Source organism: Sphingomonas sp. TF3 (genome assembly GCF_003985085.1).
Taxonomy (GTDB): domain Bacteria; phylum Pseudomonadota; class Alphaproteobacteria; order Sphingomonadales; family Sphingomonadaceae; genus Sphingomonas.
Genome location: NZ_RWKS01000002.1, coordinates 56,913 through 114,583, shown reverse-complemented (window position 1 = coordinate 114,583; position 57,671 = coordinate 56,913). Strand labels below are relative to the sequence as shown.

Genomic DNA, 57,671 nt, shown 5'->3' with positions numbered 1-57,671 from the left:
AGCGCCAAGCACCGCCCGAGCGGCAATCGCTGGAAAAATCCCGCAACTGCGCTTATGTGCCGCCGTTCCCATGGCAACAACACTCCCCTCCCCGCCGAAGATCGGCATGGTCTCGCTCGGCTGCCCGAAGAATCTGGTCGATAGCGAACGGATCCTGACCAAGCTGCGCAGCGATGGCTATCAGATGTCGCCCGATTATGCCGGGGCCGATGTCGTGCTGGTCAACACCTGCGGGTTTCTCGATTCGGCCAAGGAGGAAAGCCTCGAAGCAATTGGCGAGGCGATTGCCGAGAATGGCCGCGTCATCGTCACCGGCTGCATGGGCAAGGAAGCCGAGACGATCCGCGCGCGCTTCCCCAATGTGCTGGCCGTTACCGGCGCGCACCAATATGAGGAAGTGGTCGGCGCGGTGCATGACGCCGCCCCGATGCCGCCGAGCGCGTTCCTCAATCTTGTGCCCGAAAGCGGGCTGAAGCTGACCCCGCGCCATTACAGCTATCTCAAGATTTCCGAGGGCTGCAACCACCGCTGCGCCTTCTGCATCATCCCGAGCCTGCGCGGCGATCTTGTCAGCCGCCGCCCCGATGCGATCCTGCGCGAAGCGGAGAAGCTGATCGAAGCAGGCACCAAGGAATTGCTGGTGATCAGCCAGGATACCTCGGCGTACGGTGTCGACATCCGCCACCAGCCGCGGATGTGGCATGGCGAAGAAGTCCGCGCGCATATGACCGACCTGTCGCGCGAGCTGGGCAAATTGGGCGCGTGGGTGCGGTTGCATTATGTCTACCCGTACCCGCATGTCGACCAGGTCATCCCGCTCATGGCCGAGGGGCTGATCCTCCCCTATCTCGACATCCCGTTCCAACATGCCAGCCGCAACGTGCTGAAGCTGATGAAGCGCCCGGCGAACGAGACCAAGGTGCTCGAACGCATCAGGCATTGGCGGACGATCGCGCCCGACATTGCGATCCGGTCGACCTTCGTGGTCGGCTTCCCCGGCGAGACCGAGGACGATTTCGCCTATCTGATGGACTGGCTGCAGGAAGCACAGCTCGACCGCGTCGGCGCGTTCCGCTTCGAGCCGGTCGAGGGCGCGGCGGCGAACGCCCTGCCCGATCCGGTGCCCGAAGCGATCAAGGAAGAGCGCTACGCTCGCCTGATGGAACTCACCGCGCGCATCTCGGCCGAGAAATTGCAGGCCAAGGTCGGCCGCACGCTCGACGTGATCATCGATGAGGTTGGCGAGGATGGCGCGACCGGGCGATCCAAGGCGGATGCGCCCGAGATCGACGGCGAGGTGTTCCTGCGCGATACCGGGCATTTGACGCAGGGCGACATCGTGCGCGTCGAGATTGAGGATGCCGACGAGCATGATCTGTACGGGGTGCCGGTCGCCTGAACGTCAGCACGGCTTGCGCAGGGGCCTCGCGCTTCCGATAAAGGGCGCATGATCTTCAACCCCGCAGCCTTGCTGCAGCCCGATCGCGGCCAGCCCGCGCGCCTCATCCATGTCGTGCATCCCGACCAGTGGGAGAGCTGGCTGAAGGCCCAGCCGCCGCGCATTCGCACCACGGTGGCGGCGCATCGGCTGACGGGCAAGGCGGGCAACCGCGCGGTGCTGCCGGGCGACGGGCCCGATGACTGGGCGATGCTGCTGGTGTGCAACGAAAGCCTCGATTCGCCGTGGCGGATCGCCTCGCTGGGGGAGCAATTGCCCGAAGGCACCTATCGCCTGGCCGAGGGCGAGCCCGGCGCGGCGATGCTGGGCTGGGCGCTCGCGCAGCACCGGTTCGACCGCTATCGCAGCGACGAGGTGACGACGGGCGGGCGCGTGCTGCTGACCGGCGAGCCCGCGCGGATCGAGGAAACGGTGCGTCTGGCGCAAGCGGTGGCCAGTGTGCGCGATCTGGTCAACACCGCTGCCGCCGATCTCGGGCCCGCCGAGCTGGAGGGTGAGGCTGAGGCGCTGGCCAAGACCCACGGCGCGAGCGTGGTCGTCACCAAGGGGGATGCGCTCGCAAAGGGCTATCCGATGATCCACGCGGTCGGCCAGGCCGCCGCCAAGGGGCGCGAACCGCGGCTGATCGAGCTCGAATGGGGCAATCCGGCGCATCCGCGCATCGCGATCATCGGCAAGGGCGTGTGCTTCGATTCGGGCGGGCTCGACATCAAGCCGTCTTCGGGCATGCGGCTGATGAAGAAGGACATGGGCGGCGCGGCCCATGCCCTCGCCCTCGCCGGGCTGGTGATGGCAGCGCGACTGGCGGTGCGGCTGCACCTGCTGATCCCGGCGGTGGAGAACAGCATAGCAGGCAACGCCTTCCGCCCCGGCGACGTGCTGCGCACGCGCAAGGGGCTGACGGTCGAGAACACCAATACCGATGCCGAAGGGCGGCTGGTGCTGGGCGACGCGATCACCCGCGCCGCCGAGGAGACGCCCACGCTGATCCTCGATTTCGCGACGCTGACCGGGGCGGCGCGGGTGGCGCTGGGGCCGGATCTGCCCGCGACCTTCGCCAATGACGATGCGCTGGCCGAGGCGTTGCTGGCGGCGGGCACGGCGGTGTACGATCCCTTGTGGCGGATGCCGCTGTGGGATGGCTATGACGACATGCTGTCCTCCGACATTGCCGACATGGTCAACGCGCCCGATGGTGGCTTTGCCGGCGCAGTGACGGCGGCGCTGTTCCTGCGGCGCTTCGTGCCCGAGGGCACGCCATGGGCGCATTTCGATACCTTTGCGTGGCGACCTTCGGCCAAGCCGGGGCGGCCCAAAGGCGGCGAGGCGCTGGGCTTGCGCGCGGCCTGGGCGATGCTGAAGGCGCGCTATCCGGGGTGAGCTGGGCACAGTCGTCACCCCGGCCCTGTGCCGGGGTCCACCGTCATCCGAGACCTTTGGCCGCAGAATGTGCGGCACGGTGGATGCCGGGACGAGCCCGGCATGACGGGGGAGCGTAGGAAGGGGTTGGGCGATGAGACTGCAGATGATCTTGCGGTATTTCCGGACACTGTTGGTCGCGCTCGCGGCCCTGCCGATGGCGGCGATTGCCGCCCCCTCCCCGATCCTGCTCTCGGAATTCATCGACCCCGCCCCGCCTTACCCGCAGGCGCATGCCTCGACCATCGTCGAGCTGCCCGACGGCACGCTCGCCGCCGCATGGTTCGGAGGCACGGGCGAGAGCCGCCCCGACGTGACGATCTGGTTTGCGCGCAGTGGGGCGCATGGGTGGGACAAGCCGGTTTCGGTCGCCGACGGGCAAAGCGCGGACGGGACGCGCTACCCGACCTGGAACCCGGTGCTGTTCCAGCCGCCGGGCGGGCCGCTCACCCTATTCTACAAGGTCGGCCCCAATCCGCGTGGCTGGTGGGGGATGGTCAAGACCTCCAGCGATGGCGGCCGCCACTGGAGCACGGCGCAGCGCCTGCCCGAGGGTGTGCTGGGGCCGATCAAGAACAAGCCGGTGGTGCTGGCGGACGGAAGCTGGCTGTCGCCCTCCAGCCGCGAAGTCGGCACGCCCGAGGAAAACCACTGGTTTATCCGCATGGAACGCTCGACCGATCGCGGCAAGACATGGACGGTCGAGCCGCAAATCGCCTCGCCCATGGGAATCGAGGCGATCCAGCCGAGTGTGCTGACCTTCCCCGACCCTACCCGCCTGGCGCTGATCGCACGGACGCGACAGGGCGCGCTGGCGATGAGCTGGTCGCACGATGCCGGCAAGAGCTGGTCGCCCTTAGTGGCGGCGGACTTGCCCAACCCCAATGCCGGCACCGACGCGGTGACGCTGGCCGATGGACGGCAGTTGATCGTCTACAACCACAGCGCGCACTGGCCCGATCAACCGGGCAACGGCCCGCGCTGGCCGCTCAACGTGGGGCTGTCGGATGACGGGGTGCACTGGCGCAACGTGCTGACGCTGGAGGACAAACCGCTGCCCGATGGCTATGCCTATCCGGCGGTGATCCAGACGCGGGACGGGCTGGTGCACATTAGCTATACCTATAACCGGACGCATATCCGGCATGTGGTGGTCGATCCGGCGCGGCTTGGGGGGTAGGTTTGGACGCTTCTGGTTTCGCCCAATAGCGGTCTTGGCAGCAGCGGGATACAAAGGGGTATGAAGCATCAAAATCTGCCGATCCTAATCTCTCTTCTCGCTTTGAGCGCGTGTTCGAACTGGAAGGCGTCGGCACCCTTGCCGTCACCTGATGGCAAAACAATCGCCCAGATCGAAGTTGCACTCGCGGGTGCGCCTGCCGACAATAGAACGCGTGTAGTAATTCGCAACGGAACGGGCGGTGGTTTGCCTAAGTCGGTCAATGTTGTGGAGGCTGACAATGCAATCGTTGGCTACACTCGCCTGCGCTGGACTGACGCTAATCACTTAGAAGTAGTGCTCTGCGACGCGACTTCATTTCACGTCATTGCCGAAAATATGCGGGAGCCCGGATATGTGGACATAGGCAGAGCCGATGGGGTTGGTATGCCAAACGCGGTGTGGGTAGAGGTCCTGAACTTTACATACTCGGAAACGAAGCGAAATTGCCTTCCCCGCGCAGACCCTAGCTAACGGCAGCTTTCCACCACTTCTCGCCGTTCGCGATCTATAGGGGCTATGGCCTAAACGGTGTGCCCTCCAAGCTGCTCCCCGACAAAGGCCGAGGAAACTTGGTTCGCCGCAAGGACGGATCGAGGAGCGCGTCTGATCGCGGTCCCGCACCGCCGGAGGCCAACCCACCCCCAGCCCCTCCCTTCCAGGGAGGGGAGAAGTGAGATTGCCCTTCTTCCTCCCCTTCCTGGAAGGGAGGGGCTGGGGGTGGGTCGCTCTCCGTATCGGGAAACGGCAGTCTGCACGAACGCCGGGAGTAAGCAACGGCGACACTTAACGGCAAATCCCTCTCCCATCGGGAGAGGGAGGGAGCGGCGAAGCCGCGGAAGGGTGAGGGTGACTGGAGGATATGGTGCGGGTCGCCCTCACCCTTCCCACCGCTGGCGCGGCGGGCCCCTTCCCTCTCCCGGTGGGAGAGGGACATTCGATCACTGTGAAAGGGCGCGCCTTAACCCCTCACCCCTCGGTCTTGGGCGTGACCCAGACCGACACCGGCACGACGAATTTGCCGGGTGCGGGTTTGCCGACTTCGACGCGGTCGGCGGTGACCAGTTCGCCGGTGGCGAGGTTGAAGGAAATCCAGGGCTTGGGCATCCGCCCGAAGGTCATTTTCTGGATGGGCTGGCCGGTGGCCGTGTTCATGATCGTGGCAATAACACTCATCGCGCCCCGATAAGCGGCGCGCGGTTTGCGTGTCCAGTGGGGATTGGGACGCTCCGGACGGTACCCCGCCTCCCCCCGTTCGTTTCGAGCGAAGTCGAGAAACCAGGCACAGCGCTTGTAGCTGTTTCTCGACTACGCTCGAAACGAACGGAGAAAGCGGAGAAAGGAGCAACGACGCGCCCCCCTACCCCGCCGCTTCGATGATCGGCACGAATTTCGCCGCGGTCAGGCTGGCGCCGCCGACCAGCGCACCGTCGACATCCTCGGTTTCCAGAATCGCCGCCGCGTTCGCGCCCGTGACCGATCCGCCATAGAGGATGCGGATGGTGTAGGCGGCGTCGCCGACCAGCGTGCGCAGCTTGGCGCGCGCGATCGAATGGACTTCGGCGATTTCGTCGAGCGTCGGCGTGCGGCCGGTGCCGATCGCCCAGCGCGGTTCATAAGCCAGCGTCAGCCACGCGCCGGTGGCGAGATCGGGCACGGATTTCTCGATCTGCGCCTGCACCACGCGCGCGGCGCGGCCGGCGTCGCGCTCGGCATCGGTTTCGCCGACGCACAGGATGACGCCGAGGCCGTGGCGGTGCGCGGCGCTGGCCTTGGCCCAGGCGTCCTGGCTGGTTTCGCCCTGGTCGGCGCGGCGTTCGCTATGGCCGACGATGGTGAAGCTCGCGCCCGCCTCGGCAAGCATCGATGCCGACAGGCAGCCGGTGTGCGCGCCGCTTTCCGCCGCATGGACGTCCTGCCCGCCAATGGCGAGACCGGGCACGCGCTGGACAGCGGGGGCGATCAGCGTCGCGGGCAAGGCAATCGACACATCAACCGCGGGATGTGCGCGCGCGACCGCCGCGATCGTGTCGAGTTCGGCCAGAGCGGCCAGACTGCCATTCATCTTCCAATTGCCGGCGACCAGCTTGCGACGTGTCATGCCCATCCTCTTTTTCTGCCTTTGGCCCCGCGATAACGCCCCTGCCGGATCGCACAAGTCCAAGCCCCGGCTTGAAGCGGCCCGATCACCCCCCTAAAGCAGCGGGATAAAGCACCAGATAGATTGGCCGTCCCCGCTCATGCTCAGTTTTTTCCGCCGAATGATCCGCCACCCGCTGGGGGCCGCCGTCGCGCTTGGATTTGTGGCGTTGCTTGGCCTGGCGTTCGTGCTGTCGGATAAATCGGGCCTGTCGGGCAGCGGCACCCCCGCCGCCAAGGGCGACACCGTCGCCACCGTCGGCAACAAGACGATCGCACTGGGCGATTTGCAGGCGGCGGTACAGCGCGACTTCAACCAATATCGCCAGGAGCAGCCGTCGCTGACGATGGCGCAATTCGTGGCCGGCGGCGGGTTCGACGCGACGCTGGAGCGGCTGATCGATTCGACCGCCTTCCGCCAGTTCGCGCAGAAGCAGGGCATGGTCGTCAGCAAGCAGGCGGTCGATGCGGTGATCGCAAGCCAGCCGGGGCTCACCGGGCTCGACGGCAAGTTCGATCAGGCGCGCTATGAAGCGGTACTGAAGCAGAACGGCACCAGCGACGTGCAAGTCCGTACCGACATTGCCGACCAGACACTGACGCGCCAGTTGATCCTGCCGACGATCGGCGCGAGCCAGGTGCCGGTGCAGCTGGCGCTGCCTTATGCCAGCCTGTTGCTGGAAAAGCGCAACGGCACGGTCGGCTTCATCCCCAGCCAGGCGGTCGCAGCGGGCCCCGCCCCGACCGAGGCGGAACTGAACACCTTCTATACCCGCAACCTGTCGCGCTACCGCGTGCCAGAGCGGCGGATCGTGCGCTATGCGCTGGTCAATGCCGCCGCCGTCGCCGCCACGCCAACCGATGCCGAGATCGCTGCGGCCTATAAGGCGCAGGCGGCAAGCTTCGCCGCCGCCGATCTGCGCACGATCGCGCAAGTCGTCGTCGCCGATCAAGCTGCCGCCACCGCGCTCGCCGCCAAGGTGCGCGCAGGCACGCCGATCGAGCAGGCGGCACGCGCCGCCGGGCTGGAAGCCGCGACGCTGACCGACCAGAAGAAGGCGGCCTATGCCGGGCAGACCTCTCCCGCCGTTGCCGATGCGGCCTTTGCCGCCAAGGCAGGCGATGTCGTAGGGCCAGTGCGCGCGCCGCTTGGCTTCATCGTCGCAAAGATCGTGAAACAGCATCTTCAGCCCGCCAAGTCGCTCGCCGAGGCGACGCCCGGCCTGCGCGAGACGCTGCAGAAGCAGAAGACGGCAGCAGCGCTGACCGACAAGCGCAACGCGATGGAAGATGCGCTGTCCAAGAGCAATTTCGACAATCTCGTCACGCAGCAGAAGCTGACACCGCTGCGCACCCCCGCGCTGCTCGCGGGCGGGCAGGACATCGACAACCCCGCCGCCAAACCTGACCCCGCCCTCGCGCCGATCCTCGCCGCCGCCTTTGCAGCCCAAGCCGGAGACAGCCCGCAAACGGTGCCGCTGGGCCCAGATGGCAGCTTTGCGCTGGTCGCGGTCGAGAAGATCGTACCCGCGGCACCGCGTCCGCTGGCGCAGATCCACGATGCCGTGGTGCGCGACTTCACGCTCGACCGTGGCCAGCGCGAGGCACGCAAGATCGCCGCAAGCGTCGTCGCCAGCGCCAATAAGGGCACACCGCTGGCCGAGGCGCTCGCCGCGACAAAGCTGAAGCTGCCGCCACTGCGCCCGGTCAACGCGCCCCGCGCCGCGCTGATGGCAAATCCGCGCCAGGTGCCAGCCCCGCTGTCGCTGCTGTTCAGCATGGCCGCCAAGACCACCAAGCTGCTCGAAGCGCCCGACAAGGCCGGCTGGATCATCGTCCATCTCGACTCGATCGAATCGGGCGATGCGCGCGGCAATGACAAGGTGATCGCGGGAACGCGCGCTGACATTGGCAAGGTGATCGGCCGCGAATATGCCGGTGCCTTTGGCAAGGCCGTGCAAAAGGCAGTCGGCACCACGCGCAACACCGCTGCGATCGCCAAGCTCAAGCTCGACATGCTGGGTGGCGTGAGTGCGACCGATCAGCCCTGATACTGCGGCAGCACACGCCGCGCTCGCCACCGGTCGCCCGGCGCTGCTGTGGCAGCGCCAGGTCGCCGATACCGAAACCCCGGTCGCGGCCGCGCTGAAGCTGATCGAGCCGGGGCGGGGCGACTTTTTGCTCGAATCGGTCGAGGGCGGAGAAACGCGCGGGCGGCATAGCTTGATCGGGCTCGCGCCCGATCTGGTGTTCCGCGCGCAGGGCCATGACGCCGCGATCAACCCGCACTGGCTGACCGATCGCGAGGCGTTCGTGCCCTGTGCGGAACCGACGCTGGAGGCTTTGCGGGCACTGGTCGAGTCGTGCCGGATGGACGTGCCTGCCGAACTGCCGCGCGCGCTGGCCTGCCTGGTCGGCTATTTCGGCTATGAGACGATCGGGCTGGTCGAACGGCTGCCCCGGCCCGAGACCGACGCATTGGGCCTGCCCGACATGATGTTCGTGCGTCCGACGGTGGTGCTGATCTTCGACCGGCTCGCCGACGCGCTGTTCCTGGTCGCGCCGGTCTGGCCCGATGCTACGCGTACGCCCGAGGCGATCGTCGCCGAGGGGCTGGAGCGGATCGAGACGACTGCCGCGCGCCTCGCGACCGCGCCTTTGCCTGCGCCCGTGCGGGGCGAGGCGAGCGAGATCGCGCTGACTCCGACACTGCCGCCCGGCCGCTATGCCGAGATGGTGGCGCGCGCGAAGGAGTATATCGTCGCGGGCGACATCTTTCAGGTGGTGCTGTCGCAGCGTTTCACGGCACCGTTTCCACTGCCCGCGTTCGAATTGTATCGCGCGCTGCGGCGGATCAACCCGTCGCCGTTCCTCTATCATCTCGATCTGCCGGGCTTTGCGCTGACCGGATCGAGCCCGGAAATTCTGGTGCGCGTGCGCGACGGCGAGGTGACGATTCGCCCGATCGCCGGCACGCGCCCGCGCGGCAAGACCGCCGCCGAGGACGAAGCCAATCGCCAGAGCCTGCTCGCCGACCCCAAGGAGCGCGCGGAACATCTGATGCTGCTCGATCTCGGCCGCAACGATGTCGGGCGCGTGGCCACCGCTGGCAGCGTGACGGTGACCGCCAGCTACACCACCGAATTCTACAGCCATGTCATGCACATCGTCTCGAACGTCATCGGCCAGCTAGCGCCCGAGCATGACGCGCTCGACGCGCTGTTTGCGGGCTTCCCGGCGGGCACGGTCAGCGGGGCACCGAAGGTGCGTGCGTGCGAAATCATCGCCGAACTGGAGGGTGCCGTGCGCGGCCCTTATGCGGGCGGCGTCGGCTATTTCTCGCCTGATGGATCGATGGATTCGTGCATCGTGCTGCGCACCGCGATCGTGAAAGACGGCATCATGAACGTGCAGGCGGGGGCGGGAATCGTTGCCGATAGCGAAGCGGCGTATGAACAACGCGAATGCGAGGCCAAAGCGGGAGCGCTTCTCGCCGCCGCGCGCGAGGCGATCGCGCGGGCGGCAGAGAGCGGGTTCGGGCAGTAATAAGCGTCAGCGCTGCGCTTACTTACCCCCCCCCTTTCGGGCTGAGCTCGTCGAAGCCCACCTCTCCACGGGAGCGGGCGTGCCCCCGTGGCGAGATGCCCTTCGACAGGCTCAGGGCGAACGGAGGGGAAGCGTGTCGACGCGCCGCCTCGTTACGGAACCTGGCTCGCCTGACGCTTCGCATCGGCCTTTTCGGCGGCATATTGTTCGGCACGCAACTTGGCACAGCCGGTCTGGCCGCCCGAGCCGGTCGGCGAGCAGGTATCGGGCAGGCCACCTGCACGGCGGCCGACATCGTCCATCAGGGCGGCGCGATTGACCCAGCTCTGGTTCTGCGCCGGGATCGGCTTGTCGTCGCGCAGCGCCTTGGGAATGCGGTAGGGTTCGCCGACGCGCGCGCACACGACGATTTCCTCATCGGGATTGTTGGACTGCGGGCATTTTTCGTTACCCGTCAGCGTGACCGAGCGAATCCGGAGCGGCGGCTTGCCCGACTCGGCCTGTTTGGCTTCGGTCGTCGAAGCCTGCGGCGCGGTCTGCGCAAACGTCGCGGTGGAGATTGTGGCCAGCAAAACGGCGACGGCGAGAGAGCGCAGCATGGGAAATTCTCCTTGGGACACGGCAACGTGTAGCACGTCTGGTTAGATCCAACCTGAACGGCGTCTTTATCACCGCGATTGTCGTATCAGCACAAACAGGTTAGCGGCGCGCCATGATCCTCGTTATCGACAATTACGACAGCTTCACCTGGAACCTGGTCCACTATCTGATGGAGTTGGGCGCGGAGGTAAAGGTCGTGCGCAACGATGCGCTGACCGCCGCCGAAGCGCTGGCCAGCAATGCGCAAGGATTCCTGATCTCCCCCGGCCCGAAGACGCCGACCGAAGCCGGCATCTCGCTCGACCTGGTCGCGGCCTGCGCCGCCGCCGGGCGACCGCTACTAGGGGTGTGTCTGGGTCATCAGGCGATCGGCCAGCATTTTGGCGGACGCGTGGTGCGCGGCGGGTTGATGCACGGCAAGACCTCGCCAGTCACGCATGACGGAACGGGCGTGTTCAAGGGGCTCCCCTCGCCCTTTACCGCGACGCGCTATCATTCGCTGATCGTCGAGGATTTGCCGGAGACGCTGCTGGTCAACGCGCGCGCCGATGACGGCTCGGTGATGGGCGTGCGCCATGCGACGCTGCCCATCCATGGCGTGCAGTTCCACCCCGAGAGCATCGCCACCGAACATGGCCATGCGATGCTCGCCAATTTCCTGGCGGATGCGGGGATTGTCGGATGACCACCCTCGCCCTCCTCCCCGATACGGCATCGCCGCTCAGCCGCGAAACCGCCGCGCAGGCGTTTGCCGACCTGCTCGACGCGCGGACGTCGGAAAGCGAAATCGAGGCCTTCCTGATCGGGCTGACCGAACGCGGCGAAACGAGCATCGAAATTGCCGAGGCAGCGCGCGCGATGCGCGCACGCCTGCTGCCGATCGATGCACCGCCGGGCACCGTCGACGTCTGCGGCACCGGCGGCGACGGGCATCATACACTCAACGTTTCGACCGCGGTCTCGATCGTCGTCGCCAGCACCGGCGTGCCGGTTGCCAAGCATGGCAATCGCGCGGCCTCGTCCAAGGCGGGCGCGGCGGATACGCTGGAGGTGCTGGGCCTCGACATGCACCGCGCCGGGTTGTGCGCGGAGGCGAGCCTGCGCGATATCGGCATCGCCTTCCTGTTCGCCGCCAATCATCATCCGGCGATGAAACGCATCACGCCAATCCGCCAGCGGCTGGGCCGCCGCACGATCTTCAACCTGATGGGTCCGCTCGCCAACCCCGCCGGGGTGACACGCCAGCTGATCGGCATCGCCCGCCCCGATTACGCAGCGACCTATGCCGCAGCGCTCGAACAGCTCGGCACCGAAGCGGCATTGGTCGTATCGGGCGAGGAAGGGCTGGACGAGTTGTCGAGTGCCGGGCGGAGCGTCGCGGTCAGCGTTGGACAGGTGGACTTGCCCGGCATCATCGTGCCCGAAGACGCCGGATTGCCGCGCCACCCGGTCACCGCGATCCGCGGTGGCGACGCAGCGTATAACGCCGCCGCGCTCCGCCGCTTGCTTCAGGGCGAAGCGGGCCCGTACCGCGACGCTGTTCTCCTCAATGCCGCCGCCGCGCTGATCGTGGCGGGCACCAGCCAGAGCCTTTCCGAAGGCGTGGAGATCGCGCGCGACGCGATCGACAGCGGCGCGGCGAACGGCTTGCTCGATCGATGGATTGCCTATTCATGACCGACGTTCTCACCCGCATTCTCGAAACCAAACGCGCCGAGGTCGCCGCGCGCAAAGCGACGACCGCAATCGCCGAACTCGACGCCCGCATTGCCGCTCAAACCGCGCCGCGCGGCTTTCGCGCCGCGCTCGATGCGCGCGCCGAGACCGGCTATGCGCTGGTCGCCGAGATCAAGAAGGCCAGCCCGTCCAAGGGCCTGATCCGTGCCGATTTCGATCCGCCCGCCCATGCCGCCGCGTATCAGGCGGGCGGTGCGGCGTGCCTGTCGGTGCTGACCGACGAAGCGTGGTTCCAGGGGGCGGACAGCTATCTGACCGCCGCGCGCAATGCCTGTACACTGCCGGTGCTGCGCAAGGATTTCATGGTCGATCCGTGGCAAGTGCCCGAATCGCGTGGGCTTGGCGCAGATGCGATCCTGCTGATCATGTCGGCGCTCGACGACGGACTGCTCGCCGAGATCGAGGCGAGTGCGCTCGAATGCGGCATGGACGTGCTGGTCGAAGTGCATTCGCACAGCGAAATGGAGCGCGCGCTGAAGCTCAAGTCGCGGCTGATCGGCGTCAACAACCGCAATTTGCGCGATTTCACGGTGGATTTCGCGCGCACCTATGAACTCGTGTCCAAGGCGCCCAAGGGCTGCACCTTCGTCGCCGAAAGCGGGCTTACCACGCGCGCAGATCTCGATGCGATGGCCGAACATGACATTCGCTGCTTCCTGATCGGCGAATCGCTGATGCGCCAGAGCGACGTCGAAGCGGCAACACGCGCGCTGGTCGGATGAGCGAGCTCACCCATCTCGATGCCGCCGGTGCGGCGCATATGGTCGATGTCGGCGGCAAAACGCCGACCCGACGTGAAGCCGTGGCGACGGGGCGGATCGACATGATCCTCGAAGCCGCGCGCGCAATCCGCGACGGGACTGCGCTGAAAGGCGATGTGCTGGCGGTGGCGCGGGTCGCGGGGATCATGGCGGCCAAGCGCACCAGCGAATTGATCCCGCTCTGTCATCCGCTACCGCTGACGCGCGTGGCGATCGATCTGGTGGTGGACGACCGTGGCGTCACCGCGACCGCGACGGCGGCGACCGAGAGCAAGACCGGGGTCGAGATGGAAGCGCTGACCGCCGTCACGGTCACGCTGCTGACGATCTACGATATGGCCAAGGCGATCGACAAAGGCATGACGATCGGCGGCGTACAATTGCTGACCAAGACCGGCGGCAAATCGGGCGATTGGGCGCGGGTGGGCTGAATCACCTGCCTCGTAGATCAGCGTTAGCATCCGATGCTCAACAATCACAGCGCCTCAGTGACACGATTGTCATTAGCGGAGGTTGAGCCAGAGGGGTATGCTAGCACGCCGATCATGCCGTGGAGACGACAAGATGCGATACGCGGTTTTTGCTTTTGCCCTCGCGGGCCTCGCATCAACCTCTGCGTCGGCGCAAGACCAATTTGCTGAGCGTTGCACCGGAACAGAAACCGTCCAATTTGGCACGAACGCGCCTATGGTCGTTCCTTACACCATAACATTCAGTGCGGACCTGGCAGCAGGATATTATTGTTACGCTGAGTGTAGGCCCCAGCAGACATATCCCATTAAGGATCGGGCATCGTATCCAATAAAGCTGGCTGACATGCAGACGCCTGAGCAGTCTCGCTTAATCACCTTCGATCGTAAGACCGCGACCCTCACCGACCATCAAATCATTCGACTTGTTGGCACCACCATAAGAAACGCAAAGGCCACTTGTCTAACGGCGGCGTTCCACAAACCGCAAACCGGCAACTGATCGCCGACGTGGGCCAAACCGGATCGCTGCGTTCTGGCAGCGCCCATATCCGGTTTGCCCCCCAACGGTGAACGCGACCTGCCGAAGCAGGCCGCGCCCTCAGCCCCTTAGAACTTGCCGCTCAGCGACACGCCGATGATGCGCGGGTCGTTGAACACGGCGGCGTTGTAGTTGTCGAGCACGCCCTTGAGGTTCTTCTCATTGGTCAGGTTACGCACGAACACGGCCAGTTCGTACTTGTTCTCAGGGGCGGCGTAACCGGCCTTCAGACCCGCTTCGAAAGTGCCGTCCGAGGTGTACTCGATCGTCTTGTACGGCACGAAGCTGGTATAGCCCTGCAGCGTCACGTCGCCCGCGAGGAACAGCTTGCCGCCATTGCCCAGCGGATAGTCATACCGTGCATTGGCATCGAGCTGATATTTCGGCGCGTCGGGCAGGACGTTGCCGTTGATCTGCGCGAGCGTTGCCGCGCCGACATTGATCGTCGGGTTGAGCACGGTGCAGGTGACGACGCCGTTGAGCTTGCAGACCGGCGCATAAACGCGCGTGTCGTTGATCTCGGTGTGCAGCACGCTGCCCCCCAGGCCGAGCGTGAACTCGGGCACCGGACGCCAGGTCAGCTCCGCTTCGCCGCCCCAGGCCTGCGCCTGGTTGGCGTTGAACAACAGGCCGTTATTGTTGGCGTCGTTGCCGTTCAGCTGGATGTTGTGGACCTTGTAGTAGAAGCCCGTCGCGTTGAAGCGCAGCGTGTTGCCGAACAGGTTCGACTTGATGCCGGCTTCATACGACGTGATCGTCTCCGACGTGGCCGTCACGAAGGCCGAGCTGAACACGGCGTTGCGGCCCTGGATCGTCGGCCCGCGGAAACCGTGCGAAACGCGCGCGAACACGTTCACATTCGGCTCGACTGCATAGTTGAGGCTGCCTTCCCAGCTCGGCTGGGTATCGGCCAGGCGCACATAGCTCGCGGCCGCAGCCGGGAAGGTCGATACGCCCGCTGCGTTGCGCGGCGGCGTGACGAGGCGCGTGGTCTTTTCGTCATAGGTCACGCGCACGCCACCGGTCAGCGTCAGCTTGGGGAGCAGCTCGTAGCTCGCCTGGCCAAAACCGGCATAGGACGTGTTGACGTTGCGCAGCACGACGAAATTGTTCGGGTTGGGCGTGGTGCCGAACGAATTGTCGAGCAGGAAGAAACCGCGCTGGTCAAATTCGGTCGTATCGCGCGATTCGAAGTAGATGCCGCCGATCTGCCACTTGAAGCGACCGGTGCCGTTGCTGGCCAGACGCAGTTCCTGGCTCAGCTGGTCGAGATCGCGCACGCGGCCCTGGCTCTCGCCGTAGAACTTGCCGCCCGCGAAATTGACCGCAGCACCGCCATCGGTGTCGCCGCGGCTATAGCCCGACGTCGATTCATACGCGGTGATCGAGGTCAGCGTGACCGCGCCGAAATCGTTCTTCGCGTTGAACGAGCCGCCATAGGTCCGGTACGCTTGTGGGTTGTTATGGCCCTCATCGAGCGCGATGCTGTCGCGCGGTTCGGCGCTGACATCGTTGGTGCCGAGCTTGATCGCGCCGCGATGGAAGATCGTCGACGTGCCCGAGTAATTGCGCGCATGCGCCGAAACGATGCCGGTGAAGCCGGTTTCGGGCGGGGTCAGCATCAACTGGAGGCGGACATCCTTTTCCTCGAACCCGCCGAGCTTGTTCTTGCCGCCGACGGTGCCGTCGTCGCTCGGGCCGGTATAGCTGTTGTCGATCCAGTTATCGCGACGCTGATACAGGCCCGACACGCGGAACGAGAGCACGTCCTTGACGATCGGCCCGCCGACGCCGGCGTCGACCGACACCGTGTTGTAGCTGCCATAGGACGCCGTCGCACGGCCTTCATAATCGTTGGTCGGCTTGTTGGTGTCGAACTTGATGATGCCGGCCGTGGTGTTACGGCCGAACAGCGTGCCCTGCGGCCCGCGCAGCACTTCGATCTGGTTCACGTCGAACACCGGGTTCGACTTCAGCACGACATGCTCGAGCACGACGTCGTCCTGGATGATCGACACGGGCTGCGACGCGCCGAGGTAGAAATCGATATTGCCGAGGCCGCGAATGTAGAAGCGCGGGAAGATCTTGCCGGTGGTCGTCTCGGCATAGAGGCCGGGGACGCGGTTGGCGAGTTCGAGCAGCGTATCGCCGCCACCCGCCGTGAAGTTGCGCAGATCGGCACCCTGCAGCACGCCGACCGAAACCGGCACCTTCTGCAGGTTCTCGCTGCGACGTTGCGCGGTGACGACGATGTCCCCGAGATTATCGTCGGCGGCGGGCGTCTGCACCGCTGCGGCTGCGGCAGGAGCATCCTGCGCGCTGGCAGCGCTGGCACCGGCAAGCGCGACAAACGCGGTGCCGAACAGGAGTGCGGACTTGGCGACGAGTGATTTGGACACGATGTTCCCCATTTGTGAGTTTAGCGTACTGCGGACATGACAACACGCGCGCAGCCCCCTTTGCGGGTGTCTGCGCGATGCGCTCTGAGCGGGCTTCGACTTGGTAAAGTCTGGTTGCTGAGGCGCGGCTAGGCCGAGATTATGTCGCGATTGTGACAGTTTGGACCGAAGGCCGGGATTGACCCGCGACTGTGGTTTCCGTGCAACTACCCTGTGCGTGTGCGACCAATGGGCCCGTTTGCGGCAAGCGCGCGCCTTCGCGTAAGGAAGGACAAGCTGACCGAGGAGGATCATCCGAATCTTGATCGAGAGCACTGCGCAGCCCCGAGGGAACTGGTACCTGGCCGAATGAATCACATACGACCGAACCTGCTGGAACGATTGCCGCTCCTGATGGACCGCCCCATCGCGGCTTACGCCCTCGCTACGGTGTCGGCCGTTCTGGCGGGACTTTTACGTAGCGCGCTGAACCCGTATTTCCCGCCGGGCTTTCCGTTTCTCACCTTCTTTCCGGCGGTCATCATCTCGGCGTTCCTGTGGGGTCGGGGGCCGGGCGTGCTGTCGGCGATTCTGTGCGGGCTTATCGCCTGGTATTTCTTCATCCCGCCGCTGTTCAGCTTTCAGATCGAGGTGCCAACCGCGACCGCGTTGCTCTTCTATATCGGCGTCGTCGCGGTTGATATTGCGCTGGTCGATATGATGCAAAAGGCCAACGCCCGCCTGCGCGAAGAACGCGAACGCACGCGTGAACTGGCGGCCCAGCGCCTGGATCTGGTCGAACGCAGCAATGTGCTGTTCCACGAATTGCAGCACCGCGTGTCCAATAATTTGATGATGGTCGCCGCATTGCTCAGCGTGCAGCGTCGCGCGATCGCCGATGAGGCCGCCAAACAAGTCCTCGACAACGCCGTCCACCGCGTCCAGCTGATCGGGCGAATCCAGCGGCAATTGTATGACGTGAGCGGGGGACAGGTCGCCCTTCATGCCGTGGTCACCACATTGGTCGCCGATCTCGCCGAGGCCGGCGGGAAGCCCGGAATCGCGTGTCGCGTCGACGCGCAAACCGATCTCGTGCTCGATCCCAATGCGCTGATCCCGCTGGCGTTGATCCTGGCGGAGGCCGTCGCGAACGCCTTCGAACATGGCTTTGCCGATCGCGAAACCGGGCGGATCGACGTGGTCGTACAGCGCACCGACGACACGCTCGACCTCAGCGTTACCGACGATGGTGCCGGTTTGCCCGATGGGTTCGACATGACCCGCACGACCAGCCTCGGCCTGACCATCGCCAGCACCCTGGCGCGGCAATTGGGGGGACGGTTCGATGTCGCGGCAACGCCGACTGGCGGTACGATCACCCGGCTGACGATCGAGCGGATTGCCCCACCCGCGACGACCCGCTGATACCCGCCAGCCTTACCGGAAAGCATGACGATGGCCCCTCCTCTGATCTCCGTGTCCGATGCGCAAGCGCGCCTGTTCGCGCTTGGTGCCGCAGTACCGAGCGAAACGCTTCCACTGGCCGCGGCCGCCGGACGCTGGCTGGCAAGCGAGGTCTACGCCTTGCGGACCCAGCCCTATGCCGATCTCTCGGCGATGGACGGCTATGCGGTGCGGTTCGACGATTTGCCGGGGCCGCTGCGCGTGATCGGCGAAAGCGCCGCCGGACGCCCCTTTACCGGGACGTGCGGCGCGCACGAAGCGGTGCGCATCTTTACCGGTGCCGCCGTGCCGCCGGGGGCCGATAGCGTGCTCGTTCAGGAAGAAGCCGCGCGCGAGGGCGACAGCCTTACTCTGTCCGGCGATGGCCCGGTGCGCGGCGGCAATATCCGCCGCAGGGGGCTCGATTTCGCCAGCGGTGAGGTGCTCATCGCGAAGGGCGAGCGGCTGACAGCGGCGCGCGTCGCACTGGCGGCGATCGCCGGACACGCCGAATTGACGGTCTCGCGGCGGCTGCGCGTCGCGGTCGTGGCGAGCGGGGACGAACTGGTTGCGCCGGGTGCCAGCGGGCCACCCGATGCGCTGCCCGAATCCAACAGCGTGATGCTGGCGACGTTGCTTGGTGATTTGCCTGTCGACGTCCTTCGGCTCGGCATCCTGCCCGACCGGCTCGATGCCATCGCCGCCGCCTTTGCGGCGGTGGAAGCCGACATTCTCGTCACCACCGGCGGTGCCTCGGTCGGCGACCATGACCTGATCCGTCCCGCACTGGAGGCGGCAGGCGGGAGGATCGATTTCTGGCGGATCGCGCTGCGGCCCGGCAAGCCCATGCTGGCAGGGCGTTTGCGCGGGACTACGGTGCTGGGCCTGCCCGGCAACCCGGTGTCGGCCTTCGTCACCGCGACGGTGTTCCTGCGCCCGCTGATCGCGCATCTGAGCGGCGCGCGCGATGCGATGCCGGTTTTGCGCACGGCGATCCTCGGTTCGGCGTTGCCCGCCAACGGCGTGCGGCAGGATTATCTGCGAGCGGAGACGCGCGACGGGCGGGTGTATGTCGCGCAGCGCCAGGACTCGTCGTTGTTGCGGACGCTCGCCGAGGCCGATTGCCTGATTGCCCGTGCACCGCATACGCCAGCCGCCGAGCCCGGCGACTCGGTGGAAATCCTCGCGCTCCCGTAAAGCGCGCGCTTGACGCGTGATTTTTCGTTCCGTATAGGTTCGTTGTCTGTTCCGACGAAAGGGCCCGAGCGATGCTAACGCGCAAGCAGCATGAGCTGATCTGCTTCATCAACGACCGGCTTGATGAGACCGGGGTGTCGCCGTCGTTCGAGGAAATGAAGGAAGCGCTCGACCTCAAATCCAAATCGGGCGTCCACCGCCTGATCAGCGCGCTCGAGGAACGTCAGTTCATCCGCCGCCTGCCCAATCGAGCGCGCGCGCTCGAAGTGCTGAAAATGCCCGAGCGTGGCACCAACACACCGACCAAAACCACTGCTGCGCCCGCCGCCAATCTCCGCGCGATGCCGGAGCCCGCCAATGACGTGATCGAGATCCCGCTGCACGGCCGCATCGCCGCCGGTGTGCCGATCGAAGCGTTCGAAGGCGCCTCGATGCTTGCCGTCCCCGCCGCCCTGCTCGGCAATGGCGAGCATTATGCGCTGGAAGTCGCCGGGGATTCGATGGTCGAGGCCGGGATCCTCGACGGCGATTATGCACTGATCAAGCGCCAGGAGGTTGCGCGCGACGGCGAAATCGTCGTGGCGCTGATCGAGGAAAGCGAAGCCACCCTCAAATTCTTCCGCCGCGAAGGCGCGATGATCCGGCTCGACCCCGCCAACCGGGCGTATGACCCGCAGCGTTATGCACCGGCGCAAGTGCGCGTGCAGGGCAAGCTGGCGGGGATTTTGCGGCGGTACGATTGAGGCGAAGTAGACGGCCGCCGAGCGCGGCCGAAACACAGTGCTATGTAGAAAAGTTTGACGTCGATTCTGGCGATGGCCAGCAATCTTAAACCGTACGAACGCTTTTTCTTCGTGCCGGCATTGTCTAACCGCTGACCATAGTTCAGGTGTCTGTCTTCGCGGGAGACAGCCGATGCTATTGCCTTTGATCGCTTTAATCTCGGCAGTCCCCGGTCAGGATGCGGGCGGGCCTCCATCTGCCATTCCGGGCTCAACCGCGCCTTCCCCAACCGCGCCTTCCCCAACCGCGCCTTCCAACGAGCAGCGCATCGCGCACGCTTCCAATATCGGGAGGCTAATTTACGGCTTCGATCGTGCGGCCTGGGTCAGCACCGATGCGCTGTTGGCCGCAGTCCCGAAAGATCAACTGACTGGCGTGGGTGGATATGTCGTCGAAGTGTCCGACGAGCAAACCTTGCACGTGACCTACTACCGCGGGACCAATACAACCGCCCAAGCCTTTTTCGTCGCCGATGTTCGTGGCGGAAAGGTGGTGCGTCAGGAACAATTGCCCCAACCGATCGCGCTCACTCCGTCGCAAGCCTTCCTCGCGCACGCACGCGAAGTAGCGCTCGAACGCGCGAAGGCACAAAAGTACGAACCGTGCACGCCGGCACCGTTCAATACGGTCGTGCTACCGTCACCCAATGGCGGGCCAGTCGCGGTCTACTTGCTGACGGCCCAGCAGGATGCCGCCACCTACGTGATGGGAGGCAACTATCGCGTCGTCGTTGCGCCCGACGGACACGTGCTGTCTTCCCGTCCGTTTAATGTCAGTTGTCTCGCGATGAAGCGCCCCAAACTGCCACCGGGTGCAACAGCAGAAGGCTTCATGACCACGCATTTGCTGGACCCCGTTCCGACTGAGATCCATGTTTTTACCTCCTACAATATGCATATGCCCCTGTTTGTGGCGACCGCAGCCAAAACGGTCTGGGAGGTGAAAGACAGCGCCATCACGCTGGCTCCAATCAAATAGAAGGTCGACGCGCCGCGCCGCCAGCTAACTAACCCCCGACCTAAAGCGAAATCGACCGCCCTCAGCGATGGCGCGCCTCGTTCCCCTTGCGGAACCGCGACAGCTTCGATGATACCGGCATCGTCACCCACGGATGCCGGTCGCCTGCATGGCGCACCGTGCGCACCGACGCCCTGCTCAGCGTGATCGCCACGCCGCCGCTACGCGCCAGCGTCGCCCGGTCGAGCCGTAGCCAGCGCGGTGCGCAGCGGCGCGGCAGGCGGCGTTCGCTGATGACGATGTCGGCCTCTGCGCACGCCGCCATCAGATCGGGCGCGGGGACGAGATAGGCGCTGCGCGTCGCGAGGATGCGCCAGTCGCGGCCGCCGGCGCGGCGCGTCATCAGGCACAGGTCGCGGCTGCAGCGCGCTTCGGGCTGTTCGGACATCAGCACCGGTAGGTCCTCAATCCCGCCATTCTCCGCCAGCATGTCGGCGGTGTAATCGCCGGTACGGTCGCGCAGCAGCGCCAGATCGCCGCGTGCTGTGCGGATCGCGACGTGGCGGCCGTCGCCCGTCACCAGCACGTCTGGCGCGGGCGTCAGCAGCGCCCATACCGCGCCGACCGCGAGCGGCAGCAGCCCCAACCGCCGCCAGCGCGTGCGCCATAACGCCAGCCACAGGCCACCCACCACCATCAGGGCGTAAGCAGCACCGGGCATGGCGGGCAGCGGCGCGACCGATCCGGGAATGGCGGCGGCGGTGTGCGCGATCCACAGCAGTAGATCGAGCGAGCGCGCCGTCGCCCACCAGAACGGTGCCCCCGCGCCGATGCAATCAAAGAGCAATGCCAGCGCCTCCAGCGGCATCGTCACGAAGGTGGTGAGCGGAATCGCCACGATATTGGCGACCGCGCCGTACACCCCGGCTTTCTGAAAGTGGAACAGCGAGATCGGCAGCAGCGCCAGTTCCACGACAAGGCCCGTCAGCAACAACGAAGCGAGCTCGCGCGCCAGCTTTGCCAGCCGAGATTGCTCGCGCGGGCCGAACCAGCCGCGGACCGCGGGGTGCTCGTTGAGCGCGATGATCGAGGCGACCGCGGCGAAGGACAGCTGGAAGCTCGGCCCCGCCAGCGCCTCGGGATAGAGCAGCAACACCACCACCGCGCCCGCTGCAACCAGCCGCAGCGTCAGCGCCTCGCGCCCCAGCGCCAGCGCGATCAGCACGAATAAGGCCGCGACGCAGGACCGGATCGTCGGCACTTCGGCCCCGGTCAGCAGCGTATAGCCGATCGCCGCGAGCGCCCCCGCTCCCGCTGCAATCAGCGGCAAGCGCCAGCGCAAGGCCAGCCACGGGCTGAGCGCGAGCAGGCGCATCACCAGCACCATCACCGCGCCGACCGCCGCCGTGATGTGCAAGCCGCTGACCGAGAGCAAATGCGCAAGACCCGAACGGCGCATCGCCTCATTGTCGGCCATCGGGATGCTGCCCTGGTCGCCGGTAGCCAGCGCGGCGGCAATGCCCCCTGCCCCGCCCCCGCCTGCTTGCGCCTGAATATGCTGCGACAATCGCACGCGCAGCCCCGCTTCCGCCGCCGTGCCGCCACCCGCGATGACGCGGATCGGCGCGAAGCCGCGCCCGGTCGCACCGATTCCGTCAAACCAGGCGGTCCGGGCATAATCATAGGCACCCGGCACAGCGGGTTCGGGCGGCGGCATCAACCGCGCGGAAAGCAGCAGCGTCGCCCCCGGTACCAGCCCGACTGGAACATCGGCCTCGGTCAGATTGACGCGCAGATGGGCGGGGAGCATCGGCAGCGGCTGCGGAGGCCCGCGCCGCTCGGGCACTGCCACTACCCGGATCGGCGCGAGCCGCACGCGCACGAGGCCCCGCGCCACCAGCGGCTCGACTCGCTCGACCCGCGCGGTGAAGGTCGCGATCGTCGGGCGGGCAAGCACACCCGCCGCGACTCGCTCCGAGCGGCTCCAGATCAGTGCCAGCCCAAGCAAGACGCAAAACCCGCCCACCGCGACCACCCGCGCCGCCCGCCCATGTCGCGCGAACGCCACGCCGCCAAGCGCCACCGCCAGTGCAAGACATGCCGCCGCCCTCCACGCCGGCGGGTCGGGCAGCACGAACCACAAAGCGATCCCCGCGCCCAAGGCGACCGGCACCCACAAGGCCAGTTGGTCGCGCTCCGCCTCCAGCCACCGCTCGAGTCGGGCATTGACGGCGGCAAACCCCCGAAGCACGCCGATTTGAAGCGCGGGAAGGTGCGTGCTAGGGGCGCTCAAGGCTGAACCGGCCATCCATCCTTAAGTCTGGGAGTATGCGCGATTGAGCGCAATATCTGATCCCGCCACGGCCCCCGCCGTCGGCGCCACCACCACCCCCAATGACGCCACGGTCGTCACCCGGTTCGCGCCGTCGCCGACCGGCTTCCTGCACATTGGCGGGGCGCGTACCGCCTTGTTTAACTGGCTCTATGCCCGTCATCATGGCGGCAAGTTCCTGCTGCGCATCGAAGATACCGATCGTGCGCGCTCGACCCAGCCTGCGATCGACGCGATTTTGACCTCGATGCGCTGGCTCGGGCTCGATTGGGACGGCGAGGAAGTCTTCCAATTCTCGCGCGCCGCGCGCCATGCCGAGGTCGCCTATCAATTGCTGGCGGCAGGCCAAGCATACAAATGCTTCGCCACGGCAGACGAACTGACCGAAATGCGCGAGGCGCAGAAGGCGGCAGGCAAGCCGATGCGCTATGACGGCCGCTGGCGCGACCGTTCGCCTGAGGAAGCGCCCGAGGGCGCGCCTTTCGTCGTGCGGCTGAAGGCGCCGCGCGAGGGTGCCACCACGATCGAGGACCGCGTCCAGGGCAGCGTCACCGTGCAGAATGCCGAGCTCGACGATTTCGTCCTGCTGCGTTCGGACGGCACGCCGACCTATATGCTGGCGGTGGTGGTCGACGATCACGACATGGGCGTGACGCACATCATCCGCGGCGACGACCATCTCAACAACGCCTTCCGTCAGCTTCCCATCATGCGCGCGATGAACGCGATCGAGGGCGGCTGGCCCGACCCGGTCTATGCGCACATCCCGCTGATCCACGGGTCGGACGGCGCGAAAATGTCCAAGCGCCACGGCGCGGTCGGCGTGGAATTCTATCGCGACGAACTGGGCATTCTGCCCGAGGCGCTGGAAAATTATCTGCTGCGGCTCGGCTGGGGGCATGGCGATGATGAAGTCATCAGCCGCGACCAGGCGATCCAATGGTTCGATCTCGACGGCGTTGGCAAATCGCCCGCACGCTTCGACCTGAAGAAACTCGAAAATTTGAACGGTCAGTATATTCGGCAGGCCGACGATGCCCGCCTGGCCGAGTTGGTGGCCCCGCGACTCGAGGTCACGCCGAACTCGGAACAGCTCGATCTTCTGCGTCGCAGCATGGCATCGCTGAAACCACGCGCGGCCAATCTCAATGAATTGGCCAGCGGTGCTGGCTTTCTTTTTCGCACCCGCCCGCTTGCGATGGACCATGATGCGACAGCGCTACTGTCGGGTTCGGCCCACGGATTGCTCGCGCAGGTGCACGCGGCGCTTGACGCGGTCGAAGACTGGGATACGGAGGCGCTCGAAGCTGCGGTTCGGCAGGTCGCCGACGATGCAGGGGTCAAGCTCGGTCAGGTCGCGCAACCGCTGCGCGCCGCATTGACCGGACGCAAGACCTCGCCTGGAATCTTCGACGTGCTCGACTTGCTCGGGCGCGACGAGAGCCTGGGGCGTATCGCCGACCAGATGGCCGCATAGACGTCACGAAAGGACGACCGATGACTGACACTGTCAAGCTGAACGCCGCGGACAAGGATCTCGATTTGAAGGTCCTGCACGGTAGCGTGGGTCCGGACGTGATCGATATTCGAAAACTCTACGCCCAGACCGGCATGTTTACCTACGATCCGGGCTTCACCTCGACCGCAAGCTGCGATTCGGCGATCACCTATATCGATGGCGATGAGGGCGTGTTGCTGCACCGCGGCTATCCGATCGGGCAGTTGGCCGAGCAGTCGAGCTTCATGGAGGTGTGCCACCTCCTCCTGAACGGCGAGCTGCCGACCAAGGACGAACTCGACAAGTTCACCTACACGATCAGCCGCCACACGATGCTGCACGAGCAGCTCGCGACCTTCTATCGCGGCTTCCGGCGCGATGCGCATCCGATGGCGATCATGTGCGGTGTCGTCGGCGCGCTTTCGGCCTTCTATCAGGATTCGGCCGACATCACCGATCCGCAGCAGCGCATGATCGCGAGCCATCGCCTGATCGCGAAGATGCCGACGATCGCCGCGATGGCGTATAAATATTCGATCGGCCAGCCGTTCATGCACCCCAAGAACGAGCTGAGCTACACCGGCAACTTCCTGCGCATGACCTTCGGCGTTCCGGCCGAGGAATATGTCGTCGATCCGGTGATCGAAAAGGCGATGGACCGCATCTTCATCCTCCACGCCGATCACGAGCAGAACGCCTCGACCTCGACCGTCCGGCTCGCGGGTTCGTCGGGTGCCAATCCCTTCGCGTGCATCGCGGCGGGCATCGCCTGCCTGTGGGGCCCGGCGCATGGCGGTGCCAATGAAGCCGCGCTCAACATGCTGCGCGAAATCGGCACGGTCGACCGCATCCCCGAGTACATCGCGCGCGCCAAGGACAAGAACGATCCGTTCCGCCTGATGGGCTTCGGCCATCGCGTGTACAAGAATTACGATCCGCGCGCGACCGTGATGCAGCAGACCGTGCGGGAAGTGTTCGCCGCGATGAAGGTGTCGGACCCCGTGTTCGACGTCGCGCTGAAGCTCGAGGAAATGGCGCTGAGCGACCCGTACTTCATCGAAAAGAAGCTGTTCCCGAACGTCGATTTCTATTCGGGCGTCATCCTCTCGGCGATCGGTTTCCCGACGACGATGTTCACCGCGCTGTTCGCGCTCGCGCGCACCGTCGGCTGGGTCGCGCAGTGGAACGAGATGATCGCCGATCCGGAGCAGAAGATCGGCCGTCCGCGTCAGCTCTACACGGGCCCGACGCAGCGCGATTACGTGCCGCTCGACGCCCGCTCGTGAAAGCGGTGAAGGCGCTCGCCCTGGTGGCGGGCGTCGTCCTGCTGGCCTTCGGGCTGCTGTTTGCGGGCCAGGGCCTTGGCATCATCCTGTGGCCCGCGTCGAGCTTCATGCTCGCTCAGCGCGAATGGGCGGTGTACGGCGCGCTTATCGCGCTGGCGGGCGTTGCGCTGCTGTGGTGGTCGCGGCGCTGAGCGTTGGTCGCACGCAGGCATATTCGGGGTTTATTGAACCGAAGTACTGCCTGCGGCATTAACGGCGCGGCCGTTCGCACGAGATGGGCGACGAGCGGCGGGGCGTGCCGTCTCCCCGGTATTTCCCGTCTTGAACCGCTCGGTCTGCTGCGCAAGCGATCCCACCTCGGCGGTCAGGTTGCGCGCCGCTGCCGACGTTTCCTCGACCATCGCGGCGTTCTGCTGCGTTGTGCGATCCATCGAGCTGATCGCGCTTGAGATTTCGCTGAGCGCCGACGACTGTGCGGCGGCATCGTCCGCCATCGAGCCGAGCAGATGGTGCACCTTCTCCACATCGCCCGAGATGTTGGTCAGCGACGTATCGACATTTTTCACGGCATGGACTGCGGTTCCGATATCGGCCTGAGTCACGGTCAACTGATCGCGGGCGCGCTTCGCCTCTTCCTCGGCGCGCATCGCAAGGGCCGAAACCAGATCGGCAACGACCGCGAAGCCCCGCCCGGAATCTCCGGCGCGCCCCGCTTCGACCGCCGCGTTCATGGCCAGAACGCGCGTTTGAAACGCAATCTTGTCGAGGCCTTCGATTACGGAATCGATGCCCTTGGCGCTTTCACCGACACGGATCATGGCTTGGACCGCCTGGTCTGCGGTCGCGCGACCGTTGGCGACAGTGTCGGTCGCCTGCTGCGCACGGTTGACCGTCTCGGCCGTCGCGGCGGCGGTAGCCCTGAGCCGCGAGTCGATCTGCACAAGCGATGCCGACGTCTGCTCAAGACTGGCGGCAGTGCCCTCGGTCCGCCGCGCAAGGTCTTCCGACGCGTGGGCGATTTCCGAAGAGCCGGTACGAATGCCAGCGCTGCTCGCCACCACGCTACCGATCAACCCACGCAAGGACGTAAGCGCCTGGTTGAAGCTCGTCTCGATCGCGGCAAAGGCCGACGGCATGTTTGCAATGTCGTTGCTCAGATCGCCGTCGGCAAGCGCGGCCAAAGCCTGCGACAGGCTTTCGATTGCTCTGTTGCGCTCTGCTTGCGCTTCTTCGAAGTAGATCGAAACCGACAATTCCATGTCGAGTAAGGCGGCCTTGACGATCGCGCTGCTGGCATCGGCTGCGCTCGGACCGCGGAAGAGCGACAACAGGCGCCGCCACGGCGACAAATGGCGCGCGATACCTGCGATCAGATTTTCCAGGACGAGCCCGTAGGCACCGATATACCAGCGCGGCTCAAGGCCGATGCGGGCATGGACCGCGCCGATGCGGCGGACGCTGGCGTGAAAATCCTGATCGAACGTGCCCGTCGCGATACGCGTCCAGTGGCTTTCCTGTGCCCGCTTGGCATGAGCCATATGCTGGTCGTCGCGGAAAAAAGCCGCGGTTTCCGGGGTCCTTCGGGCAGTGTGATAGAAACGGTCCAGTGCCGGACCAAGCAAAGTTCGAACTACCGGTTGTAGCTCCGCCAATACGGCCCGCTGCTGTTCGTCAATCGCCATGAAATCCAAGCGGGTTTGAACATCCTTGTCAATCATGTAGAATTGTCCCGATGTATTGGCACCGTTCGGCCCCTCATCGCTTTATAGACTACGAAATTAGACAATCGGACTCGACAGGCGCATTTTTGTGCGACCTTTCACAAGGCCAAATTTCACAACGCCAATAATGCGAGTGTCGCCAAAGTCCGCGGGCTTATCAGCGGCCCGGCAGGGTGAATACAAACCGTGCACCTTGCCCTGGGGCGGAATCCACCGTCACGTCGCCGCCCATCGCGCGCGCCAAACGGCGCGCTATGTAAAGCCCGAGCCCGCTGCCACCGACCTCGCGCGGATCGACGCGTTCGAACTTTTCAAAAATGCGGGCCTGATCCGCTAGCGCGATGCCCTTCCCCTGATCCGCGACGATCACCGCTGCGACTGTGCCTTCGCGCTCCGCGCGCACCCAGACCATCCCGTCGGTCGGCGAATAGCGAACGGCGTTGCCGATCAGATTGACCAGCACTTGGAGGGCGCGACGGAATTCTCCGGTCGCGGCCAGTGTCTCGCCCAGCGACGGGCGGTCGATCCGCACCTTCGCTTCGGATGCGCGGACCTGCAGCAATCCTGCGGCGCGGCGTGCCACGTCGGCCAGGTCGATGGCTTCCTTGGCCACCACGAAATCGGGCCGCTCGATCGCCTGGAGATCCACCAGATCGTCGACCAAGCCCATCAAGTGCCGCCCGGCGCTGGCAATGTCGGCGGCATAATCGGCGTAGTCCTGCCGCAAAGGCCCTTCCGACTGGGCATGAATGCTGTCGGCATTGGCGATGATGCGATCGAGCGGCGCGCGCAGCGCTTGATCCAGCCGCATCGCAAAAGCGGTGGTGACGGCATCCGCAGCTGCGGGCGCAGCGGGCGGGATCACCGTCGGCGGAACGCTGTCGTCCAGCGCATACGCTGCACCGACAAAGCCGGAAAAGGCCCCATGGGCGTCGGTCCGTGGCGTGGCGGCAAGACGAACGCGATGCCCGGTCGCGCGAATCGTCGCCACTTGATCGTCGAAGCGTTGCTGCAACGCCAACCCGCCGAGAATCGGGAAGACCCCGCCATCCCCCTCCCCCAGTACGAACAAGCGGGTGAGCGGCTGGCCCAGCATTGCTCCGGCATCGAAGCCATAACGGGCCCCGGCCGACAGCGACAGGAAGGTCAGCCGCAACGCGCTGTCGGTTTCCCACAGCCAATCGCCCTCGCTTCGCAGAAAGTCGGTGGCGCGCTCCTCGGCCGCCGCCGCCGGATGCCATGCCGCGCGACTGCGCCAGCCGGTGATGTGCAAACGGACATTGCCCGACGTCGCAGCGGATTCGGGCTCGGCCCGGACCCACAATTCCAGATCATCCGGCCCATCCGCCGCAACCACGCCGCGCGATACCAGAATACCAAGCCGCTGCGCCAACCGCGCGAGCGCGGCGATTTGGGGCACCGCCAGCGGCTGCCCGATGTCGCCACCGGCGCGCGCGTTGAGGTCATGAAGGCGCTGATCCGCCTCGACCAGACGCCCGTCCCGATCGACCATGCCGCGCACCGGCGGCAACATTGGCTCACTCACGTTCATTGGTGCGTCCTCCGCCCCAGTGCCACCAGGGCCGCACGATAATCGCGATGCAGCAACAATGGGGCAAGGGCGTGGCGGGCCGTCGCGGGGGAAATCGCCAGAATGTCGTCAATCCCGTCGGCGAAACGATCGAGGTTTCGAGCCGGGTCCGCCTCGCAAAGCGCAAGCCCGATCCGCGCGATCGCCGCACGATCCAGTTCCAGCGCCCGTAACACCAGCCAGAACCGGCTGCCGTCGCGATCGAGAACGATCTCGCGCGCGTCGCTATAATCAAGCCCCAGCGCGCGCGCGAGCAACGCGATGAACAGCGAGAGACGCCGATCGGCCAGCGCCTCGACCAGGAGGATCGCCAATTCGCTCGCCTGTGGATCGAGCGCGCTGGCCAGGCGCAGCGCGGTGGCTTCCAGCCGATCGCCCTCATCGTGCGCGGCGATGCTGCGAAGCGCGGCATCGACCAATGCGCGATCAAGCAGCGCTTGCGATTCGCTTTCCAGCGGCCCCATGCTCTCGCGGATCGCCGCTGCGACCCACCAGATGACTCGGTGATGCAGCTCGGCGGGAAGATCGGTAACGGCAGGCTGGCCGGGGGTGGGCGCAACCCGGCGACGGCTTTCCGCCGTCATCAAGGCGACGGCACTGGCCGAGATAACGCGATCTGCCGCGCCGGCAAGACGTGGCAACAGGCTCGGACGGTCGGGATCGTCGGGCGATTCACCTGACAGTGCATCGGTCAGAAGATCCTGTTGGACGCGGCCAAGCAGTTCTCGCATCAGTTCGGGATCGCGCAAAACGCCGGCTTGCACCAGGCGCTGAAAAATCGACGGTTCCTCCGCTTCAATGGCGGCGGACAGGGGCGCTGCCTCGCGCGCCAGCAGCAAACGAGCGGCGTGATGGCGCAACGCGCCTTCTACCGCCTGGACCAGATCGCCGAGCGTCGCCGCCATCGCGATTCGCGTGCGATCATCCAGTCGCGCGGCATCTGCCAGGAAAAAGTCTGCAATGGCCACGCGCAGCCGATCGTCGGCGTGCGAATCCGCCGTCGCTGCCCGTGTGAGCAGTGCCGTGACGGCCCGATCGGCCGCATCATCCTTGTCGCCACATTCATTCGACATGATCTCGGCAATAAGGGGTTGTCGTTAAAGCGAGACTAAGGCTTTTCGAGAAAGCCCTCAATGGCGACCGCCAGCGTCACGACCGCGTATAGTGCGGCAGCGCCAAGCGCGAGCAGCGGCTGCCCCACCGCCAACAGCGGCAGCATAACCAGCGGATAGGCGACGGGGCTGGCCCATAAACGCCGGACCGGTGCCGATCCGGCGATCCGTTCGAGCAGGGCCGCAATGATAATGAAGGCAAATGCGAGGATCAGACCGGCCGGTCGATCTGCGCCATAGCCGACCAGCAGGGCGGCCACCGCGACAATTGCCGGGGTGGCATGCGTCGCGAGGCGCGCCACCGCGCCCTCGTCGCGGACCCAGGCCAGCGCCGCCGCGATCGCGGCGATGGCGATGGCAAGGTACGTCACTGCCATCCCGGCCGCAGCGTGCCCAAGAAAAATCGTCAACCAACCGCCAAGCGCAACGGCCACGCCCCCCGCCAGCAACGCGATCGATCCGACGCCGCGCGTCATCAGCGGTGGCAATATCAGGCGAACGAGCGGCGACAGCAAAAAGCGTTCGGCCCAACGCGCCGGTTTGCTGACCAGCGCCGCGACTGTTCCATTGCCACGCGCGGCCAGAGCCTGCGTACTGCGCTCGATACTGTGCCCGGGGGCCATATGCGGATCGAGCCGGACCTGATCCGCCGCCGCCTGCGCCGCAACCCGCAGCAAGGTCGACTGAAAATCGTAATCCCGCGGCAAGGCGGCGACTTCGGCAATGCGCTTGCAATCCAGCAAGGCGAGGCCCGCCCACGCCACATTGGCCCCGACACGTTCATAATGCGGATCCATCTGGTCGGTGACCAGCAGCGTATCCTGCGGCGCGGCGGCGATCGCCTGGACAACGTCGCCCGTGGTCACCACGCCGTCCGCGACGACAAGCACGCGCGCGAGCGGATGGAGTTTTTCCAGCACTTCGCGCGCACTGCGCACAGCGTCGACCGATACGCCGCGCCGCCCGATGCGGCTGATCGCGCCCAGCAATTCCGGCGTCATCCGCGCGACGACAAGAATGATATGGGTCGCGCCCGCCGCCACCAATAAGCGCGCCTGGAACTCGATCAGCGTCAACCCGCCAAAAGGCAGGGTCGCCGCGAGTACACCCGCGCGATCATCGGCATCTTCGGTCGCAAAAATCAATCCAGCCAGCATCGCCTAGCTGTTAGGGGCTCGACTCGATTAAGGCAAAGCCCGCAAAACGATCACAGCCGCTCCACTGCGCGGCGCAAGCGCCGCATCAGCGCGGGGTCATGCGCAGTCGCCTCTGCCGCCTCGGTCGCGATCGCCATCAGCCGGATTGCCCCGAAACTCGCCGCGAGGCCGCGCATCCGCCATGCCGCAGCCCGCCATGCCTCGTCACCCTGTGCCGCGTCGAGCACGCCCAATCCGCGCTCGACGCTCTCCAGAAATGCGCCGCGCAGTTCCGCGATCAGGGCGGGCTCATCGCCCACCGCTGCCGCCAAGGTCGCATCGATTGCACCGGGATCATAGGCCATTGCGCCCGTCTAGCGGGGGAAGCGTTAAGACAAGGTTTCGCTATTCGCTTTGAACTGGCGACTTTCGTGATAAACAAGCATGATGAACGGGGGTTCTCGCATCATAGACCTGCGGCCGCACAGCGCCGCGCCACCCGCCGAAGCCGACGCGGAAGAAGCTGTGGCAATGGCGGAGTTTGCGCCCATGCCGGAGGATCCCATCGAACTGACCGAAGCGATTGACGATGAGCTACCGTCGCGGTCGGTGCCGTGGCTCCCGATTTTGGGGATGCTCGCATCGCTGGGGTGGATCGGCGCGATGCTGTGGTTGTCGCGGGACAGTTTGGCCACGCTGACGCCGCCTGCGCTGGTCAATTTCGTGGCCGGGCTGTGCGTGCCGCCGGCATTGATCGCGATTTTACTGGTACTGGCGCTTCGCACCAGCACCGCCGAGGCGCGTCGCTTCGGACAGACGGCACAGGCGATGCGCGCCGAGGCCGCCAGCCTCGAACGCACCGTCGCGGCCCTGGCGCACAGCATCGAGAGCAACCGCGCGAACCTGGCCGAGCAAACCGGTGCCCTGATGGCGTTGGGCGACGGAGCGGTTGCGCGGATGGCCTCGATCGGGTCGGGCCTGACCGCGCAAATCACGACCGCCGACGCCCATGCGGCAACCTTGGCTACGGCGGCCGACCAGGCGCATACGCGGCTCGAAGTGCTGCTGGCGCTGTTGCCGCGCGCGCATAACGAGACCGACGGGCTGGCGCAGTTGCTCAAGGAGACGGGCGTTACCGCGAGCGAACATGCCGCCGCGCTCGACGCCCAACTCACCGCGCTGGCGGAGCGCGGGCGGGAGGCCGATGCCGTGGCAAACGGGGCTGCCCAGAAGCTCGCGGCGCATATCACGCGGATGGAAGTGACCAGCGAGACCGCCGGCGCGCGGCTGGAACAGGTCACCGGCGACATGTCGCATGCGGTGGACGGGCTGCTCGGTCGCACTGCCGACGCCGTCGACGAAGCTCGCAAGGGGATCGCTGCGCAGGGCGAAGCCATGCTGGCGATGCTTGGCACCAACCAGGCCGCGCTCGAGCGCGCCGCACACGACAGTGCCGAAGGCCTGGCGGCGCGGATCGCCGAGATCGAAACCCTGATCGATCGCGTCGCCGCCCGCCTCGCCGATCAACGTGCGGCCAGCGACACCATCGTCGAAGAGATCGACCAGGGACTCGTCCGCGTTTCCGAAACCTTCGAGACGCTCCATGACCGGGGTATTCAACGGACCCAGTCGCTGGCAGCATCGATCAGCGCGCTCGGCGGATCGGCCGATGCGATGACCGAAGCGCTCAAGACCGGCGACGAAATGGCGACACATGCCATCGCCTCGACCGAACATTTGCTGATGGCGCTCGATTCCGCCGCCCGCGAGATCGACGAGACCCTGCCCGAAGCGCTGGCCCGCCTCGACGACCGCCTTGGCGTCAGCCGCAAGATCGTCGGCCAGGCCAAGCCCGAATTGCTGTCGCTGGTGACGGCTGCGGAGAGCACGCACGACGCGATCGAATCGATCGCCCATGTCATCGCGCTCCAGCGCGACACCGTCAACGAACTGGCGAGCACGCTGCTCGACACGCTGTCCGACGGCAAGATCAAGGCCGATGCGCTGGGCGAAATGGTCGACGATACGATCGGGCGCACGCATCGCTTCGCCGAAGACGCCGCCCCCCGGCTGGTCGAGGCACTGCTGCGCGTTCGCGATACCGCCAGCGCCGCGGCCGACCGTGCGCGCGAAACGCTCGCAACCGTCATCCCCGAGGCGGCGCACGCTTTGGAACAGCAAAGCGCCGCCGCGATGGAACGCGCGACGCGCGTCGCGGTCGAACGTCAACTCGCCAGCATCGGAGAAGCGGGCGAAGCCGCCGCCGAAGCCGCCGCGCGTGTATCCGAACGGCTTACGCAGCAAATGCTCGCCATCGCCGATTCAACCGCTTCGGTCGAAAGCCGCCTGCAAGACGCCCGCGCCGAGCGTGAAAATGCCGATCAGGAAACGCTGGCGCGCCGTGTTTCTTTGCTGATCGAATCGCTCAATTCCGCTTCGATCGACATCGCCAAGACCTTCTCGACCGACGTGTCGGACAGTGCCTGGTCGGCCTATCTCAAGGGCGATCGCGGGGTGTTCACCCGGCGCGCAGTACGCCTGCTGGATAGTGCCGAAGCGCGCGAGATCGCGCGCCTGCACGACGAAGATCCGGTCTTCCGTGAGCAGGTCAATCGCTACATTCACGATTTCGAGGCGATGCTCCGCACGATCCTGTCGCAGCGCGATGGCTCCCCGCTTGGGGTTACGATCCTGTCGTCCGACATGGGCAAGCTGTACGTCGCGCTGGCACAGGCAATCGAACGCCTGCGTGCCTGATCTGCTCTGCCGGGCAGTCTAGGCCGTCAATTTGCCCGCCGCCCAAAGGTCGGGCGGCGCTCGACCAACGGATTGGACTCCCGCTCCAGTTTCGCCAACGTCTGCTCGAACAGCGGCCGCAGCGCGACAATATCCTCGAGGGCCTCGTCGGGCGTGTCACGGTTTTCCACGCAATCGCGCGCAATCGCTTCGATCCGCTCGGCAAGGATCGCCAGCGGCTCGGCCCCGAACTGACGCGCTTCGCCTTTCAGGGTGTGCGCCGGAATCACCATCGCTGCCGCATTGCGCGCGCGCATCGCGGTTTCGATCGCGGCGACGGACTTGACCCCGTCTTCCCGGAAATAGCCCAAAATGCGGACGAAGCCCGCACCCAGCTCGGCACGGGCCCGCGTAAACACGTTCCAGTCGATCAGGATGGTCTCATCGAGCGTCACCGTCATCTCCTCCAAGCCGCACTCTCAGTCGAAAGTACCACTTGCTTCTACGCGCGCGAAGTAAACGAGCCGTTGACGCGGGGCAGAATCATTTCGGGCGCGTGACTACCAAGTGGCTGGCGTTACGCGATAAGTCGGCTGCAGTGCCGACTCCGGGATCAGCGGTCGAACGGGTTCTTCGGTGCCCGTAAAGTTAGCCGCACCGGCACCGCACCAAAGCCCAGATCGCGGCGAATGCCGTTGATGAGATAGCGCTGATAGCTGGTCGGCAACTGGTCCACCCGCGTGCCGAACAGCACGAAGCCGGGCGGACGCGTCTTGGCTTGCGTCAGGTAGCGCAGCTTGATGCGCTTGCCACCGGGTGCGGGCGGCGGATTGGCCTCGACCGCCTTTTCGAACCAGCGGTTGAGCTCGCCGGTGCCGACGCGGCGCGACCAGGCGTCGCGCGTCTCGAACGCGACTTTCAGCAGCACGTCGATGCCCTTGCCGGTCGCGCCCGACACCGTGAGCACGGGCATCCCCTTGATCTGGCTGAGCCCTTCTTCCAGTGCACCGCGAATGCCGTTGAACAGGCTGGAGCCGTTTTCGGCGATATCCCATTTGTTGATCGCGACGATCAGCGCGCGGCCTTCCTGCAGCGCGGCATCGGCGATGCGCAGATCCTGCGATTCGAGCCCGCGCGTGGCATCGAGCAGCAGCACGACGACTTCGGCGAAATCGATCGCGTGCAGCGCGTCGGCGACCGACAGCTTTTCCAATTTGTCCTGCACATTGGCACGCTTGCGCATTCCGGCGGTGTCGATCAGGCGGACTTTGCGCGCATCCTCACCCGGCTCGCGCTCGGGATCGTGCCAAATCCAGTCGACCGCGATCGAATCGCGCGTGATCCCGGCTTCGGGGCCGGTGATCAGGCGGTCTTCGCCGAGGATGCGGTTGATCAGCGTCGATTTGCCGGCATTGGGGCGGCCGATGATGGCGAGCTTGAGCGGCGCTTCCGGGCTGTATTCGCCCTCGTCATCCGCATTGGGGATGTCGGCGCCATATTCGTCCTTTTCAGGCTCGATAAAGGGCAGCAGCGCATCAAACAGTTCGACCAGACCTTCGCCATGTTCGGCCGACAGTTCAACGGGATCGCCAAAGCCGAGCGACAGCGATTCGAGGATGCCGTCGGCCCCTGCTTTGCCCTCCGCCTTATTGGCGACGAGGATAACGGGCGTGGTCGACCCACGCAGCCAGCGCGCGATTTCCTCGTCGAGCGGGACGATGCCAGCGCGCGAATCGAACAGGAACAAGGCGACATCGGCTTGTGCGACCGCCGCCTCGGTCTGCGCGCGCATCCGCCCGGGCAGCGAGGCGGCGTCCTGATCCTCATAACCCGCAGTATCGATGACGCGGAAATCGAGGCCGACCAGCGTGGCATCGCCTTCGCGGCGATCGCGCGTCACGCCGGGGCGATCGTCGACGAGCGCCAGCTTTTTGCCGACGAGACGGTTGAACAGGGTCGATTTGCCGACATTGGGCCGGCCGATAATCGCGACCACGGGAAGATTGGGCATGGCCGCTCCATACGCCAGACGGGCGCTTTCGTCACCCCCGCGCGATTCGGGGCCGGAACCGGGGTTCTACCCGCGCATCACCCCGGCAATCGGTTCCGAGGTGACCGGATAGCCTAGGTCGTCGGGAATGCAGAGATGCTCGCCCCCATCGCGTTGCTCGATCCACGGCGTGACCGCGCGGATTTCGTGCGCGGCGGCGTGCGCGGCAGCGGCGGCGAAGCTGTCGAATTGCGCCAGCCGCTCCAGATTTCGGCGCGTCGGGAAGATGATACGCGCGCGTCCTGCATCGGCGTCATCCAGCACACCTTGCGCGGTCGACCAGAAGACGCGGACATTCTCGGTATCGTCGACCACCGCCTCGGGGCCATCGAGCGGAGCCTGCGCCAAATAGAAACGCGTATCGAAAATCCGCGCGGGCGCGTGCGACGGCAGCCAGCGCGCGAACGGCACGAGCTGCGCAGGGTCGAGCGCGAGATCGAGTTCGCGCAGCACCGCGCCCAGCGCCTCGCCCCGGTGGAGCGCCGCGCGCAACTCGGCAAAGATGGCGTCGGGCATCGGCGGCAGGCCGATGGGCAACCCGACTTCCTCGATCGTCTCGCGGATCGCACCGATGCGGGCGGCCATGTCCTCAGGGTCGCCGCCGAGTTCAAGCGCGAGCGCGCGGTCGCCGGGGTCGATCCGCCCGCCGGGAAACACCAACGCGCCGCCTGCAAACACCATCGCCTTGGAGCGCTCGACGAAGAGGAGCTCCGGCACCCTCCCGCGCTGCCGGAACAGCACGAGCGTGGCGGCGGGGATAGGTGCCGTCATGCGCGGAACGCCCAGCGCAAGGTGCTGGCAATGCCGAAGGTGCCCGCGCGCAGCAACGGTCGGCCGAACTCCGGTTGGGCGAGACCGTGCATCGCGCGCGCCCAGCCCGGCAGCAAATCCACCCCCGCTTGCAAGGTCATCGCCTGAAACGGCCCCGCCGCCAGCGAGGGCGCTGGTTGATCGAGCAACACGCGCGCCACCTCGCGCGTCCGGGTATCGACCCGCAATTGAGGACGCATCGCAGTCATGATCGCCTCCGCCTCGGCGCGGGTGTGCGGCACGGGCGACACGCCCAGCGGCTCGGCAATGCGGGCCATTTCGGCGACATAACGGTCCTGGTCGGCACGGCTCATCGTGGGTTCGCCATAGCGAATCCAGCCGTCGAGAAAGCACAGCACCTCGCACACATGCACCCAGGCGAGCAGATCAGGGGCACTCGCCAGATAGGGCGTACCATCGGGCAAGGTTCCGCCGACATGATCGTGGATTCGCCGCACTTTGGCGAGCATCGCCCGTGCGTCGTCGGGCGGGCCAAAGGTGGTGACCGCGATGAAGCGCGCGGTGCGGCGCAAGCGCCCCTGCATGTCCTCGCGAAAGCCCGAATGGTCCCACACCCCCGCCAGCACCTTGGGGTGGAGCATCTGCAGCAGCAGCGCGGCAATGCCGCCGACCAGCATCGACGTCACATCGCCATGCACGCGCCAGGCGACCGAATCCGGCGGGAACAGCGCGTCCGGGCTACGCACAACCGGTGTTTCGCCCCGCGCCTTGTCGTTGAACAGCGCGCGCACTTGCCCGACGATGAGCCCTTTCAGCGGACGAGTCAGGCGATCGGTTGGCGACATAAGTGGCATCGTGCCTGAATGGTTGGGATGGCGATAGGGTCCGTGTCGATCCACAATCGCGCTGCCCGCCCTCTTCCCGCGAAATCGCTTCCCCGGTTTCGTAGCGGGTGATTATACCGTGCCATCATCTGTCATTTCGCGAGGCCCCATTGCGCATTCTTCCGCTCACGCTTGCCCTGCTCGCCACGCCCGCCTTGCTTTCGGCGCAAACCGCGCCGATGACACCCGACACCGTCGCGGTGTATCAACAGGTTCGCCCGCAAGCCGATTACATCCGCCGCGAAGTGATGGTGCCGATGCGCGACGGGACCAAGCTGTTCACCGTCATTGTGATGCGCAAGGGCACGCACGGCGGCCCGATCCTGCTCAGCCGCACGCCCTATGACGCCGGCAAGGCGACCTGGCGCAACCCCAGCCAGAAGATCGAGGAAATCCTGCCGATCGCCGATGCCGAATTCGTCAATGACGGCTATATCCGCGTCTATCAGGACGTGCGTGGGCTGGGCAAATCCGAAGGCGACTATGTCACGACGCGCCCCTTGCGCGGGCCGCTCAACCCCACTGCTGTCGACCATGCCACCGATGCCTATGACACGATCGACTGGCTGGTGAAGAACGTGCCCGAGACGAACGGCAAGGTCGGCATTACCGGCTCTTCCTATCTCGGTTTCACCTCACTGATGGCGCTGATCGATCCGCATCCCGCGCTGAAGGCGGCGGTGCCGCAAAGCCCGATGGTCGATGGCTGGGTCGGCGATGACTGGTTCCACAATGGGGCGTTCCGCCAAACCAACTTCGACTACATCGTCGGCCAGACCGCCAAGAAAGGCGGCGCGATTGCCGATGGCACCGGCGACGATTACGACGCCTATCTGAAGGCGGGGTCGGCGGGCGATTTTGCCCGCGCTTATGGCATCGACATCTTCCCGGCGATCCGCAAGCTGATGGAACATCCCGCTTACGACCAATTCTGGCAGGAACAGGCGGTCGATAAACTGCTCGCCAAGCGCAAGCTGACCGTACCGACGATGGTCGTGGTCGGCGAATGGGACCAGGAAGACAGCTATGGCGCGCCTGCAGTATTCAAGGCGCTGAAGGACAAGGACCCGAATGCGCCGATTTCGCTGGTGATCGGGCCGTGGCGGCATAGCGGCGTCAATTATGATGGCACCAGTCTTGGCGCATTGCAGTTCGAGGGCGATACCGGGCTGCAATTCCGCCGCAACACGATGAAGCCCTTTCTCGACCGCTATCTGAAGGACACCCCCGCCGACACCGCGCCGACCCCGGCGGCGATCACCTATGCCAGCGGGATCAACCAATGGCAGTCCTTCACGCACTGGCCTGCGGGCAAGGCGACGCCGCTCTATCTCCAGGCGGATAACAGCCTCAGCTTCACCGCCCCGGCCACGGCTGGCCAGGAACGCTATATCTCCGATCCGGCCAAGCCCGTGCCGTTCGTCACCCAGCCGGTGCATATGAAGGATCGTTCGGTGTGGACGACGTGGCTGGTCGCCGACCAGCGTTTCGTCTCCAGCCGTCCCGACGTGCTGAGCTATCAGACCGGCGTGCTCGACAAGCCGGTGCATATTGCGGGCGCGCCGCAAGTCGATCTGTTTGCCGCCACCACCGGCACCGACAGCGACTTCGTGGTCAAGCTGATCGACGTCTACCCGGATGAGAACAGCGCGCATCCGGCGCTGGCGGGGTATCAATTGCCGATCGGCATCGAAATCTATCGTGGGCGCTATGTGCATGGTCGCGCCACCCCCGCCGCGCTGAAGCCGGGCAAGGTCGAGAATTACAAATTCGGCCTGCCCAATGTGAACCATGTGTTCCTGCCCGGCCACCGCATCATGGTGCAGGTGCAATCGAGCCTGTTCCCGCTCTACGATCGCAACCCGCAGACCTTCGTGCCCAACATCTTCAACGCCAAGCCGGGCGACTATCATGCGGCGACGCAGACGATCGTCCACGCGCCGGGTGCCGCGAGTGCAGTGTGGCTGCCGGTGGTGGAGTGAACGGCACCGCGTCTTTTTACCGTAGCATCATGTCGCTAGGCCACGCTCACTAGGAGACCCAGTAATGCGCCGCGCCCTGATCCTCGCCTCGTCCGCCCTTGCCCTGTGGGGCGCAGGGAGTGCCACGGCGCAGGATCGGGGAACGGCGCTGCCGACCGGGCAAGCGCTTACCCCGCTCGCAGCGCCCGGTGCGCGCTTCGCGCCGCTGGTGGCACGAACCGGCCCCAACCCCGCGTACATCGCCGATGGCGCAGCGGCGATTGCAGTCAGCCCCAATGGCCGCGAGATGCTGGTGCTGACCAGTGGTTTCAACCGCTATAATGGCCCCGACGGCAAGCTCGTCCTGGCCCAGTCCAGCCAATATCTGTTTCGCTACCGCATCGACGCCAAGGGCCCGACCTGGCTGCAGACGCTGACCATGCCCAACAGCTATTCGGGCGTCGCCTGGTCGCCCGATGGCACGCGCATTGTGGTGGGCGGCGGGGTGGATGATGTTGTCCATGTCTTCGAAAAGGGTGCCAGTGGCACTTTCGCCAGCGTCGGCAAACCGATCGCGCTCGGCCATAACAAGACCGGCAACGGGGCCGATGTGTTGCCGCAGGCGGCGGGCATCGCGATCAGCCCCGATGGCACGCGCGCGCTGGTCGCCAATTACTACAATGACTCGGTCAGCCTGATCGACCTGACGCGCGGCACTGTGCTGGTCGAACAGGATCTGCGCCCCGGCAAGATCGACGCCGCGCAAGCCGGTGTGGCGGGCGGCGAGAACCCGTTCGCGATCGTATGGCGCGATGCGACCCATGCCTATGTTTCGGCCCCGCGCGACCGGCAAATCGTCGCGCTGGAGGTGACGGGCGAAGCGATCAAGGTCGGCACGCGCATCGCGACGCTGGGGCCGCCGACGGCGCTGTTGCTCGATGGCAAAGCCCGGCGGCTGTATGCGACCGAGGACAATGCCGACCGGCTCGCGGTGATCGACACCGCGCATGACCGGCTGGTGATGGAACCCCGGCTCGGCCTGCCAGACGCGCTGGGGGCCACGCCGGGCAAGGGCGTCAACCCCAATGGCCTGGCGCGCCTCGCCGACGGGCGGTTGCTGGTGACCTTTGGCGGGATCAACGCGCTGGCGGTGGTGGCACCGGTCGATCAGGGGATGCAAGTCCAGGGGCTGATCCCGACCGGCTGGTATCCCAGCGCCGTCGCGGTCAGCGCGCAGGGCAACCACGTCTTCGTCGTCAACCGCAAGAGCCCGCCCGGCCCCAACCCGCTCGGCTGCGCACCCAAGCTGGCGGTGCAAAAGGCGCAGCCGACCGCGTGCGGGGCCGCCAACCAATATATCTTCCAGCTCGAAAAGGCCGGGCTGCTCGATTTCCCGCTGCCCGCCCCCAAGGCGCTGGTAGCCACTACACTGCAAGTCGCGCGAAATATCGGCCTCGACCCGGCCCCGGCGCGCGCCGCCGCCGAAGCGAAACTGGCGGCACTGCGCGCGCACATCAAACATGTCGTGTTCATCGTGAAGGAAAACCGCACCTACGATCAGGTGCTGGGCGATCTCGAAAAGGGCAATGGCGACCCCAAATTGGCGATCCTGGGGCAGGCCCTGTCGCCCAACCACCATCAACTCGCGCGGCAGTTCGTCACGCTCGACAATTTCTACGACAGTGGCGAGCAATCGAGCACCGGCTGGACCTGGACCACGGCAGCGCGGGTGCCCGATTTGCTCGAAAAGAACGCGCCGGTAAACTATGCGCAGCGCGGCCTTGCCTATGAAGCCGAGGAAGCCGACCGCTCGATCTACACCGCGCTGACGCCAGCCGAGCGCCGCGCGGTCAACCCCAAGGCCCCGACCGACCCCGATGTGCTGCCCGGCCCCGCCTTGCTGACCGCGCCCGATGGCGATGATGATGCCAGCGCCGGCCAGGGCTTCCTGTGGAGCGCAGCAATCCGCGCCGGGCTGAGCGTGCGCAATTACGGTTTCTCGGATGCGTCGATCTATGACGCGGGCGAGCCCGGCGCGAAGCCGCTGGAGCGCGAACCCGCCAAGACCGGCACGCGCATCTACACCCCCGGCGACCGCCTGCTCGCCAGCCGCAGCGACCCGTATTTCCGCGGCTTCGACCAGAAAATGCCCGATTACTGGCGGATGCTCGAATGGCAGCGTGAATTTGACGCCGCCGATGCTGCCGGCACCGTCCCCGCGCTCACGCTGTTGCGGCTCAGCCATGATCATTTCGGCGACTTCAAGGACGCGATCGACGGGGTGAACACGGTCGAGACCGAGATGGCCGACAATGATTATGCCATCGGCCGCGTGATCGAGCGGATCGCCGCGAGCAAGGTTGCCGATTCGACGGTAGTATTCATCATCGAGGACGATGCCCAAAACGGGGCCGACCATGTCGATGCACGGCGCAGCATCGCCTTTGTCGTTGGAGCGCATGTGACGCAGCAGGCGCTGGTATCGACCCGTTACACCACCGTCAGCCTGTTGCGGACGATCGAGGCGCTGCTGGGGCTGAAGCCGCTTGGCCTGAACGATGCGCTGGCGCTGCCGATGGCGGATGTGTTCGACATGGCCGCAACGCCGTGGAGCTACCGTGCGACGGCGGCTTCGGTATTGAAGACCACGGCCTTGCCGATCCCCGACGACCGTTATGCCGTCGCCACGCGCGCCTGCCCCACGCACACCGCGCAATATTGGGCGGACGCGATGCGAGGCCAGAATTTCGCGCAGGAGGACCGGCTCGATACCGCCGCGTTCAACACCGCTTTGTGGCGCGGGCTTGGCAGCGGACCGGAGCCGGTGGTGCGTAGCGGGGCGGACTTGCGGCAAGGCCGCACCGCGACGGTGGCCGCCGCGAGCTGCTCATAAGGCAGAGAAATCAAAGGGATGGCGTGGTGGAGCTGAGGGGAATCGAACCCCTGACCTCTGCAGTGCGATTGCAGCGCTCTCCCATCTGAGCTACAGCCCCGCACCACGCCCCGGCCCTCTTTTCAGGCGGGAATGCCGCCTTAACGGGGCTTTCTTGGCGATGCAACCTACAGCGATCGCACCCGTACCCTTTTTCGTTGCCAAAGCGCCTGGCACGGCATACCCCACCTTCGAAAACACAATGGAGGAATGCTGATGTCCCGCGCCTGGAGCCTGAAATCCCGCCCCAACGGCATGCCCGTGGCGAGCGATTTCGACCTGATCGATCTGCCCGCGACCGCTTTGAACGAAGGCGACGTGCGCATTGCCAATCGCTGGCTGTCGGTCGATCCTTATATGCGCGGGCGCATGAACGACGTGAAATCCTACGTTCCGCCCTTTGCGCTCGGCGAGCCGATGCAAGGCGGCGCGATCGGCGAAGTGATCGAGAGCCGCGCCGAGGGGTTTGCTGTCGGCGATGTGGTGCAGCATTTTCTGGGGTGGCGCGATGAGGCGGTGCTGCCTGCGGCACAGGTCCAGAAACTGCCTGCACTCGGCGTACCGCCACAACAATTTCTGGGTTTGCTGGGGATGCCGGGGATGACCGGCTATTTCGGCCTGCTGCATGTCGCCGAGGCCAAGCCGGGCGACGTGGTGTTCGTCTCGGCGGCGGCGGGTGCGGTCGGTTCGACCGTGGTGCAAGTCGCCAAGGCGAGCGGGATGACGGTGATCGGCTCGGCCGGCGGTGCCGACAAATGCGCGCTGGTAAAGGGGCTCGGTGCCGATGCGGTGATCGATTATAAAAGCGACGGCCCGTTGCTGAAGAAGCTGCTGGCGGCACTGCAGGGGCTCGGCAAGGACGGCATCGACGTCTATTTCGACAATGTCGGCGGGGAGCATCTCGATGCCGCGCTGGCGACCGGCAATCTGCACGCGCGCTTTGCGATTTGCGGAATGATCGACATCTACAATTCGTCCAAACCCACCGAGCTGCGCTATCTCGCGCGGCTGATCGGGATGCGGATGCGGATGACCGGGCTGCTGGTCAGCGACCATATGGGCAAGGCGGCCGAATTCTACCGCGTGATGGGCGGCTGGCTCGCCGAGGGCAAGTTGCAGAACGAGGAGACCGTGTTCGAGGGCCTCGACGCGATGCCCGATGCCTTTTTCGGCCTGTTCACCGGCGGCAACACCGGCAAGATGCTGGTCAAGCTGTGAGCTGACGCCCTCTCCCGCAGGCGCGGGAGAGGGCCTTGGCTGGCTTTAGAGTGCGCCCGAGAAGGTGTCGCACTGGTTGGGGTCGCCCGTTTCCATCCCCTTGCGCAGCCACGCCATGCGCTGCGCCGAGGTGCCATGGGTAAAGCTGTCGGGCACCACACGCCCTTGCGATTCCTGCTGCAACGTATCGTCGCCGATCGCGTGTGCGGCGGTAAGACCTTCCTCGAGATCGCCTGGATCGAGCCGATCCTTGTTCTGCGCGGCCCACACCCCGGCATAGCAATCCGCCTGCAACTCCAGTTTGACCGAGGCCTGATTGCCCTGAACTTCGCTGCCGCGCTGCTGGATCGCCGCGACCTTGTCCGACGTACCAAGCAAATTCTGGATATGATGACCGAATTCATGCGCGATCACGTAATCCTGCGCGAAATCGCCCTTGGCCCCAAAGCGGTTGGCAAGTTCGTCGAAGAAGCTGGTGTCGAGATAGATGCCCTGGTCGCGCGGGCAATAAAACGGCCCCATCGCACTTTGCGCCGCGCCGCATCCCGAGCGACCGTCGCGCGCATAAAATACCAGCTTGGGCGGCTCGAAGCGTGAGCCCAGCAGCTTTGCCCAAGTTTTGTCCGCCGAACTGAAGGCATTGCAGGCGGCGAGGCTCTGCGCGTTTAGGCGGCAGCTCGACGCCGTGTCCGTGCCCGCCTGCTGTTGGCCGACTTGCGCGCTCGGAGCGGACAGTTGCCCGCCGCCGCCGCCGAGCATCCCCAGCCCACCGCCGAAGAAGAACAGCACCGCCAGCAATACAGCAACGCCGCCGCACCCGAATCGGCTGAATATCAGCGGCAGCAGGCCAAAAATCAACCCGCCGCCACCGCCACCGCCAAAACCGCCAAAACCACCACCGCCCTGCCCGCGCTGATCCTCGACATTGATATTGGGGTCGAAATCGTCGAGGCGCATCGCAAGGGATCCCGAGGTCGTTACCGTTGCCGCATGAATGCGCGGGGACGACGCTGGTTGCAACGGCTATGGCGCGCCTGGATGACGTCCATTTCATCAAACTGTCGTTGATCCCGCATCACAACGCGCGCATGTCCGGCGCATGGCCGATTCCGAGACGATCACGCCCAAACGCCGCGCCAAGGCGCTTCCTCTACCCGATTGCGTGGCGTTGGTATTGCAGGGCGGCGGCGCGCTCGGCAGTTATCAGGCGGGCGTAATCGAAGGGCTCGCCGCAAGCGAGATCGAGATCGACTGGGTCGCCGGTATTTCGATCGGGGCGATCAATGCGGCGATCGTAGCGGGCAACCCGCCCGAGCGGCGCGTGCAGCGGCTGAATACCTTTTGGGACCTGATGACTTCGGCACTGCCGAGCTTCCCGATCTTCCCCAATGACCATATCCGCGAATTCATCCACGAATGGTCGGCCGGATTCGTGCTGGCGGCGGGTGTGCCGGGGTTCTTCACCCCCCGCTTCCTTTCGCCCATGCTGGCGGTGCCGGGCACGCCGGAGGCTGTCAGCTTCTACGACAGCGCCCCGCTGAAAGAGACGCTGAACGACCTGATCGACTGGGATCTGCTCAATAACGGTCCGGTGCGGTTGTCGGTCGGCGCGGTCGATGTCGAAAGCGGCAATTTCAACTATTTCGATACGACGCAAACCAGGATCGACGCCCGCCACATCATGGCATCGGGCGCGTTGCCGCCGGGACTGCCGCCGATCGAGATTGACGGGCGACTATGGTGGGACGGCGGGCTGGTGTCCAACACCCCGCTGACACACGTGCTCGACCATCAGCAAGGCCCGCTGCTCGCCTTCCAGATCGACCTGTTTGCGGCGGCGACGGAGCGCCCCCGCACGATTATGGACGTAATGGCGCGCGAGAAGGAAATCCGGTTTTCCAGCCGCACGCGGCAAGTGTCCGACCAGGTGATGCGCATCCGCAAGGACCGCGAGCTGGCGCGGCGGGTGCTCGCCAAACTGCCGCCGGAACTGCGCGACGACCCCGACGTTGTCGCGCTAAGGGCGCAATCGAACGAAGATCCCGTCAACCTCGTTCACCTGATCTACCGCGCCAATGCCTGGGAGGGCGGCAGCCGTGATTTCGAATTTTCCGCCCGCACGATGCGCGAGCATTGGGAAGCGGGCCAGGCGGCGGTGGCCGAAACGATGGCCAATGCCGAGTTGGTCGCCGAGAATATCGAAACGGGCCGAAGCGCTGCGTTCGACTTGACCGTGAAACACCCCCCTTTACCAACCCTTTGATTCGCAACGGAGACTCCGCCATGTTCCTCAAGGGCAAGACTGCCATCATCACCGGATCGACCTCTGGCATCGGGCTGGAATATGCCAAGGTGTTTGCCGCCGAAGGCGCGAGTGTCGTCATCAACGGATTCGGCGATGCCGCCGCGATCGAGACCGAGCGCGCGAAGCTCGAAGCGGCAAGCGGTGCCAAGGCGCTGTACGATGCCGCCGACATGACCAAGCCGGAGGAAATCGCAGCGATGGTCAAGCGCTGCCATGACGAATTGGGCGGCCCCGACATCATCGTCAACAATGCCGGCATCCAGCATGTCGCCAAGATCGAGGATTTCCCGGCCGACAAGTTCGAAGCGATCATCAAGATCAACCTCAATTCGGCCTGGTACATGATGCAGGCGGCAGTGCCGTTCATGAAGGCCAAGAAATGGGGCCGGATCATTTCCACGGCGTCGGCGCACTCGCTGGTCGCCAGCCCCAACAAATCGGCCTATGTCATGGCCAAGCACGGCCTGGCCGGCTTGACCAAGACGATCGCGCTGGAAACCGCGACCGACGGCATCACCGTCAATTGCATTTCGCCAGGCTATGTTTGGACGCCTTTGGTGGAAAACCAGATCCCCGACACGATGGCCTCGCGCGGGCTCACGCGTGAGCAGGTCATCAACGATGTGCTGCTCGAAGCGCAGCCGACCAAGGAATTCGTGACGGTCGACCAGGTGGCCGCACTCGCCCTATTCCTATGCCGCGACGAGGCGAAATCGATCACCGGCGCAAACCTTTCGGTCGATGGCGGCTGGACCGCAGCCTGATCGGGTAGCCCTACCCTTGGCAACCCTTTGCTGGCGTGGTTAGGTGTCGGGCTATCGCAATAGGGGATCGGTCGCTTTGAAGGTTTTAGCCCGAATCCTGGGGTCGATCTTGTGCGCTTTGCCCGCTGCACTGCTCGCTGGGTGCGGCGGCAAGGCAAGCAAGACGATCGAGGTGCGCATCGCCGAGCCGCGATCGTTGCGCGCCGCGCCAAGTACCGAAATCGACTGGCGACGCGTGGCGACTGCAGAAGACCGGACGCGCTTGCGCAACTGGCGACAGGCGTGGGTCGATGCCCTGGCCAAGGCACAAGGCAGCGCAAAGGCGACGGTTGTCGCCTCGGATTCGCTACTCTTCGACCCGGACCGCGCGCTGAGCGGGGCAATGCCGCCTCCCGGCAGCTATCTGTGTCGCGTCATCAAGTTGGGCGCGAACGGAACCGCCATGCACGACGTGACCACCTATCCTCCGGTCGATTGCAAGGTCGACGATGAGGGTGAGGTGTCGAGCCTGTACAAGGTTTCCGGGGCGCAGCGTCCCGTCGGGCTGCTGTTCCCCGAGTCTCAAGCGCGCGCCGTCTTCTTGGGAACGATGGTTCTCGGCGACGAGACCAAACCGCTCAGTTACGGGCAGGACAGCAATCGCGACATGGCAGGCTATATCGAACGGATTGGCGACAAGCGCTGGCGGCTGGTGCTCCCTTATCCCCGCTTCGAATCGCTGCTTGACGTCGTCGAGATTGTCCCTGCTCCCAAGCGCTAACGAGGCGGCCCCGCAGGAAGCGTTGCCGCATTCTCGCGCTTTTCCGGGCGGATATAGATGGACGACAGCATCGGCTCGGCTGCCTTCAACTCGGTCTCGATCGTTTCGATCAGCGTCTCCGCGTCGCCCATCGTGATCTGATCGCGAAAATCGGCGCTGATCGCGACGAAGATGCTGTCAGGCGCGGTGTGGATGGTGCGGACATGATTGACCGCAGTGATTTCGGGCCGTGATGCGACGATCGCGCGGACCTTGGCCACCACCGCAGGATCGGCCCCCTCGCCGATCAGCAAGCCCTTCGCCTCGCGCGCGAGCAGCGCCGCGACGACGCCGAGGATGACGCCGATCACGATCGACGCCGCCCCGTCGATCCGCGGGTCGCCCCAGGCCTGACTGGCCCAAACGCCAACCCCGGCGACGATCAGGCCGGCGATTGCGGCCGAATCCTCGAACAGCACGATGAAGCCCGCCGGGTCCTTGGACTTGCGTACCGCCGCCCACCAGCCCTTGCCGCGATTGGCGGCGGCGAATTCGCGCACCGCGACGAACCATGATCCCCCCTCCAGCGCAAAGGAGGCGCCGAGCACGATATAATTGACCAGCGGATCGTGCAGCGGCTCGGGCTCCAGAATGTGGACCCAGCCCTCGTAGATCGACACGCCCGCGCCGACGCCGAAGATCAGGATCGCGACGACGAAGCTCCAGAAATACAGCTCACGCCCATAGCCGAACGGATGCGCCTCATCGGGCGGACGACGTCCGCGATGCTGGCCGTACAGCAACAGGAGCTGGTTGAAACTGTCGACGACCGAGTGGAAGCCTTCGGTCAGCATCGCCGACGATCCCGTGATCGCCGCCGCCACGAATTTGGCGAGCGCAATGCCGAGATTGGCGAAGAGCGCCGCGATAACGACGAAATTGGCTCCGCCCTGCTTGGTTGCCGACATGGATTTCCCTATTTTTGGCCCCCGACCGTTGGAGGTTACCAGCACATAGCGTGAAGGCTCGACACCAAACAGCCCAAGCAGCCAAGCCCTTTATTGACACCGGTATCAACGTGGCTAATCTCCCCTTCCTAAACAAGAATCCGGCGCGACGGATCGATGGAGGATGCCGGGAGGAAGGGGCCTAGCGACGCGAGGGCAGAGACTTCGCACGCTTAACGTTCCGGATCACCCGCAAGTCAGGAGTGCGACGAAGACCGGCATGCGGCAAAAATCCGTATGACACCGGTGTCTACAGCATAGGTTGATACACAGGGGAGAGTGATCATGACCATGAAAGCGGTGTTTTTGATGACGTCAGCAGCCTTGGTGCTGGCGAGCTGCGGAGATTCCAATTACGGCGGTGGGGTAACCGTCGTCAGTGGCGGCACGACCGGGAGCACGCCGACGCCCAGCCCCGCCACCCCAGCGCCAACGCCTGCTTCCTCGCTCGGTGCCGATGGCTGGGCCGCGACCGGCACCGGCACCACCGGGGGCGACGGCGCGGTTGCGGCCAAGACCTATACCGTTACCAATCGCAACGAGTTGATCCAGGCGCTGTACGGCAACACCGCCACGATCGCCGCCGATGGCAGCTATACGGGCACGCTCGATCCGGCGAAGAAGCTGATTTACGTGAAGGGGCAAATCAGTCTCAACATGAACCAGGCGCTGACCGAACAGACCGCCGACGATTACATCAAGGGCAGTTGCGCGAGCACGACCTATGGGTTCACCGCCGAGGCCGCGCTGACCACCGCCTATCTCGCCGCCTATCGCCCGAGCGTATACGGCAATGCCAGCTTGCCGGTCGGCAATCCCGAAAACGCGCGCGTCTGTGCAGCCGCGCTGCAAAAGAAGGTCGTGCAGATCTTCGTGCCGTCGAACACTTCGATCATCGGCCTGGGCAGCGATGCCAAGCTCGTCCACGGCAATCTGATCCTCGGCACCAGCAGCGCGCCGATCGACAATGTCGTCGTGCGCAACATCACCTTCGAGGATGCGTTCGACTTCTTCCCGCAATGGGACCCGACCGATTCCACCACCGGGCGCTGGAACTCGGCCTATGATCTGATCTCGGTGCTGTATGCGACGCATGTCTGGATCGACCACAGCACCTTCAGCGACGGCGCGCGGATCGACCGGTTGTATCCCTCGGTATGGACCGAGACGGTCGGGGCGGTGAATTACACCGGCAGCGACTTCAAGGTGCAGCATCATGACGGGCTGATCGACGTGACCAAGCTCGGCAATCTCGTCACGATTTCGAAGAGCTATTTCTTCGGCCATGACAAATCGTTCCTGATCGGCGGCACCGACACTGCGAGCAAGACAGCAGAAAACCCGAGCGTGCTGAAGGTGACCTTCCACGACAATTATTTCCAGGGCCTGCGCCAGCGGATGCCGCGCGTGCGCTTCGGCCAGGTCCATGTGTACAACAATTATTATGAGGTCTCGCTCGACCCAACCGCCGACGAACCCTTCCTGGTGGCCTGGACCGTCGGGCAAAGCGGCAAGATCATTGCCGAGAACAACGCCATCATCACGCCGGGCACTGCCGGGACCGTCAGCAACCTGTGGAGCATTTCGGTCAGCGCCGCGCGCACCAGCGGGTGCATCACGACGGGTTACACCGCCGATGATTGCGCATCGACCTTTGCCGATTCGGGCACGCAGTTGAACGGCGTCACCGTGGATGTCACCACCCCGCTGCGCGCCTCCAATGCTGCCGTCGCTGCCAGCACCTGGTCGCCCGCCGCCAATTACAGCTATGTGCTCAAGCCGACCACCGGGCTGATCGGCACCGTCATCGCTAATGCGGGTGCGGGCAAGCTCTGACAGCGGCACGATTGACCACCGGGCGCGTGCGTAGTTTCCGAAGCTACCACGCGCTCACTGCCGACGGATATTGGCGGCATGCACGCCCCCGCCACCAGTTCCACTGCGCCGCCGTTTTGGACACGCTCCGTTGACGCGCTGTGTACCGAGCTCGACTGCAGCCATGACGGGCTGACCACCGCGCAGGCCGATGCGCGGCTCGCGCATTATGGCCAAAATGCCGATGCGACGGTCCGCCAGACCGGGCTGTTCCGCGCAATCGTCCGCCGCCTGTTCGAGCCGCTGTCGCTGATCCTGCTCGTCGCGGCGATCGTGTCGATTGCCACCGGCGACTCCGTGGGCGGGACGATCATCGTCGCCATTCTGGCGATCTCGATCGGGCTTGAGGCGGTGCAGGAACGGCAGGCGCTGGGCGCGGCGGCGGCTCTGCGGCGGACGGTGGCGCTGAAGGCCGAAGTCAAGCGCGACGGCCAATTCGTGCAGATTGCGGTCGAGGGCGTGGTGCCCGGCGACGTGATGCGGGTGCGCGCGGGCGACATCATCCCGGCCGACGGGCTGGTGCTCGATAGCGATGCGTTCACCGCCAATGAGGCGGCGCTGACCGGCGAGCCCTATCCGGTGGAAAAGCGCCCCGGCACGGTGACTGGCGAGACGGCGGGCGAGGCATCGAACGCGCTGTTTCGCGGCGCTGTCGGCCAGACCGGCGAGGCAATCGCCTTGGTCGTCCATTGCGGAGCAGCGACCGTGTTTGGCGGCGCGGCGGCGGCGCTGGACGAAGCGAGCGAACTTTCCCCCTTTCAGCGCGACTTGCGCAGTTACGGGCTGCTCACCGCGCGGCTGACGATCGTGCTGGTCGTGGTGGTGCTGGCAACCAGCGTGTTCTTCGGGCGACCGGCGCTGCAATCGCTGATGTTCGCGGTCGCGCTGGCGGTGGGGCTGACACCCGAATTGCTGCCGATGATCACCACCGTCACGCTGTCGCGCGGCGCGATGCGGATGGCCAAGCGCAAGGTGATCGTGAAACGGCTGGCGTCGATCCACGATCTCGGCGCGATGACGGTGCTGTGTACCGACAAGACCGGCACGCTGACCTCGGCTGAAATCACGCTCGCGCGCAGCCTGTCGCCCGCCGGCGCGGAAGACCCGCGCACCGCTCGACTGGCCGCGATCGCCGCATCGCTCGGCGGGGATCGCGGCGCGCTCGACGCTGCGCTGCTGGCCGCCGCGCCCGCTGCGGATACGGGCTGGACGCTGGTCGGACGCCACGCCTTTGATTTCGCGCGACGGCTGGGATCGGTCGTCGCGAGCGGCCCCGAAGGCACGATCCTGATCGCCAAGGGCGCGCCCGAGGCGATCCTCGCTTTATGCACGTCGAGTCAGGGCGGCGGCGCGATGGGCGCGGCGGAACGCGCCGCTGCGCTGGCGCAGGTCACGGCGCTCGCCGGGAAGGAAGGCCTGCGGACCATCGCGGTGGCATCGCGCGCCTGGACCGGCCCCGCGCAAACCGTTTCGGCGGCGGATGAGACCGGCCTCGTCTTCGAGGGCCTGTGCGCCTTTGCCGACCCGCCCAAGGCGACCGCAGCCGCAGCCATCGCCCGGCTGGCGGCGGCGGGAATCCGGCTGAAGATCCTGTCGGGCGACGATCCAGTGGTGGTCAAGCGGCTGGCCGGACTGGTCGGCATGAAGGCCGACCGCGTGCTGTCGGGCGCGGACATCACGCACCTGTCCGACGATGCGCTTGCGGTGCAGGTGCGGCATGTGGACGCCTATGGGCGGCTCGCGCCCGACCAAAAATCGCGCATCGTGCGGGCATTGCAGGCGCGCGGTGCCGTGGTCGGCTATCTCGGCGACGGCATTAACGATGCCCCGGCGCTGAAGGGGGCCGATATTGGCCTGTCGGTCGCGGGTGCCACCGGGGTTGCCCAGGCGGCGGCGGACATGATCCTGCTCGACAGCGATCTGGCGGTCGTCGCAGACGGCGTCGAGGAAGGGCGGCGGACCTTTGCCAACATCCTGAAATATATCCGCATGGGGGCCAGTTCCAACTTCGGCAACATGCTGTCGATGGCGGTGGCATCGTTCTTCCTGCCGTTCCTGCCGATGCTGCCGACGCAGATCCTGCTGAACAACCTGCTCTACGACGTGTCCGAAATCGGCATTCCATTCGACACCGTCCGCGCCGAGGCGATTGCAAAGCCACAAGTGTGGAACCTGCGCGACCTGGTGAAATTCGCGGCGATCATGGGGCCGCTCTCCTCGCTGTTCGACTTGCTCACCTTTGCCGGGCTGGTGCTGCTGTTCCACGCGGCACCACCCGAATTTCGCACCGCCTGGTTTCTGGAATCGATGGCGACGCAAGTGCTGGTGATCTTCATCATCCGCACCAACGGCAGGCCCTGGGCGAACCGCGCGAGCCCGATCCTGACGATGACGTCGCTCGGCGCGTTACTGGTGGCGCTTGCCCTGCCCTTCACGCCGCTGGCGCACTGGCTGGGCTTCCAGACACCGCCACTGGCGATGACGGGCGGGATCGTGGCGGTGGTGGTCGCCTATCTGGTCTGTGCGGAACTGCTGAAAGGCATTGCGATACGGCCCAGCCGCGCGACCCGCCACGCGCATCAACGCGGGCCGATACCCCGGTGAGCGTCGCGCGATCGCGAGAAAATCTCCCAGGTCGCGATGAACATCGCCGCGATCACCGGGCCCACCACCAGCCCGTTAAACCCGAACAGTTCCAGGCCGCCAAAGGTCGAAATCAGCACGACATAATCGGGCATTTGCGTGTCGCGCCCGACCAGGATCGGCTTCACCACATTGTCGACGCTGCTGATGATGAAGAACCCGCACAGCGCCAGCGCGATCCCCTGCCAGATCGCGCCGGTTGCCAGCAGATAGAGCGCCATCGGCACCCACACGATGCCCGTACCGATCGCCGGCAGCAGCGAGAACGCGCCCATCAGCACGCCCCACAGCAACGCGCCACCAATGCCCAGCCCCCACACGATCAGCCCGCCGATCAAGCCCTGCAGCACCGCGACGACCAGACTGCCCTTGATCGTCGCGCGCACGACGGCGGCGAATTTGTCGAACAGCGCGCGCCGATATTCGGGCAGCAGCGGGATGGCATGTTCGACCTTGGCGACGATCGTGCGCCCGTCGCGCAATAGGAAGAAGCAGAGGTACAGCATGATGCCGAGCGTCGCCAAAAGCCCGAACACGCTTTGCCCGAGGCTGAATGCCCGCCCCGCCAGCGAATCGAAGCTCTTGACCGCCCCTTCCGCGATCCGCGCGCGCACCGCCGCAAAATCGGTGAGGCCATAGCCCGCCAATTGCTGTTGGACCCAGTTCGGCAAGCGGCCCTCGATCTGGAAGATCACGAGATCGAAATCGATCTTGCCCGACTTGATCTTGGCGTAGAGCCCCGCCGCCTGTTGCAGCAGCGCCCCGCCCAGCAGCACCGTCGGCAAGATCACCGCGAGCAGTATGACCAGCAGCGTCAGCACGGTCGCAAGGTTGCGACGGCCGCCAAGCGTGGCGGTCAGCCAATCGGTCAGCGGGGCGAACACGATCGCGGCAACCACGGCCCACACGATCGCCCCGAAAAAGGGCGCGATGAGCCAGGCGAAGACCAGCGACACGATCATGAGGAACGCCAGGAAGAACCCGCGCTCGAGCGAGAAGCCGCGTGAATCGGGTGCGATCATGCCGTCGCCGGACGCGCGATTGCGCCACGCCCCATGATCGCGCGCACCACTGGCTTGCACAGTTCGAGCAGGACCAGAAGGCCCGCCCCCAGGCCAAGCGCAAACACCATGTCGATCCACGCGATCGAACCGAATTTCAGCAAGGTCTGTGCGGCGGGCAGGAAGAAGATCAGGCTCGCGATGATGACGATCGCCGCCAGCACGGCGCGCAGCGCACTGTTGTGCCGCGCGAACGCCTCGATGATCGACGCGCCGAACGATCGGTTGACGAGGATCAGCGCGAGGATTTCGGCAATCAGCGAGAAGAAGATCAGCGCACGCACCTCCGCCTCGGGCATCCCGCCCTGCACTTCCAGCAGGAACACCGTTGCCAGCATGGCAAAGGCCAGCCCGCCCTGGAACACGCCCCATGCGATCATCGTCACGGAGAAGAGCGGTTCATTCGGGTCGCGTGGCGGGCGTTGCATGATGTCTCTTTCTCCGCGCTCGGCCTCGAACACAAGCGCGCAGACCGGATCGATCACCATTTCCAGCAAGGCGATATGGATCGGCCCGAACAGGATCGGCATTCCGAACACCAGCGGCAGCAGCGCCAGCCCGGCAATCGGCACATGCACCGCGAAGATGAACGCCATGGCCTTGCGAATGTTGTCATAGATCCGTCGGCCGAGCGCGACCGCCTTGACGATCGCGCCGAAATCATCGTCGAGCAGCACGATCGCCGAGGCCTCGCGCGCAACATCGGTGCCGCGTTTACCCATGGCGATGCCGATATGCGCGGCCTTGAGCGAGGGCGCATCATTGACCCCGTCCCCGGTCATCGCAACCACTTCGCCATCGGCCTTGAACGCCTGAACGATGCGCAATTTCTGTTCGGGCATGATGCGCGCGAACACGGTGACCGTCTTCAACCGCGCCGCCAGCGCGGCATCGTCGAGCGCTGCAAGCTCGTCGCCGGTCAGCACGTCCCCATCGGCAATCCCCGCCTGCGCCGCGATCGCCTTGGCGGTGGCGGCATAATCGCCCGTGATCATCGCCACGCGGATCCCGGCTGCCCGGCATTCGGCAACCGTCGCCTTCACCGTCGGGCGCAGCGGATCGGCGAGCCCGACCAAACCGACCAGTTCGAACGCAAAACCCGCCTGCGTCTCGGGCCAATCGGTATCGGTAGCGACCGCCGTCGCCACACCGAGCACGCGAATGCCGCGCGCGGCCATCCGATCCACCGCCAGCGTCATACGGTCGCGTTCACCGGGTGCCAGCTTGCACAAATCGGCAATCGCCTCGGGTGCGCCCTTGGTCGCGACGACCAGCCGGTCGTCATCGGTGCGCCAGACATTCGACATGGCGAGCAGATCGGGCCGCAGCGCATAACCGTGGACGTGCGTCCAGTCCGGCTCCGATGGTGCGCAAACCTCGACATGCGCCTGATGCAGCGCGATTTCCATCGGGTCGGACGGTTCCACCGCGCTGGCCAGCGCGGCCATGCACACGATCGGCCCGTAATCGGCAAAGGCGCAAGGTGCCTCCCCCAGCGTCGCATCCTCGCCCGAGGCCAGCCACAAGGCGACCACCGACATGCGGTTTTCGGTCAGCGTACCGGTCTTGTCGGTACACAGCACGGTTGCCGAGCCCAGCGTCTCGATCGCCGCCGCGCGCCGCGTCAGCACGCCGACCGCGCCGATCCGCCACGCCCCCATCGCCAGGAAGATGGTGAGCACGACCGGAAATTCCTCGGGCAGCATCGACATGCCGATCGCGATCCCGGCGAGGATCGCCTCGATCCAGCCGCCGCGCAGCAGGCCGAACAGCACCACCACCGCCAGCGCCACCGCGCCCCCGCCGATCGCGCACCAGGTGACGATGCGAGTGGTTTCGCGCTGGAGCCGCGGCGCTTCGGTATCGAGCGTGGCGAGCGACTGGCCGATCTTGCCGATTTCGCTGCGAGGGCCCGTCGCGGTCACCTCGGCGATGCCGCTGCCCCGCGCGACCAGCGTGCCCGAATAGACATAGGGCTGATCCTCGCCGCCCGGACGGTGATCGGCTGATGGAGCGTCGGCTTGAACCGCCTTGCCGACCGCCAAAGACTCGCCGGTCAACAATGATTCATCGGCCTGAAGATCGTCCGCGCTGAGCAAGCGTCCATCGGCGGCGATGCGATCCCCCTGCTCCAGCACCAGCAGATCGCCGCACACCACCTCGCGCCCCGGAATGCGCAACCGCTCGCCCCCGCGAACGACCAGGGCGCTGGGTGCGGAGAGATCGCGCAGTGCCTCCAGCACCCGTTCAGTGCGGGTTTCCTGCACGACGGTGACGACCACCGAAAAACTGGCAAAGGCCAGCAGGATCAACGCCTCGGTCAAATCGCCCAGCAACAGGTAAGCCATGCCGCCTGCCAGCAGCAACGCGAACATCGGCTCCTGCACCACCTCGAACGCGATATGAAAGGTCGAGCGCCGCCCGGCGCGGGGCAAGGCATTGGGCCCGTCGCGCACCAGACGATCGACGGCTTCGGCAGGCGAGAGACCAGCGGGTCCGGGCGTCATCATGATGGCTTTCCCCGACACCGTGTCACCGGCGACACGATCCTGCCGACAGCGCAGGGTGCGCGCGCGATGACAGGAGCAATGCCGCGCCGCCCCAGCTTCTGCTATGCGTGCTTTCCCCTAGACGGAACCATGCCGAGCATGGCCGCTATGCTTCATCCGTTCACGCGATATGGTCTTTTCTAGCGCTTCTTGGGCTGGGGTACGCCGCTTACCCAGAAGATGCCGCCTGGCTGCAAGGCGATGACATATTGGCCGTGGTCGTCGCATTCGGCGATCCAGGTCGCCTTGCCGTCGATCGGCGCGTGCTTCTCCATCCGCACGATCTTCTGGCAGGTATAGCCGCCGTCGCGGATCGCACGGAACATCGTCGTCTGCTGTAACGAGGGCGACAACGCGTCGATCTTCGCTTCCATCGGATCATGCGTCGCTGCGGCGGCGGGCTTGTCGCTGCCGCTGGGGCTGCCATCGCACGATGCCAGCGCCGCCGTCAGGATCATCGCCACACAGATACGCTTCATCATGTCGCTCCTGTCCTTCAAATCCCGCCCGCCACAACCGTCCGCCCGGTCGCCTCCAACGCGCGCGTCAAGTCCGCGATACAGCGGTCGGCCAGCGCGGCGTCGGTCGCGCGCACCACGAAATTGGCACCGGTGCGCCCGTCGCGAAAGAAGGGATAACTCCCAATTGCCACGCCCTCATGGCTTTTTTCGGCCTCGCGCAGCAGGTCGGCGATTTCGCTTTCGCCGACCCAGCAGCCGATCGTGCGCGACAGCACCGGCAACCCGCCCTCCAGCGTGCCGGTCAGCGCGTCGAGCATCCCCGCCGTTATGTGCGGTACCCCGGCCATGATGAAAATATTGCCGACACGGATGCCCGGCGCGCCCGACATG

General features: G+C 65.5%; 45 protein-coding genes and 1 tRNA gene (1 of these 46 only partly in view). 25 read left to right on the top strand and 21 right to left on the bottom strand.

The features are described from left to right. Nucleotides 1–70 precede the first annotated feature (70 nt). The 3 genes from rimO (at nucleotide 71) to EJC47_RS02135 (ending at nucleotide 4,058) form a co-directional block, all read left to right on the top strand. On the top strand, nucleotides 71–1,399 hold the full coding sequence (gene rimO, locus EJC47_RS02145) for a 30S ribosomal protein S12 methylthiotransferase RimO (RefSeq protein WP_126845293.1): 1,329 nt from the start codon (nucleotides 71–73) through the stop codon (nucleotides 1,397–1,399). Between the two features lie 48 nt (nucleotides 1,400–1,447). Next, nucleotides 1,448–2,839, top strand: coding sequence for a leucyl aminopeptidase family protein (locus tag EJC47_RS02140; protein ID WP_126845292.1), 1,392 nt, complete (start codon nucleotides 1,448–1,450; stop codon nucleotides 2,837–2,839). A 133-nt stretch (nucleotides 2,840–2,972) separates the two neighbouring features. Further along, on the top strand, nucleotides 2,973–4,058 hold the full coding sequence (locus EJC47_RS02135) for a sialidase family protein (RefSeq protein WP_260591447.1): 1,086 nt from the start codon (nucleotides 2,973–2,975) through the stop codon (nucleotides 4,056–4,058). Between the two features lie 1,008 nt (nucleotides 4,059–5,066). Here the strand turns inward: EJC47_RS02135 and EJC47_RS02130 are convergent. Next, complete coding sequence (locus tag EJC47_RS02130; protein ID WP_010408130.1) at nucleotides 5,067–5,273, bottom strand: hypothetical protein; 207 nt, start codon at nucleotides 5,271–5,273, stop codon at nucleotides 5,067–5,069. 184 nt (nucleotides 5,274–5,457) lie between these two features. Beyond that, nucleotides 5,458–6,198, bottom strand: a complete 741-nt coding sequence (gene tpiA / locus EJC47_RS02125) for a triose-phosphate isomerase (RefSeq protein WP_126845291.1) — start codon at nucleotides 6,196–6,198, stop codon at nucleotides 5,458–5,460. A 139-nt stretch (nucleotides 6,199–6,337) separates the two neighbouring features. Between tpiA and EJC47_RS02120 the strand changes: the two genes are divergently transcribed. Then, nucleotides 6,338–8,287: a SurA N-terminal domain-containing protein gene (locus EJC47_RS02120; protein WP_126845290.1), complete on the top strand. Its 1,950-nt coding sequence runs from the start codon at nucleotides 6,338–6,340 to the stop codon at nucleotides 8,285–8,287. Beyond that, nucleotides 8,268–9,782 (top strand): anthranilate synthase component I, encoded by a 1,515-nt coding sequence (gene trpE / locus EJC47_RS02115; protein ID WP_185867533.1) that lies wholly within the window; start codon nucleotides 8,268–8,270, stop codon nucleotides 9,780–9,782. Before EJC47_RS02120 ends, trpE begins: the two co-directional genes overlap by 20 nt. A 152-nt stretch (nucleotides 9,783–9,934) precedes the next feature. Here the strand turns inward: trpE and EJC47_RS02110 are convergent, their stop codons facing one another. Continuing rightward, entirely contained in the window at nucleotides 9,935–10,381 is a 447-nt protein-coding gene (locus EJC47_RS02110; RefSeq protein ID WP_033966966.1) for a hypothetical protein, read from the bottom strand. Between the two features lie 113 nt (nucleotides 10,382–10,494). On the opposite strand from EJC47_RS02110, the gene EJC47_RS02105 reads away from it, so the two are divergent. From EJC47_RS02105 to moaC, 4 genes are read left to right on the top strand one after another with little or no spacing between them, the layout of a single operon-like run. Further along, nucleotides 10,495–11,067 (top strand): anthranilate synthase component II, encoded by a 573-nt coding sequence (locus EJC47_RS02105; protein WP_126845289.1) that lies wholly within the window; start codon nucleotides 10,495–10,497, stop codon nucleotides 11,065–11,067. Beyond that, nucleotides 11,064–12,059, top strand: coding sequence for an anthranilate phosphoribosyltransferase (gene trpD / locus EJC47_RS02100; RefSeq protein WP_033966963.1), 996 nt, complete (start codon nucleotides 11,064–11,066; stop codon nucleotides 12,057–12,059). The genes EJC47_RS02105 and trpD overlap by 4 nt, the downstream gene beginning before the upstream one ends. Further along, nucleotides 12,056–12,841, top strand: a complete 786-nt coding sequence (trpC, locus tag EJC47_RS02095; RefSeq protein WP_126845288.1) for an indole-3-glycerol phosphate synthase TrpC — start codon at nucleotides 12,056–12,058, stop codon at nucleotides 12,839–12,841. The genes trpD and trpC overlap by 4 nt, the downstream gene beginning before the upstream one ends. Then, nucleotides 12,838–13,311 carry a cyclic pyranopterin monophosphate synthase MoaC gene (gene moaC, locus EJC47_RS02090; RefSeq protein ID WP_126845287.1) on the top strand — a complete coding sequence of 158 codons (474 nt, stop codon included), beginning with the start codon at nucleotides 12,838–12,840 and terminating at the stop codon, nucleotides 13,309–13,311. Before trpC ends, moaC begins: the two co-directional genes overlap by 4 nt. A gap of 648 nt (nucleotides 13,312–13,959) precedes the next feature. On the opposite strand, the gene EJC47_RS02085 is transcribed toward moaC, so the two are convergent. After that, nucleotides 13,960–16,302, bottom strand: coding sequence for a TonB-dependent receptor (locus EJC47_RS02085; protein ID WP_081988839.1), 2,343 nt, complete (start codon nucleotides 16,300–16,302; stop codon nucleotides 13,960–13,962). A gap of 381 nt (nucleotides 16,303–16,683) precedes the next feature. Between EJC47_RS02085 and EJC47_RS02080 the strand changes: the two genes are divergently transcribed. The 4 genes from EJC47_RS02080 to EJC47_RS02065 all read left to right on the top strand — a co-directional run bounded on the left by EJC47_RS02080 (nucleotide 16,684) and on the right by EJC47_RS02065 (nucleotide 20,670). Beyond that, entirely contained in the window at nucleotides 16,684–17,694 is a 1,011-nt protein-coding gene (locus tag EJC47_RS02080) for a sensor histidine kinase (protein ID WP_231565332.1), read from the top strand. Nucleotides 17,695–17,724: 30 nt separating this feature from the next. Beyond that, nucleotides 17,725–18,909: a molybdopterin molybdotransferase MoeA gene (locus EJC47_RS02075; RefSeq protein WP_185867532.1), complete on the top strand. Its 1,185-nt coding sequence runs from the start codon at nucleotides 17,725–17,727 to the stop codon at nucleotides 18,907–18,909. Between the two features lie 71 nt (nucleotides 18,910–18,980). After that, complete coding sequence (gene lexA, locus EJC47_RS02070; RefSeq protein ID WP_033966959.1) at nucleotides 18,981–19,652, top strand: transcriptional repressor LexA; 672 nt, start codon at nucleotides 18,981–18,983, stop codon at nucleotides 19,650–19,652. Between the two features lie 172 nt (nucleotides 19,653–19,824). Next, entirely contained in the window at nucleotides 19,825–20,670 is an 846-nt protein-coding gene (locus EJC47_RS02065; RefSeq protein ID WP_126845285.1) for a hypothetical protein, read from the top strand. A 61-nt stretch (nucleotides 20,671–20,731) separates the two neighbouring features. Here the strand turns inward: EJC47_RS02065 and EJC47_RS02060 are convergent, their stop codons facing one another. Further along, entirely contained in the window at nucleotides 20,732–22,942 is a 2,211-nt protein-coding gene (locus EJC47_RS02060; protein ID WP_260591446.1) for a ComEC/Rec2 family competence protein, read from the bottom strand. Nucleotides 22,943–22,985: 43 nt separating this feature from the next. On the opposite strand from EJC47_RS02060, the gene gltX reads away from it, so the two are divergent. The 3 genes from gltX to EJC47_RS02045 are packed head-to-tail and all read left to right on the top strand — an operon-like array spanning nucleotide 22,986 to nucleotide 25,956. Beyond that, nucleotides 22,986–24,458 carry a glutamate--tRNA ligase gene (gltX, locus tag EJC47_RS02055; protein ID WP_409574465.1) on the top strand — a complete coding sequence of 491 codons (1,473 nt, stop codon included), beginning with the start codon at nucleotides 22,986–22,988 and terminating at the stop codon, nucleotides 24,456–24,458. Between the two features lie 20 nt (nucleotides 24,459–24,478). Then, nucleotides 24,479–25,765, top strand: coding sequence for a citrate synthase (locus tag EJC47_RS02050; protein WP_126845283.1), 1,287 nt, complete (start codon nucleotides 24,479–24,481; stop codon nucleotides 25,763–25,765). 5 nt (nucleotides 25,766–25,770) lie between these two features. Beyond that, entirely contained in the window at nucleotides 25,771–25,956 is a 186-nt protein-coding gene (locus EJC47_RS02045) for a hypothetical protein (RefSeq protein ID WP_033967377.1), read from the top strand. 30 nt (nucleotides 25,957–25,986) lie between these two features. On the opposite strand, the gene EJC47_RS02040 is transcribed toward EJC47_RS02045, so the two are convergent. From EJC47_RS02040 to EJC47_RS02020, 5 genes are all read right to left on the bottom strand, one after another. Continuing rightward, a complete protein-coding gene (locus tag EJC47_RS02040; RefSeq protein WP_126845281.1) occupies nucleotides 25,987–27,483 on the bottom strand; it encodes a globin-coupled sensor protein in 1,497 nt (498 codons plus the stop codon). Between the two features lie 160 nt (nucleotides 27,484–27,643). After that, nucleotides 27,644–29,038: a sensor histidine kinase gene (locus EJC47_RS02035; RefSeq protein ID WP_126845280.1), complete on the bottom strand. Its 1,395-nt coding sequence runs from the start codon at nucleotides 29,036–29,038 to the stop codon at nucleotides 27,644–27,646. Next, nucleotides 29,035–30,150 (bottom strand): DUF2336 domain-containing protein, encoded by a 1,116-nt coding sequence (locus tag EJC47_RS02030; RefSeq protein ID WP_126845279.1) that lies wholly within the window; start codon nucleotides 30,148–30,150, stop codon nucleotides 29,035–29,037. Before EJC47_RS02030 ends, EJC47_RS02035 begins: the two co-directional genes overlap by 4 nt. 35 nt (nucleotides 30,151–30,185) lie before the next feature. Further along, entirely contained in the window at nucleotides 30,186–31,346 is a 1,161-nt protein-coding gene (locus EJC47_RS02025; protein WP_126845278.1) for a hypothetical protein, read from the bottom strand. Between the two features lie 50 nt (nucleotides 31,347–31,396). Further along, nucleotides 31,397–31,690 (bottom strand): hypothetical protein, encoded by a 294-nt coding sequence (locus EJC47_RS02020; protein ID WP_033967368.1) that lies wholly within the window; start codon nucleotides 31,688–31,690, stop codon nucleotides 31,397–31,399. Between the two features lie 82 nt (nucleotides 31,691–31,772). On the opposite strand from EJC47_RS02020, the gene EJC47_RS02015 reads away from it, so the two are divergent. Further along, the gene (locus EJC47_RS02015) at nucleotides 31,773–34,082 is read left to right on the top strand and encodes a hypothetical protein (RefSeq protein WP_126845277.1); all 2,310 of its coding nucleotides are present in this window, start codon (nucleotides 31,773–31,775) and stop codon (nucleotides 34,080–34,082) included. Between the two features lie 26 nt (nucleotides 34,083–34,108). On the opposite strand, the gene EJC47_RS02010 is transcribed toward EJC47_RS02015, so the two are convergent. The 4 genes from EJC47_RS02010 to EJC47_RS01995 all read right to left on the bottom strand — a co-directional run bounded on the left by EJC47_RS02010 (nucleotide 34,109) and on the right by EJC47_RS01995 (nucleotide 37,727). Continuing rightward, complete coding sequence (locus EJC47_RS02010) at nucleotides 34,109–34,522, bottom strand: Hpt domain-containing protein (protein ID WP_033967367.1); 414 nt, start codon at nucleotides 34,520–34,522, stop codon at nucleotides 34,109–34,111. A gap of 152 nt (nucleotides 34,523–34,674) precedes the next feature. Then, nucleotides 34,675–36,072, bottom strand: coding sequence for a ribosome biogenesis GTPase Der (gene der, locus EJC47_RS02005; RefSeq protein ID WP_185867531.1), 1,398 nt, complete (start codon nucleotides 36,070–36,072; stop codon nucleotides 34,675–34,677). Nucleotides 36,073–36,138: 66 nt separating this feature from the next. After that, entirely contained in the window at nucleotides 36,139–36,882 is a 744-nt protein-coding gene (locus tag EJC47_RS02000; protein ID WP_033967365.1) for an NUDIX hydrolase, read from the bottom strand. Beyond that, entirely contained in the window at nucleotides 36,879–37,727 is an 849-nt protein-coding gene (locus EJC47_RS01995; protein WP_126845276.1) for an oxygenase MpaB family protein, read from the bottom strand. Before EJC47_RS01995 ends, EJC47_RS02000 begins: the two co-directional genes overlap by 4 nt. Before the next feature lie 218 nt (nucleotides 37,728–37,945). Between EJC47_RS01995 and EJC47_RS01990 the strand changes: the two genes are divergently transcribed. Together EJC47_RS01990 and EJC47_RS01985 are read left to right on the top strand one after the other, a co-directional pair. After that, nucleotides 37,946–39,748, top strand: coding sequence for a CocE/NonD family hydrolase (locus EJC47_RS01990; protein ID WP_260591455.1), 1,803 nt, complete (start codon nucleotides 37,946–37,948; stop codon nucleotides 39,746–39,748). 64 nt (nucleotides 39,749–39,812) lie between these two features. Continuing rightward, nucleotides 39,813–42,620: a bifunctional YncE family protein/alkaline phosphatase family protein gene (locus EJC47_RS01985; protein WP_126845274.1), complete on the top strand. Its 2,808-nt coding sequence runs from the start codon at nucleotides 39,813–39,815 to the stop codon at nucleotides 42,618–42,620. A 24-nt stretch (nucleotides 42,621–42,644) separates the two neighbouring features. Here the strand turns inward: EJC47_RS01985 and EJC47_RS01980 are convergent. Beyond that, nucleotides 42,645–42,720: transfer RNA gene (locus EJC47_RS01980), tRNA-Ala, on the bottom strand. A gap of 155 nt (nucleotides 42,721–42,875) precedes the next feature. Between EJC47_RS01980 and EJC47_RS01975 the strand changes: the two genes are divergently transcribed. Continuing rightward, complete coding sequence (locus EJC47_RS01975) at nucleotides 42,876–43,877, top strand: NADP-dependent oxidoreductase (RefSeq protein WP_185867530.1); 1,002 nt, start codon at nucleotides 42,876–42,878, stop codon at nucleotides 43,875–43,877. 45 nt (nucleotides 43,878–43,922) lie between these two features. On the opposite strand, the gene ypfJ is transcribed toward EJC47_RS01975, so the two are convergent. Then, complete coding sequence (gene ypfJ / locus EJC47_RS01970) at nucleotides 43,923–44,834, bottom strand: KPN_02809 family neutral zinc metallopeptidase (protein WP_126845272.1); 912 nt, start codon at nucleotides 44,832–44,834, stop codon at nucleotides 43,923–43,925. A 142-nt stretch (nucleotides 44,835–44,976) separates the two neighbouring features. Between ypfJ and EJC47_RS01965 the strand changes: the two genes are divergently transcribed. From EJC47_RS01965 to EJC47_RS01955, 3 genes are all read left to right on the top strand, one after another. Next, on the top strand, nucleotides 44,977–46,140 hold the full coding sequence (locus tag EJC47_RS01965; protein WP_033967362.1) for a patatin-like phospholipase family protein: 1,164 nt from the start codon (nucleotides 44,977–44,979) through the stop codon (nucleotides 46,138–46,140). Nucleotides 46,141–46,160: 20 nt separating this feature from the next. Continuing rightward, nucleotides 46,161–46,946: a 3-hydroxybutyrate dehydrogenase gene (locus EJC47_RS01960; RefSeq protein ID WP_126845271.1), complete on the top strand. Its 786-nt coding sequence runs from the start codon at nucleotides 46,161–46,163 to the stop codon at nucleotides 46,944–46,946. 76 nt (nucleotides 46,947–47,022) lie between these two features. Further along, nucleotides 47,023–47,706, top strand: a complete 684-nt coding sequence (locus EJC47_RS01955) for a DUF4893 domain-containing protein (protein ID WP_126845270.1) — start codon at nucleotides 47,023–47,025, stop codon at nucleotides 47,704–47,706. Here EJC47_RS01955 and EJC47_RS01950 read toward each other — a convergent pair. After that, on the bottom strand, nucleotides 47,703–48,653 hold the full coding sequence (locus tag EJC47_RS01950) for a cation diffusion facilitator family transporter (RefSeq protein WP_126845269.1): 951 nt from the start codon (nucleotides 48,651–48,653) through the stop codon (nucleotides 47,703–47,705). The two genes, EJC47_RS01955 and EJC47_RS01950, sit on opposite strands and share 4 nt — an antisense overlap. A 324-nt stretch (nucleotides 48,654–48,977) precedes the next feature. On the opposite strand from EJC47_RS01950, the gene EJC47_RS01945 reads away from it, so the two are divergent. Continuing rightward, the gene (locus EJC47_RS01945; protein WP_126845268.1) at nucleotides 48,978–50,528 is read left to right on the top strand and encodes a polysaccharide lyase family 1 protein; all 1,551 of its coding nucleotides are present in this window, start codon (nucleotides 48,978–48,980) and stop codon (nucleotides 50,526–50,528) included. A 78-nt stretch (nucleotides 50,529–50,606) separates the two neighbouring features. Continuing rightward, nucleotides 50,607–53,171 carry a magnesium-translocating P-type ATPase gene (gene mgtA, locus EJC47_RS01940; protein WP_126845267.1) on the top strand — a complete coding sequence of 855 codons (2,565 nt, stop codon included), beginning with the start codon at nucleotides 50,607–50,609 and terminating at the stop codon, nucleotides 53,169–53,171. Here the strand turns inward: mgtA and EJC47_RS01935 are convergent. From EJC47_RS01935 to EJC47_RS01920, 4 genes are all read right to left on the bottom strand, one after another. Next, on the bottom strand, nucleotides 53,147–54,232 hold the full coding sequence (locus EJC47_RS01935; protein ID WP_126845266.1) for an AI-2E family transporter: 1,086 nt from the start codon (nucleotides 54,230–54,232) through the stop codon (nucleotides 53,147–53,149). The genes mgtA and EJC47_RS01935 overlap by 25 nt on opposite strands. Then, nucleotides 54,229–56,781 carry a cation-translocating P-type ATPase gene (locus EJC47_RS01930; protein WP_185867529.1) on the bottom strand — a complete coding sequence of 851 codons (2,553 nt, stop codon included), beginning with the start codon at nucleotides 56,779–56,781 and terminating at the stop codon, nucleotides 54,229–54,231. Before EJC47_RS01930 ends, EJC47_RS01935 begins: the two co-directional genes overlap by 4 nt. A 179-nt stretch (nucleotides 56,782–56,960) precedes the next feature. Beyond that, nucleotides 56,961–57,299: a hypothetical protein gene (locus EJC47_RS01925; RefSeq protein WP_231565162.1), complete on the bottom strand. Its 339-nt coding sequence runs from the start codon at nucleotides 57,297–57,299 to the stop codon at nucleotides 56,961–56,963. A 17-nt stretch (nucleotides 57,300–57,316) separates the two neighbouring features. Next, nucleotides 57,317–57,671: the end of a competence/damage-inducible protein A gene (locus tag EJC47_RS01920; protein ID WP_126845264.1), read on the bottom strand. Its footprint extends 401 nt past the window's final position; the window shows 355 of its 756 coding nt (coding positions 402–756); its start codon lies off the right edge, out of view; the stop codon is at nucleotides 57,317–57,319.

What these genes read in the sequence shown, in the direction of transcription:
- rimO (WP_126845293.1), top strand. Translation starts at nt 71, where the DNA reads ATGGCAACAACACTCCCCTCCCCGCCGAAGATCGGCATGGTCTCGCTC.
- EJC47_RS02140 (WP_126845292.1), top strand. Translation starts at nt 1,448, where the DNA reads ATGATCTTCAACCCCGCAGCCTTGCTGCAGCCCGATCGCGGCCAGCCC.
- EJC47_RS02135 (WP_260591447.1), top strand. Translation starts at nt 2,973, where the DNA reads ATGAGACTGCAGATGATCTTGCGGTATTTCCGGACACTGTTGGTCGCG.
- EJC47_RS02130 (WP_010408130.1), bottom strand. Translation starts at nt 5,273, where the DNA reads ATGAGTGTTATTGCCACGATCATGAACACGGCCACCGGCCAGCCCATC.
- tpiA (WP_126845291.1), bottom strand. Translation starts at nt 6,198, where the DNA reads ATGACACGTCGCAAGCTGGTCGCCGGCAATTGGAAGATGAATGGCAGT.
- EJC47_RS02120 (WP_126845290.1), top strand. Translation starts at nt 6,338, where the DNA reads ATGCTCAGTTTTTTCCGCCGAATGATCCGCCACCCGCTGGGGGCCGCC.
- EJC47_RS02110 (WP_033966966.1), bottom strand. Translation starts at nt 10,381, where the DNA reads ATGCTGCGCTCTCTCGCCGTCGCCGTTTTGCTGGCCACAATCTCCACC.
- EJC47_RS02105 (WP_126845289.1), top strand. Translation starts at nt 10,495, where the DNA reads ATGATCCTCGTTATCGACAATTACGACAGCTTCACCTGGAACCTGGTC.
- trpD (WP_033966963.1), top strand. Translation starts at nt 11,064, where the DNA reads ATGACCACCCTCGCCCTCCTCCCCGATACGGCATCGCCGCTCAGCCGC.
- trpC (WP_126845288.1), top strand. Translation starts at nt 12,056, where the DNA reads ATGACCGACGTTCTCACCCGCATTCTCGAAACCAAACGCGCCGAGGTC.
- moaC (WP_126845287.1), top strand. Translation starts at nt 12,838, where the DNA reads ATGAGCGAGCTCACCCATCTCGATGCCGCCGGTGCGGCGCATATGGTC.
- EJC47_RS02085 (WP_081988839.1), bottom strand. Translation starts at nt 16,302, where the DNA reads ATGGGGAACATCGTGTCCAAATCACTCGTCGCCAAGTCCGCACTCCTG.
- EJC47_RS02080 (WP_231565332.1), top strand. Translation starts at nt 16,684, where the DNA reads ATGGACCGCCCCATCGCGGCTTACGCCCTCGCTACGGTGTCGGCCGTT.
- EJC47_RS02075 (WP_185867532.1), top strand. Translation starts at nt 17,725, where the DNA reads ATGGCCCCTCCTCTGATCTCCGTGTCCGATGCGCAAGCGCGCCTGTTC.
- lexA (WP_033966959.1), top strand. Translation starts at nt 18,981, where the DNA reads ATGCTAACGCGCAAGCAGCATGAGCTGATCTGCTTCATCAACGACCGG.
- EJC47_RS02065 (WP_126845285.1), top strand. Translation starts at nt 19,825, where the DNA reads ATGCTATTGCCTTTGATCGCTTTAATCTCGGCAGTCCCCGGTCAGGAT.
- EJC47_RS02050 (WP_126845283.1), top strand. Translation starts at nt 24,479, where the DNA reads ATGACTGACACTGTCAAGCTGAACGCCGCGGACAAGGATCTCGATTTG.
- EJC47_RS02040 (WP_126845281.1), bottom strand. Translation starts at nt 27,483, where the DNA reads ATGATTGACAAGGATGTTCAAACCCGCTTGGATTTCATGGCGATTGAC.
- EJC47_RS02035 (WP_126845280.1), bottom strand. Translation starts at nt 29,038, where the DNA reads ATGAACGTGAGTGAGCCAATGTTGCCGCCGGTGCGCGGCATGGTCGAT.
- EJC47_RS02030 (WP_126845279.1), bottom strand. Translation starts at nt 30,150, where the DNA reads ATGTCGAATGAATGTGGCGACAAGGATGATGCGGCCGATCGGGCCGTC.
- EJC47_RS02025 (WP_126845278.1), bottom strand. Translation starts at nt 31,346, where the DNA reads ATGCTGGCTGGATTGATTTTTGCGACCGAAGATGCCGATGATCGCGCG.
- EJC47_RS02020 (WP_033967368.1), bottom strand. Translation starts at nt 31,690, where the DNA reads ATGGCCTATGATCCCGGTGCAATCGATGCGACCTTGGCGGCAGCGGTG.
- EJC47_RS02015 (WP_126845277.1), top strand. Translation starts at nt 31,773, where the DNA reads ATGAACGGGGGTTCTCGCATCATAGACCTGCGGCCGCACAGCGCCGCG.
- EJC47_RS02010 (WP_033967367.1), bottom strand. Translation starts at nt 34,522, where the DNA reads ATGACGGTGACGCTCGATGAGACCATCCTGATCGACTGGAACGTGTTT.
- der (WP_185867531.1), bottom strand. Translation starts at nt 36,072, where the DNA reads ATGCCCAATCTTCCCGTGGTCGCGATTATCGGCCGGCCCAATGTCGGC.
- EJC47_RS02000 (WP_033967365.1), bottom strand. Translation starts at nt 36,882, where the DNA reads ATGACGGCACCTATCCCCGCCGCCACGCTCGTGCTGTTCCGGCAGCGC.
- EJC47_RS01995 (WP_126845276.1), bottom strand. Translation starts at nt 37,727, where the DNA reads ATGTCGCCAACCGATCGCCTGACTCGTCCGCTGAAAGGGCTCATCGTC.
- EJC47_RS01990 (WP_260591455.1), top strand. Translation starts at nt 37,946, where the DNA reads ATGACACCCGACACCGTCGCGGTGTATCAACAGGTTCGCCCGCAAGCC.
- EJC47_RS01985 (WP_126845274.1), top strand. Translation starts at nt 39,813, where the DNA reads ATGCGCCGCGCCCTGATCCTCGCCTCGTCCGCCCTTGCCCTGTGGGGC.
- EJC47_RS01975 (WP_185867530.1), top strand. Translation starts at nt 42,876, where the DNA reads ATGTCCCGCGCCTGGAGCCTGAAATCCCGCCCCAACGGCATGCCCGTG.
- ypfJ (WP_126845272.1), bottom strand. Translation starts at nt 44,834, where the DNA reads ATGCGCCTCGACGATTTCGACCCCAATATCAATGTCGAGGATCAGCGC.
- EJC47_RS01965 (WP_033967362.1), top strand. Translation starts at nt 44,977, where the DNA reads ATGGCCGATTCCGAGACGATCACGCCCAAACGCCGCGCCAAGGCGCTT.
- EJC47_RS01960 (WP_126845271.1), top strand. Translation starts at nt 46,161, where the DNA reads ATGTTCCTCAAGGGCAAGACTGCCATCATCACCGGATCGACCTCTGGC.
- EJC47_RS01950 (WP_126845269.1), bottom strand. Translation starts at nt 48,653, where the DNA reads ATGTCGGCAACCAAGCAGGGCGGAGCCAATTTCGTCGTTATCGCGGCG.
- EJC47_RS01945 (WP_126845268.1), top strand. Translation starts at nt 48,978, where the DNA reads ATGACCATGAAAGCGGTGTTTTTGATGACGTCAGCAGCCTTGGTGCTG.
- mgtA (WP_126845267.1), top strand. Translation starts at nt 50,607, where the DNA reads ATGCACGCCCCCGCCACCAGTTCCACTGCGCCGCCGTTTTGGACACGC.
- EJC47_RS01935 (WP_126845266.1), bottom strand. Translation starts at nt 54,232, where the DNA reads ATGATCGCACCCGATTCACGCGGCTTCTCGCTCGAGCGCGGGTTCTTC.
- EJC47_RS01930 (WP_185867529.1), bottom strand. Translation starts at nt 56,781, where the DNA reads ATGATGACGCCCGGACCCGCTGGTCTCTCGCCTGCCGAAGCCGTCGAT.
- EJC47_RS01925 (WP_231565162.1), bottom strand. Translation starts at nt 57,299, where the DNA reads ATGAAGCGTATCTGTGTGGCGATGATCCTGACGGCGGCGCTGGCATCG.